The organism is Neorhizobium galegae (genome assembly GCF_017877135.1).
GTDB classification, from domain to species: domain Bacteria; phylum Pseudomonadota; class Alphaproteobacteria; order Rhizobiales; family Rhizobiaceae; genus Neorhizobium; species Neorhizobium galegae_A.
Genome location: NZ_JAGIPH010000002.1, coordinates 223,523 through 280,681, shown reverse-complemented (window position 1 = coordinate 280,681; position 57,159 = coordinate 223,523). Strand labels below are relative to the sequence as shown.

At 62.4% G+C, this 57,159-nt stretch carries 52 protein-coding genes (2 of these 52 only partly in view); 26 read left to right on the top strand and 26 right to left on the bottom strand.

Annotated features, from left to right (window positions below; all coding sequences use genetic code 11):
* The 3 genes in view from J2858_RS08860 to petA are tightly spaced (at most 26 nt apart) and all read right to left on the bottom strand, a layout consistent with a single transcriptional unit that may run on beyond the window.
* Positions 1-68: the 5' end (the start) of a cytochrome c1 gene (locus J2858_RS08860; protein ID WP_210104430.1), read on the bottom strand. It extends 793 nt beyond the left edge of the window; only the first 68 of its 861 coding nucleotides appear in the window; the start codon lies at positions 66-68; its stop codon lies beyond the left edge, outside the window.
* 26 nt (positions 69-94) lie between these two features.
* Positions 95-1,408: a cytochrome b gene (locus tag J2858_RS08855; protein WP_210104429.1), complete on the bottom strand. Its 1,314-nt coding sequence runs from the start codon at positions 1,406-1,408 to the stop codon at positions 95-97.
* Positions 1,409-1,419: 11 nt separating this feature from the next.
* On the bottom strand, positions 1,420-1,998 hold the full coding sequence (gene petA / locus J2858_RS08850) for a ubiquinol-cytochrome c reductase iron-sulfur subunit (protein WP_210104428.1): 579 nt from the start codon (positions 1,996-1,998) through the stop codon (positions 1,420-1,422).
* A 306-nt stretch (positions 1,999-2,304) separates the two neighbouring features.
* On the opposite strand from petA, the gene J2858_RS08845 reads away from it, so the two are divergent.
* Positions 2,305-3,273 carry an endonuclease/exonuclease/phosphatase family protein gene (locus J2858_RS08845; RefSeq protein ID WP_210104427.1) on the top strand — a complete coding sequence of 323 codons (969 nt, stop codon included), beginning with the start codon at positions 2,305-2,307 and terminating at the stop codon, positions 3,271-3,273.
* Positions 3,274-3,284: 11 nt separating this feature from the next.
* On the opposite strand, the gene J2858_RS08840 is transcribed toward J2858_RS08845, so the two are convergent.
* From J2858_RS08840 to J2858_RS08830, 3 genes are all read right to left on the bottom strand, one after another.
* Positions 3,285-5,147 carry an ABC transporter ATP-binding protein gene (locus tag J2858_RS08840; protein ID WP_210104426.1) on the bottom strand — a complete coding sequence of 621 codons (1,863 nt, stop codon included), beginning with the start codon at positions 5,145-5,147 and terminating at the stop codon, positions 3,285-3,287.
* 73 nt (positions 5,148-5,220) lie between these two features.
* A complete protein-coding gene (locus J2858_RS08835) occupies positions 5,221-6,417 on the bottom strand; it encodes a hypothetical protein (protein WP_210104425.1) in 1,197 nt (398 codons plus the stop codon).
* Positions 6,418-6,565: 148 nt separating this feature from the next.
* Positions 6,566-8,425: an ABC transporter ATP-binding protein gene (locus J2858_RS08830; RefSeq protein WP_210104424.1), complete on the bottom strand. Its 1,860-nt coding sequence runs from the start codon at positions 8,423-8,425 to the stop codon at positions 6,566-6,568.
* 380 nt (positions 8,426-8,805) lie between these two features.
* On the opposite strand from J2858_RS08830, the gene J2858_RS08825 reads away from it, so the two are divergent.
* On the top strand, positions 8,806-9,270 hold the full coding sequence (locus J2858_RS08825; protein WP_210104423.1) for a tRNA (cytidine(34)-2'-O)-methyltransferase: 465 nt from the start codon (positions 8,806-8,808) through the stop codon (positions 9,268-9,270).
* A gap of 109 nt (positions 9,271-9,379) precedes the next feature.
* Positions 9,380-10,933 carry a hypothetical protein gene (locus J2858_RS08820; protein ID WP_210104422.1) on the top strand — a complete coding sequence of 518 codons (1,554 nt, stop codon included), beginning with the start codon at positions 9,380-9,382 and terminating at the stop codon, positions 10,931-10,933.
* A 241-nt stretch (positions 10,934-11,174) separates the two neighbouring features.
* On the opposite strand, the gene J2858_RS08815 is transcribed toward J2858_RS08820, so the two are convergent.
* Together J2858_RS08815 and J2858_RS08810 are read right to left on the bottom strand one after the other, a co-directional pair.
* The gene (locus tag J2858_RS08815; RefSeq protein WP_210104421.1) at positions 11,175-12,128 is read right to left on the bottom strand and encodes a flagellin; all 954 of its coding nucleotides are present in this window, start codon (positions 12,126-12,128) and stop codon (positions 11,175-11,177) included.
* A 133-nt stretch (positions 12,129-12,261) separates the two neighbouring features.
* The gene (locus tag J2858_RS08810) at positions 12,262-12,516 is read right to left on the bottom strand and encodes a hypothetical protein (RefSeq protein WP_245365684.1); all 255 of its coding nucleotides are present in this window, start codon (positions 12,514-12,516) and stop codon (positions 12,262-12,264) included.
* 235 nt (positions 12,517-12,751) lie between these two features.
* On the opposite strand from J2858_RS08810, the gene hemF reads away from it, so the two are divergent.
* The 3 genes from hemF to J2858_RS08795 all read left to right on the top strand — a co-directional run bounded on the left by hemF (position 12,752) and on the right by J2858_RS08795 (position 14,447).
* Positions 12,752-13,666 carry an oxygen-dependent coproporphyrinogen oxidase gene (gene hemF / locus J2858_RS08805; RefSeq protein ID WP_210104420.1) on the top strand — a complete coding sequence of 305 codons (915 nt, stop codon included), beginning with the start codon at positions 12,752-12,754 and terminating at the stop codon, positions 13,664-13,666.
* A 164-nt stretch (positions 13,667-13,830) separates the two neighbouring features.
* The gene (locus J2858_RS08800; protein ID WP_210104419.1) at positions 13,831-14,097 is read left to right on the top strand and encodes a hypothetical protein; all 267 of its coding nucleotides are present in this window, start codon (positions 13,831-13,833) and stop codon (positions 14,095-14,097) included.
* Positions 14,098-14,237: 140 nt separating this feature from the next.
* Positions 14,238-14,447, top strand: coding sequence for a DUF1059 domain-containing protein (locus J2858_RS08795; protein WP_210104418.1), 210 nt, complete (start codon positions 14,238-14,240; stop codon positions 14,445-14,447).
* A 145-nt stretch (positions 14,448-14,592) separates the two neighbouring features.
* On the opposite strand, the gene J2858_RS08790 is transcribed toward J2858_RS08795, so the two are convergent.
* The 3 genes from J2858_RS08790 to J2858_RS08780 are packed head-to-tail and all read right to left on the bottom strand — an operon-like array spanning position 14,593 to position 17,176.
* Positions 14,593-15,885 carry a CCA tRNA nucleotidyltransferase gene (locus J2858_RS08790; RefSeq protein WP_210104417.1) on the bottom strand — a complete coding sequence of 431 codons (1,293 nt, stop codon included), beginning with the start codon at positions 15,883-15,885 and terminating at the stop codon, positions 14,593-14,595.
* Positions 15,882-16,535 (bottom strand): CoA pyrophosphatase, encoded by a 654-nt coding sequence (locus tag J2858_RS08785; RefSeq protein WP_432443326.1) that lies wholly within the window; start codon positions 16,533-16,535, stop codon positions 15,882-15,884. The genes J2858_RS08790 and J2858_RS08785 overlap by 4 nt, the downstream gene beginning before the upstream one ends.
* 5 nt (positions 16,536-16,540) lie before the next feature.
* Positions 16,541-17,176: a DUF1285 domain-containing protein gene (locus tag J2858_RS08780; RefSeq protein ID WP_210104416.1), complete on the bottom strand. Its 636-nt coding sequence runs from the start codon at positions 17,174-17,176 to the stop codon at positions 16,541-16,543.
* Between the two features lie 169 nt (positions 17,177-17,345).
* Here J2858_RS08780 and J2858_RS08775 point away from each other — a divergent pair, with 169 nt between their 5' ends.
* The 6 genes from J2858_RS08775 (at position 17,346) to J2858_RS08750 (ending at position 25,482) form a co-directional block, all read left to right on the top strand.
* On the top strand, positions 17,346-18,359 hold the full coding sequence (locus J2858_RS08775) for an AAA family ATPase (protein WP_210104415.1): 1,014 nt from the start codon (positions 17,346-17,348) through the stop codon (positions 18,357-18,359).
* Between the two features lie 62 nt (positions 18,360-18,421).
* Positions 18,422-19,336 (top strand): DUF58 domain-containing protein, encoded by a 915-nt coding sequence (locus J2858_RS08770; protein ID WP_210104414.1) that lies wholly within the window; start codon positions 18,422-18,424, stop codon positions 19,334-19,336.
* Positions 19,336-22,140, top strand: coding sequence for a DUF4159 domain-containing protein (locus tag J2858_RS08765; RefSeq protein ID WP_210104413.1), 2,805 nt, complete (start codon positions 19,336-19,338; stop codon positions 22,138-22,140). Before J2858_RS08770 ends, J2858_RS08765 begins: the two co-directional genes overlap by 1 nt.
* Before the next feature lie 12 nt (positions 22,141-22,152).
* The gene (locus J2858_RS08760; RefSeq protein WP_210104412.1) at positions 22,153-24,219 is read left to right on the top strand and encodes a hypothetical protein; all 2,067 of its coding nucleotides are present in this window, start codon (positions 22,153-22,155) and stop codon (positions 24,217-24,219) included.
* A 95-nt stretch (positions 24,220-24,314) separates the two neighbouring features.
* Positions 24,315-24,764, top strand: coding sequence for a GNAT family N-acetyltransferase (locus J2858_RS08755; protein ID WP_210104411.1), 450 nt, complete (start codon positions 24,315-24,317; stop codon positions 24,762-24,764).
* Entirely contained in the window at positions 24,751-25,482 is a 732-nt protein-coding gene (locus tag J2858_RS08750; protein WP_210104410.1) for a class I SAM-dependent methyltransferase, read from the top strand. Before J2858_RS08755 ends, J2858_RS08750 begins: the two co-directional genes overlap by 14 nt.
* A gap of 5 nt (positions 25,483-25,487) precedes the next feature.
* Here the strand turns inward: J2858_RS08750 and J2858_RS08745 are convergent, their stop codons facing one another.
* Positions 25,488-26,021, bottom strand: a complete 534-nt coding sequence (locus tag J2858_RS08745; RefSeq protein ID WP_210104409.1) for a GNAT family N-acetyltransferase — start codon at positions 26,019-26,021, stop codon at positions 25,488-25,490.
* A 281-nt stretch (positions 26,022-26,302) separates the two neighbouring features.
* On the opposite strand from J2858_RS08745, the gene J2858_RS08740 reads away from it, so the two are divergent.
* Positions 26,303-27,298, top strand: a complete 996-nt coding sequence (locus J2858_RS08740; protein WP_210104408.1) for a glutathione S-transferase family protein — start codon at positions 26,303-26,305, stop codon at positions 27,296-27,298.
* 23 nt (positions 27,299-27,321) lie between these two features.
* On the opposite strand, the gene J2858_RS08735 is transcribed toward J2858_RS08740, so the two are convergent.
* Positions 27,322-27,810: an NUDIX domain-containing protein gene (locus J2858_RS08735; RefSeq protein WP_210104407.1), complete on the bottom strand. Its 489-nt coding sequence runs from the start codon at positions 27,808-27,810 to the stop codon at positions 27,322-27,324.
* 59 nt (positions 27,811-27,869) lie between these two features.
* Between J2858_RS08735 and J2858_RS08730 the strand changes: the two genes are divergently transcribed.
* The 3 genes from J2858_RS08730 to J2858_RS08720 all read left to right on the top strand — a co-directional run bounded on the left by J2858_RS08730 (position 27,870) and on the right by J2858_RS08720 (position 30,239).
* Positions 27,870-28,823: a metallophosphoesterase family protein gene (locus J2858_RS08730; protein ID WP_210104708.1), complete on the top strand. Its 954-nt coding sequence runs from the start codon at positions 27,870-27,872 to the stop codon at positions 28,821-28,823.
* 84 nt (positions 28,824-28,907) lie between these two features.
* Positions 28,908-29,390: a sigma factor-like helix-turn-helix DNA-binding protein gene (locus tag J2858_RS08725; RefSeq protein ID WP_210104406.1), complete on the top strand. Its 483-nt coding sequence runs from the start codon at positions 28,908-28,910 to the stop codon at positions 29,388-29,390.
* Between the two features lie 3 nt (positions 29,391-29,393).
* On the top strand, positions 29,394-30,239 hold the full coding sequence (locus J2858_RS08720) for an anti-sigma factor family protein (protein WP_210104405.1): 846 nt from the start codon (positions 29,394-29,396) through the stop codon (positions 30,237-30,239).
* Between the two features lie 33 nt (positions 30,240-30,272).
* Here J2858_RS08720 and J2858_RS08715 read toward each other — a convergent pair whose 3' ends face one another.
* A complete protein-coding gene (locus J2858_RS08715) occupies positions 30,273-31,136 on the bottom strand; it encodes a DMT family transporter (RefSeq protein ID WP_210104404.1) in 864 nt (287 codons plus the stop codon).
* Positions 31,137-31,295: 159 nt separating this feature from the next.
* On the opposite strand from J2858_RS08715, the gene J2858_RS08710 reads away from it, so the two are divergent.
* Positions 31,296-32,696, top strand: a complete 1,401-nt coding sequence (locus J2858_RS08710) for a PLP-dependent aminotransferase family protein (RefSeq protein ID WP_245365682.1) — start codon at positions 31,296-31,298, stop codon at positions 32,694-32,696.
* Between the two features lie 91 nt (positions 32,697-32,787).
* Here J2858_RS08710 and leuA read toward each other — a convergent pair whose 3' ends face one another.
* From leuA to J2858_RS08690, 4 genes are all read right to left on the bottom strand, one after another.
* Positions 32,788-34,512 (bottom strand): 2-isopropylmalate synthase, encoded by a 1,725-nt coding sequence (leuA, locus tag J2858_RS08705; RefSeq protein ID WP_210104403.1) that lies wholly within the window; start codon positions 34,510-34,512, stop codon positions 32,788-32,790.
* Between the two features lie 325 nt (positions 34,513-34,837).
* Complete coding sequence (gene brnA / locus J2858_RS08700; RefSeq protein WP_210104402.1) at positions 34,838-35,077, bottom strand: type II toxin-antitoxin system BrnA family antitoxin; 240 nt, start codon at positions 35,075-35,077, stop codon at positions 34,838-34,840.
* A 79-nt stretch (positions 35,078-35,156) separates the two neighbouring features.
* Positions 35,157-35,327 carry a BrnT family toxin gene (locus J2858_RS24300; RefSeq protein ID WP_348635463.1) on the bottom strand — a complete coding sequence of 57 codons (171 nt, stop codon included), beginning with the start codon at positions 35,325-35,327 and terminating at the stop codon, positions 35,157-35,159.
* A gap of 39 nt (positions 35,328-35,366) precedes the next feature.
* A complete protein-coding gene (locus J2858_RS08690) occupies positions 35,367-36,545 on the bottom strand; it encodes a benzoate/H(+) symporter BenE family transporter (RefSeq protein WP_210104706.1) in 1,179 nt (392 codons plus the stop codon).
* Between the two features lie 309 nt (positions 36,546-36,854).
* Between J2858_RS08690 and J2858_RS08685 the strand changes: the two genes are divergently transcribed.
* The 3 genes from J2858_RS08685 (at position 36,855) to J2858_RS08675 (ending at position 40,655) form a co-directional block, all read left to right on the top strand.
* Positions 36,855-37,952 (top strand): carboxynorspermidine decarboxylase, encoded by a 1,098-nt coding sequence (locus tag J2858_RS08685; protein WP_210104401.1) that lies wholly within the window; start codon positions 36,855-36,857, stop codon positions 37,950-37,952.
* Positions 37,953-37,991: 39 nt separating this feature from the next.
* Positions 37,992-39,230 (top strand): saccharopine dehydrogenase family protein, encoded by a 1,239-nt coding sequence (locus J2858_RS08680; protein WP_210104400.1) that lies wholly within the window; start codon positions 37,992-37,994, stop codon positions 39,228-39,230.
* Between the two features lie 348 nt (positions 39,231-39,578).
* Entirely contained in the window at positions 39,579-40,655 is a 1,077-nt protein-coding gene (locus J2858_RS08675) for an SH3 domain-containing protein (RefSeq protein WP_210104399.1), read from the top strand.
* 355 nt (positions 40,656-41,010) lie between these two features.
* Here J2858_RS08675 and J2858_RS08670 read toward each other — a convergent pair whose 3' ends face one another.
* The 3 genes from J2858_RS08670 to J2858_RS08660 all read right to left on the bottom strand — a co-directional run bounded on the left by J2858_RS08670 (position 41,011) and on the right by J2858_RS08660 (position 43,465).
* Entirely contained in the window at positions 41,011-41,739 is a 729-nt protein-coding gene (locus J2858_RS08670; protein ID WP_210104398.1) for an esterase family protein, read from the bottom strand.
* Positions 41,736-42,701, bottom strand: coding sequence for an acetylxylan esterase (locus J2858_RS08665; RefSeq protein ID WP_210104397.1), 966 nt, complete (start codon positions 42,699-42,701; stop codon positions 41,736-41,738). Before J2858_RS08665 ends, J2858_RS08670 begins: the two co-directional genes overlap by 4 nt.
* Positions 42,702-42,877: 176 nt before the next feature.
* Positions 42,878-43,465, bottom strand: a complete 588-nt coding sequence (locus J2858_RS08660) for an ATP-dependent Clp protease proteolytic subunit (protein ID WP_210104396.1) — start codon at positions 43,463-43,465, stop codon at positions 42,878-42,880.
* Between the two features lie 226 nt (positions 43,466-43,691).
* Between J2858_RS08660 and J2858_RS08655 the strand changes: the two genes are divergently transcribed.
* Positions 43,692-44,279, top strand: a complete 588-nt coding sequence (locus tag J2858_RS08655; protein WP_210104395.1) for a HupE/UreJ family protein — start codon at positions 43,692-43,694, stop codon at positions 44,277-44,279.
* Between the two features lie 227 nt (positions 44,280-44,506).
* Complete coding sequence (locus tag J2858_RS08650) at positions 44,507-45,316, top strand: DUF2076 domain-containing protein (RefSeq protein ID WP_210104394.1); 810 nt, start codon at positions 44,507-44,509, stop codon at positions 45,314-45,316.
* 578 nt (positions 45,317-45,894) lie between these two features.
* Here the strand turns inward: J2858_RS08650 and queF are convergent.
* Together queF and J2858_RS08640 are read right to left on the bottom strand one after the other, a co-directional pair.
* Entirely contained in the window at positions 45,895-46,359 is a 465-nt protein-coding gene (gene queF / locus J2858_RS08645; RefSeq protein ID WP_210104393.1) for a preQ(1) synthase, read from the bottom strand.
* A complete protein-coding gene (locus J2858_RS08640; RefSeq protein WP_210104392.1) occupies positions 46,356-47,273 on the bottom strand; it encodes a cation diffusion facilitator family transporter in 918 nt (305 codons plus the stop codon). Before J2858_RS08640 ends, queF begins: the two co-directional genes overlap by 4 nt.
* Positions 47,274-47,628: 355 nt before the next feature.
* Between J2858_RS08640 and J2858_RS08635 the strand changes: the two genes are divergently transcribed.
* The gene (locus tag J2858_RS08635) at positions 47,629-48,195 is read left to right on the top strand and encodes a dual specificity protein phosphatase family protein (protein WP_348635462.1); all 567 of its coding nucleotides are present in this window, start codon (positions 47,629-47,631) and stop codon (positions 48,193-48,195) included.
* An 8-nt stretch (positions 48,196-48,203) separates the two neighbouring features.
* Positions 48,204-49,154, top strand: a complete 951-nt coding sequence (locus J2858_RS08630; RefSeq protein WP_210104391.1) for a zinc-dependent alcohol dehydrogenase family protein — start codon at positions 48,204-48,206, stop codon at positions 49,152-49,154.
* A 79-nt stretch (positions 49,155-49,233) separates the two neighbouring features.
* Here the strand turns inward: J2858_RS08630 and J2858_RS08625 are convergent, their stop codons facing one another.
* Complete coding sequence (locus J2858_RS08625) at positions 49,234-51,423, bottom strand: anthranilate synthase (protein ID WP_210104390.1); 2,190 nt, start codon at positions 51,421-51,423, stop codon at positions 49,234-49,236.
* A gap of 389 nt (positions 51,424-51,812) precedes the next feature.
* Between J2858_RS08625 and J2858_RS08620 the strand changes: the two genes are divergently transcribed.
* Positions 51,813-53,636 (top strand): methyl-accepting chemotaxis protein, encoded by a 1,824-nt coding sequence (locus tag J2858_RS08620; protein WP_210104389.1) that lies wholly within the window; start codon positions 51,813-51,815, stop codon positions 53,634-53,636.
* A 170-nt stretch (positions 53,637-53,806) separates the two neighbouring features.
* A complete protein-coding gene (locus J2858_RS08615; RefSeq protein WP_245365681.1) occupies positions 53,807-54,907 on the top strand; it encodes an extensin-like domain-containing protein in 1,101 nt (366 codons plus the stop codon).
* Between the two features lie 10 nt (positions 54,908-54,917).
* On the opposite strand, the gene J2858_RS08610 is transcribed toward J2858_RS08615, so the two are convergent.
* Both J2858_RS08610 and J2858_RS08605 read right to left on the bottom strand, forming a co-directional pair.
* On the bottom strand, positions 54,918-56,597 hold the full coding sequence (locus J2858_RS08610) for a formate--tetrahydrofolate ligase (RefSeq protein ID WP_210104388.1): 1,680 nt from the start codon (positions 56,595-56,597) through the stop codon (positions 54,918-54,920).
* 155 nt (positions 56,598-56,752) lie between these two features.
* Positions 56,753-57,159, bottom strand: partial view of a TonB-dependent hemoglobin/transferrin/lactoferrin family receptor gene (locus J2858_RS08605; protein ID WP_210104387.1) — the 3' end only. Its footprint extends 1,870 nt past the window's final position; only the last 407 of its 2,277 coding nucleotides appear in the window; the start codon falls outside the window, past its right edge; the stop codon is at positions 56,753-56,755.

The window sequence follows — 57,159 nt, the reverse complement described above, 5'->3', positions numbered from 1 at the left end:
GCTGCCGCCCCGGAGGCAAGACCGGCGACGAGAGCCAGGGACAGGAAGCCTTTGACAAGCATTTTCATCGTTTTCGTCCTCTCGGTCACAGGCGTCAGGCGCGCATGTCGGCGTTCACGGTGCCGTTCTTCTGAAGAACTGCCTCCGTAATCGAGTTGGGGATGCGCCGCGGCGTCTCGAAAAGCCCGAGAAGCGGCATGATGACGAGGAAGAAGCCGAAGTAGTAGGCGGTACCGAGCTGCGAGTAACCGACATAGTTGCCGACCAAATCGCCGTGGAACAGTAGGCCGAAGAGGCCGGTGCCTTCCGCCGGCATCGCACCCAGCCAGCCGAGCAGGATGGCGTTTACGACGAAGAGCCAGAAGAACAGCTTGTACCAGGGACGATAAACGGCCGAGCGAACCTTGGACGTATCGAGCCAGGGCAGGAAGAACAGCACGATGATGGCGCCGAACATGACGAGAACGCCACCCAGCTTGGAATCGATCGGGCCGACATTGAACGTGATGGCGCGCAGCATGGCGTAGAACGGCAGGTAATACCATTCCGGCACGATATGGGCGGGGGTCTTCAGGGCGTTCGCCATGATGTAGTTATCCGGGTGACCCAGATAGTTCGGCATGTAGAAGACGAACCAGGCATAGGCCATCAGGAAGATCGAGACGCCGAATGCATCCTTCAGCGTCGCATAGGGCGTGAAGGGCACCGTATCGGTCTTGGTCTTGATCTCGACGCCGGTCGGGTTGGTCTGGCCCGTCACATGCAGCGCCCAGATGTGCAGGATCACCACGCCGGCGATCATGAAGGGCAGGAGATAATGCAGCGAAAAGAAGCGGTTGAGCGTCGGCTGATCAACGGCAAAGCCGCCGAGCAGGAACTGCTGGATCCACTCTCCGACCAGCGGGAATGCCGAGAAGAAGCCGGTGATGACGGTCGCGCCCCAGAAGGACATCTGGCCCCAGGGCAGCACATAGCCCATGAAGCCGGTTGCCATCATCAGGAGGTAGATGACGACGCCGAGGATCCAGAGGATTTCGCGCGGCGCCTTGTAGGAGCCGTAATAGAGACCACGGGCGATATGCAGGTAAACGGCGATGAAGAAGAAGGAGGCGCCGTTGGCATGCATGTAGCGCAGGAGCCAACCATGGTTGACGTCGCGCATGATCTTTTCAACGGAGTTGAACGCGACCGTCGTTTCCGCCGCATAGTGCATCGCCAGCACGACGCCGGTCAGGATCTGCACGACCAGCATGACGGCGAGCATGGCGCCGAACGTGTAGGCGTAGTTGAGATTGCGCGGCACCGGAAAGGCGATGAAGCTGTCATACACCAAGCGCGGCAGGGGTAGCCGCGAATCGATCCACTTTTCGATGCCTGTGGAAGGCTGGTAACTGGAATGCCCACTCATGCTGTGTCCCCTCACCCGATCCGGATCACGGTATCGGTCGCAAATGTAAACGTCGGAATGGCCAGGTTCTGAGGCGCCGGGCCCTTTCGAATGCGGCCCGCCGTATCGTAGTGCGAGCCATGGCAGGGACAGAACCACCCGCCGAAATCCCCGGACTGGCCAAGCGGCACGCAGCCGAGATGGGTGCAGGAACCGATCATGACGATCCAGTTTTCCTTGCCGGCGCCCGCCGAGCGGTCGACATCGGTCGCCTGCGCGTCCGGGGCGATATTGGCGTTGCGGGCAACCGGATCCTTCAAGTCTCCGAGCGCCACAGCCTTGCCTTCGGCAATTTCCTGCTCCGTGCGGTTGCGGATGAAGACCGGCTTGCCGCGCCACTTGACGGTAAGCGACATGCCCGGTTCGACGCTCGATACGTCCACTTCGATGGAGGCCATGGCCAAGGTGGATGCGTCCGGGCGCATCTGGTCGATGAAAGGCCAGGCCACGGCCACGGCGCCCACGGCACCCGCCATGCCGGTCGTCAGATAAAGGAAATCACGGCGAGTGGGCTCGCCCACGCTGCCGCTATTCGTGTCGTGCTCGCTCACGGTCAAACCATCCTCTGCGCAGAAATGTCGTAAAATTGCATGGCCCCTCGCCCCGTCTCAATCCAATTCGGACACAATTGGACTCTATGCTCCCCAAGGGATTTCTATGCGTGATCGTAAGATAAGTCCAGTCTCGGCAACAGGATATGGGCACATTGTCGCGGGCCTGACATGCGACAAGAACGCCTGCGCCGCCAGCGTGCCACAGCTGTCCGTCGAGCGCCGGCCGCGCCACCCGGCAGGGGCCGTCTAAAAACCTGCGCCCTGGTGGTTCAGTGTTTGTTGCGGCGCACAAAGGCGCATGTTATGGCAGTTCACCCTGCCGCGACGCAATGGAACGCCATGCGCCATCACCTGTCCTTCAGTATTTCCTTGATCAGCGCGCTGGTTTTGCTGCTGATTTCCAGCCGATTCGTCGTCGATTTCTTTCTTGTTGCGATTTATCAAAACCTTCACTTGCATCTCGCCCTCATTGCAGTTTTTGCGGCGTCAGTTGCACTTGTCATCCGCTTCAACATTTTCGGTGTGATCGTCCTGGTGGCGGCAATCGGCCTGAGCATCCACGGCTACCTGCTGTCGCAGCGCTATGCGGTCGCCACGGTCGATACCCCCGGCCAGACGTTCCGGCTGATCTCCTTCAATGTGCTCGGCACCAATACGGAAAATGCGAACGCCATCGCCGACGAGATCCTCGGATCGCGGGCCGACGTCGTAAACATCATGGAAGCGCGCGGCGTGGTGCCCGCACTTCCCCGGCTGTTTGCCGCTTATCCCTACCGAATCGGATGCGGAGAGCAGACGAAAAGCTGCGACCTGATGATGCTGTCGCGTTATCCGCTGAAGAACGGTACGATCCAGAGCCTGAGCCAGTTTGCCTATCACCGCTTCATCACCGCCCGTGTCCAGCTGCCGGCGGGAGAGGTCAATGTGGCGGCGATCCACCTGACGAAACCCTATTTCGATGCCTATCACGATGAAGAATTGCAGGGTGCGGCGCGCATGCTTGGCCGCCTCAATGGCCCGCTCGTCCTGTCGGGCGATTTCAATGCCTCCAGCATTTCCCCCGACATGCTTGAATTCCTGCGCCAGACGGGGCTGAAGGCGGCCAAAAACCAGCCCGCCACCTGGCCGATCATGGCCGGCTCGCTCGGAGTGCCGATCGACCATATCTATATCCGTGAGCCGCTTGCCTTTCGCCATATCCAGCGCATTGCCGACAACCACGGCTCCAACCATTACGGGCTGGTGGCGGATCTGGGGCTGCCCCTGCCGTGACCCGTCAGGGTTCAGACGTCTGACCCGAGATCGAGAAAGCCGCCGGACTGGCGCGACCAGAGTTCGGCGTAAAGCCCGCCGGAAGCAACAAGCTTTGAATGCGTGCCCTCTTCCACGATGCGCCCCTTGTCCATGACGATCAGACGGTCCAGCGCTGCGATGGTGGAGAGGCGATGGGCAATGGCGAGCACCGTCTTTCCCTTCATCAGGGCGTCGAGATGCATCTGGATGGCCGCTTCCACCTCCGAATCGAGCGCCGATGTCGCTTCGTCCAGCACCAGGATCGGCGCATCCTTCAGCATGACGCGGGCAATGGCGATGCGCTGGCGCTGGCCGCCGGAGAGCTTGACGCCGCGCTCGCCGACATGGGCATCGAACCCCTTGCGGCCGCGCTGGTCCTCCAGCGCCAGGATGAAACTGTCGGCCTCCGCCTGACGGGCGGCGGCAAGCAGTTGCGCGTCGCTGGCATCGGGACGGCCAAACAGGATGTTGTCGCGGATCGAGCGATGCAGCAGCGATGTGTCCTGCGTCACCATGCCGATCTGCTGGCGCAGCGTCTCCTGGCGCACCCTGGCGATATCCTGCCCATCGATCAGGATGCGCCCGGACTCCACGTCGTAGAAGCGCAGGAGCAGGTTGACGAGCGTGGATTTGCCGGCCCCCGAACGCCCGACGATCCCGACCTTTTCACCGGCCCGGATGCTGAGGTTCAAACGATCGATCACGCCGGAGGCGCGGCCGTAGTGGAAGCTCACATCCTCGAAGCGGATGTTCGGCTGGCGCACGACAAGCGCCGGCGCATCCGGCACGTCGGTGAGCGACACCGGCTGCGAGATCAACTCGGCGGCATTCTGCACCGTGCCGAAATTGCGCATGATGCCGTTGAACTGCGTCATCAGGCGCCCGAGCAGGAAATTCAGCCTCAGCACCAGCGCCAGCGTGAAGGCGACCGCGCCCGAACTGATGCGCCCGTCGAGCCACAGATGGATGCACAGCGCCGCCATGCTGGTGATCATTACGCCCGATAGCAGCGCCATCGAGGCCCGCACGCCGGTGATGAAGCGGGTGAACATCATGGTCGAGGCCTGGAAAATATCGAAGCCCTCGCGCATGTAGCGGTCGTTCACCTCGTCGCGGCCGAACAGCCGTAGCGTCTGGATGTTGCTGTAGGCATCGACCATGCGCCCGGAGAGCATGGAACCGGCTTCCGCCGTCTCGCGCGAGTGAAAGCGGATGCGCGGCACGAAATACCGGGCAAGAAACGAGAAGATGCCGACCCAGACCAGCACGATGACGGCGAGCCGCCAGTCGAGCCCGCCGATCAGCGCCAGCATCGAGACCGCATATATGCCGACGAACCAGACGCTTTCCATGAGCGAGGTGACGAGGTCCCCCGTCGACTGCCCGCCGGACCAGACCTTCGTGACGATGCGCCCGGCAAAATCGTTCTGGAAGAAGGACAGCGACTGGCGCGCCACGTGCTGGTAGGACTGCCAGCGCACCATGTTGTAGAAGCCGGGTGTGATCACCTGCTGGTCCACCAGCGCCGTCAGCATCGTCACCAGGAAACGCACGGCGCCGATCAGCACCAGCATGCCGGCCAGTTCATAGCCATGGGACGCCAGAAGTCCCGGCCAGCCCGCCGCCCGGTCGACGCTTGCGAGAATATCGACAAGCCGGCCGACGAACCAGAACAGCGCCGCCTCGATGGCGGCCGTCAGCCCACCCAGCACCAGCATGATCAGGAACGGCGCCTTTGCCTGGCGCACGTAGAACCAGATGAAGGCGAAGGTCGCTCTGGGTGGCTGCAGATCGGGCCGCGGGGCAAACGGCCGGATACGGGTCTCGAAAAAGCGGAACAGGGCGTCAATCATACCCTTGGGTATAGGCGCTTTCGCGTCCGCAGCAAGACGCGCGGCGGCTTAAAGTTTGGCAATGTGGCGCCGGCTAATTCGTCCGGCGGCCGTAGAGCGCCTCATAATGCCGGTCTTTCGGCAGGCGGCCGGACACCGTCGTGGTCACCAATGTGTCGTCGCCGCGGAATTCCGCCCGCTGCAGCGCAAGGCGTGCGCTGTCGTAAAGCTGCGCCGGCGTGACCGCGCCGAACGCCGAGGCGGCACCCAGCCGGCACTGGACATTCGGCAGGTCGGGAACGCGCTTGCGGGCCAGACGCACCGTCGTTTCCAGAATGCGGCCGATCCGGCGCCCGAGATCCGTCAGCGACAGGTCGTCGGTGAAGCTCACCAGCATGCCCAGTTCGTCCATCTGCAGCCAGGACGCCATTTCCTCCTTGCTCATCAGCCGGCCGGCCTGCTGGCCGAGCGTATCGAGCAGAAAATCACGCGCACCGATCATGGCCGGGCGCTGATAGGCTTCAAGGCCCTTGAGGCGGCACAGCACCAGGCTCGACCCATCGAGTTGCTGGCCGTCGGTCGTCATCGCCTTCATCCGCCCCATCAGGGCGGCGCGACCGGCCAGCCCGTGGACCAGGGGTGCAGCAGCAACCGGACGGGCGGCATCGGGGAGGCCAGCGCCTGCGGCCACAAGCCCGACAACGGCGCCGGCTCCGGCGCTGGCATCGGGAAAATTCGCCTCAACGGCGGGGGATGGGCCAGAAGCAGCCAAGACCGATGTCGCCGGAGCCGGTCTTGCGACCGAAGGTCCGGCCCAATCGTCCAGCGCCTGCATGACCTGCCGGGTGGCCTCCAGTTCCGCCGCACAGGCATCGGTCACCGCCTTCAGCACATGAGCGATCTGCGCCGGCGACAGGGCGGGTGCGGACTGAAGCAATGTGGCCGCCTTTTCGATCTTCTGCAGGTTGCTGCTCACCGTCTCGTCGACGGCCGACAGGATGCCGCGCAATTCCGTGGCCGCATCCAGAAGCGACAGGGCGGCGGTCAGGCGCGGGCCGGTTTGAAAGTGCTGCGGAAGGATATCGCGGGCCATGGCGGCCCATTCCTGCGGATCGATGGGGCGGGGAAGCAGGGCGAAGCGACGCTTGATCTCCGGCCTCTCCCCTTCGATGAGCAGCGTCATCAGCTCGAAGTTGACAGGGCTGAGGTCCAAGCCGAGACGCAGGAGAAGAGCAACGGCCTGGCGGCCATTGGCGTTCGGATCAGGCTGCATGCTTGTGATGATAGACATCGCGCATTCTCCCAGATCAATAGGAGATCATCCTAAAATAAAAGCTAATCCAAGCCTTTAAGGGGAATGGTAAACGCATCGACAAAAGACAGGGGGGCATGCCGGGCCGCAATGCAGGCCCGGCATGGTGATCGCATGCGGCAAGCCGTTATTCCGCGGCCGCCTCCGTCTTGTCTTCGGCATCATCGCTCAGGAAGCCACCGGACTGGCGGTTCCACAGGTCGGCATAGATGCCGCCCTTTTCGACCAGTTCCTGATGCGTGCCCATTTCGACGATCCGGCCGGCATCGAGCACGATCAGCCGGTCCATCTGCGTCAATGTCGACAGGCGGTGGGCAATGGCGATCACCGTCTTGTCCTCGATCAGCTTGAACAGGCTTTCCTGGATCGCCGCCTCCACTTCCGAATCGAGCGCCGAAGTCGCCTCGTCCAGCACCAGGATCGGCGCATCCTTCAGGAAGACGCGGGCGATCGCGATGCGCTGGCGCTGGCCGCCGGACAATTTGACGCCGCGTTCGCCGACATGCGCATCGAGCCCCAGGCGCCCCTGCTGGTCGGCCAGGCCCTGGATGAAATCCCAGGCATTGGCGCGCTTGGCCGCCTCGATGATTTCGGCATCGGTGGCATCCGGGCGTCCATAGGCGATGTTGTCGCGGATCGAACGGTGCAGCAGCGAGGTGTCCTGCGTGACGACGCCGACCAGCGCACGCAGACTGTCCTGCGCCACATGCGAGATATCCTGCCCGTCGATCAGGATGCGGCCCTTCTCCACCTCGTAGAAGCGCAGGAGAAGGTTCATCAGCGTCGTCTTGCCGGCACCGGAGCGCCCGACGAGACCCACCTTCTCGCCCGCCTGGATAGAGAGCGAGAAATTGTCGATGACGCCCCTCTGCTTGCCATAGTGGAAGCGCACGCCGTCATAGACGATGGCGCCCTTCTGGGCCGAAAGCGGCTTTGCCGAAGGCCGGTCGATGATCTCGTGCGGCTTCGTCATCATCGACAGCCCGTCATAGACCGTGCCGATGTTTTCAAACAGCGCCGCCACTTCCCACATGATCCATTGCGACATGCCGTTGATGCGCATGGCAAGGCCGATGGCAACCGCAATTGCCCCGACGCTGACGCTGCCATCCAGCCAGAACCAGATGCCGAGAGATGCGACGAAGAACTGCACGACGGCATTGTTGATATCGACGCAGATGTTGAGAAGCGAAATCTGGCGCATCTGCTTGTGAACGGAGACGAGGAAGGCATCCATGCCCTGCTTGGCATAGATCTCTTCGCGGCCTGCATGCGAGAACAGCTTGACGGTGGCGATATTGGTATAGCTGTCAACGATACGACCGGTCATCATCGAGCGGGCATCGGCCTGCTCGCTCGACAGCGTGCGCAGCTTCGGGATGAAATTGCGCAGGATAAGGCCATAGACGATGATCCAAAGCACCAGCGGCACACCAAGACGCCAGTCGACCGAGGCGACCAGCGCCAGCATCGAGACGAAGAAGCTTGCCGCATAAACGAAGACGTCGATGATCTTGATCGCCGCGTCGCGCACGGCAAGCGAGGTCTGCATGACCTTGGTGGACACGCGGCCGGCGAACTCGTTGGCAAAGAAGGTCATCGAATGGCGCAGCAGGAAGCGGTGCATCTGCCAGCGCGCAATCATCGGAAAATTGCCCGCCAGAACCTGATGCATGGTGACGGTATGCATCATGCCGGCAAGCGGCAGGCCGACAAGCAGCAGCCCCGCCATGGCGGCCAGCCGTCCGCCCTCCTGCGCGAGGAAGGTGGTGCGATCCGCATTGCTCAGCCAGTCGACGATATTGCCGAGGAACTGGTAGAGCAGCACTTCCGCCACCGCAATCACCATCGAGCAGGTGCCAAGCAGCAGCAGCCAGGGCCAGACCGGCTTCGTATAATGCCAGCAGAAGGCCAGAAGGCCCTTCGGCGGCAGGGCCGGCTCACTGGCCGGATAGGGGTTTACGCGATTTTCAAACCAGGCAAACATCAATAGGCTCCGTCACTCGGACTGCCGCGGCGACTGCGCATGATCTGGGCGCAGGGGCACTCACCGGCACGCGGCGAAATTCAAATGGCAAGGCCTGGATCGGCCTCGAAAACGATCTTGGAGAGGTCAGGCTTTGCGGGAACCGCGAGAGCTTAGGCCAGCAGCAGAACAATCTGCGGTCGGAAGCGCAAAAACACGGTCATATCCATGAAGGCCTCCTTTGGCTGGCGTTGAAGACGAACTGCGTTTACCAGCAAAGGGAAAATTTGAAAAGCCGGAATCTGCACAGACAGGCGACAAGCCGGCAGCGTGACGGTTGCATGACGGGCCTGTGGATGAAATAGCCCTTGGCGTTCTAAATCTCCACCACAGGCTGCTCCATGACCGCGCTTCGCATTGCCCTCTACCAGCCCGACATTCCCGGCAATACCGGCACCATTCTTCGGCTTGCGGCCTGCCTGGGGCTTGGCGTCGATATCATCGAGCCGGCGGGCTTTGTGCTCACGGACAAGAACCTGCGCCGCGCCGGTATGGATTACCTCGCCAGCGTGACGATGACGCGCCATGTCAACTGGGCGGCCTTCAACGCCTGGCGGCTGTCGGAAAACCGGCGCCTGGTGCTTGCCTCGACCAAGGCCGCCACCCGCTACACCGATTTCCGCTTTGCCGGCAATGACGTGCTGCTGTTTGGCCGCGAAAGTGCCGGCGTGCCGGATGCCGTGCATGAGAGCTGCGATGCACGGCTGATCATTCCGATGATCGAAGGCCAGCGCTCGATCAATGTGGCGATCTCGGCTGCGATGATCACCGGCGAGGCAATGCGGCAAATTGACTGGCAGGGCTGATACAGCCCGAAGTGGTATTGGCGGATCACGGGAACTGTGCGAAGCTTATGCTTGAGAATGCATATTCAAGAACACTTGCCAGCCTCCTCCCAGCTTCGGAGAGACACCCATGTTCCCGACCGCATTCACCCATTCCATCACCCAGTTCGCCCGCACCCTCAGCCTTCCGGAACGCATCCAGCATTCGCCGCTGCGCAACCTGTCGCTGGAAAGCCTGCGCCGGCGCAACACGACGCTCGACTCGCTGTTTTACGACGTCAAATCGGTCACGGCGGAAGAAGCCTTCTATATCAGCAGTTGTCTTGCTGCCGAGGGCGCCATTCTGATCGTGCCGCCAACGGGCGCAGGATCGCTGAAACTCTGCGACACGATCGACGACTATCTGCTGGGAGGTGGCGAGACGATCGACACCCTGGCGGTTGCCGGGGTGGGCTCGTCTGCGCTCGGCTCTGCCGCCTTTGCCCGCAACATCGCCGATGCCATCGACAAGCCGGTGGCGGTGGTTGTTTCCGGCTACGGTCTTGCCGACGTGATGACCGAAGCGCTCGGCGGCTATTTCCTCTTCGGCTATCTCAATGGCTTTCGCCACCAGTTCGAGCGGCTGGACGACTTTTTCGGCAGGCCGCAATTCGGCGTGGCACCGAAACTCTCCATCGAAAAGCTGGCGGAAGCGAGCCTCGATACCCAGACGGTGGGTGCGCTGCTTGCCCATCCGCGCCTGTCCTTCAAGCTGATCCTTGGCCACTCCAAGGGCAATCTGGTCATCTCCGAAGCGCTGTACCGGCTGGCCCATGCGGATCTCGCGCTCGCCCAGGCGCTCGCCGCCCGCGCCCGCATCATCACGATCAGTGCCCGCATCGCAATGCCGCGCCCGTTCCGCGATGTCATCGACGTCATGGGCGAGTGGGACTGGTTCGGGGAAATCAATTCGCGCCACGCCATTCCGGTGGATGAACTGGTGCCGCAGGCCGGCCACCATACGAATACGGACCTGCCCAACCACGTGCCGGTCACCGAAACGCTGCGCAAGGTGCTGGCCGGCTCGGCAGCGCTGGCGCCGACGGACGAGACAAGCCCACGCCTGACGGACGCCACGATCCTGACGCTCCCCGTCATTGCCGAAGTGCCGCCCCCTGCCCCTGTTCCGGAAACGCTGCCGATCCCGGTGCCGGAACCGATTCCGGAAGCCTTGGCCGCGCCTCCGAGCGAGGTGGATGCAGCACCGGAAGCGGAGCCTTTGCCTGCAGCCCTCACCGATCTCCTGGACGCACCCGATCCTTCCGCCGCGGTGGAGACCACCGAGATTGAAACGGCCGAACCGGCAGACGACGCAGCGCCCCTGGAGGCCGTAGCCGCCATCGAGGAGATGGCGCCGGAGGTGGCGGACGTCGATCTGCCGGAGGCCCTTGAGGAACCGCAGGCGCCAAGCCAGCCCTCCCTTCAAGAGGCTGATGTCGCAGCGCTTGCTGCGGCAGCGGACGAGACGTCCGAAGCGCTTGTGGAACCGGATGTCGCGCCGGAGCCTCTTGCAGAGACTGTAGTCGAGGCCGAGGCCGCGCCAGTCGCTGCCGCCGAGCCTGCTCCACCTAAACCGGCAGCCCCCGCGCCGACGAAACCCAAAACCCCGAGTGCCGCCAGGGCAAAGCCGCGGCGCGGCCGATAGCGTCTTTGAAGGGAACGGCCGTTGAGGGCGGCAGGCTAAAAGGGGCGCACCGAGAGCGATGGTCCCTTCGTTCGTCCGGCGCCGTGGGGCATTGCCTTTGAAGAAACCAATTTCAAAATGAAAGTGCCGACGGCGGACCCCGTCGGCACTTTCATCCTGGCGCATCGCCTCGACAGACAAGGGAAGCAGTCGAGGGCAACGGCCTGAAGCTCTCCCGGGCGGCGCGGTGCCGCCGGCTCGATCAGGCAAACAGCATCATTGTCTTTGCCATCGTGGCATTGGTGATGTTGAGCCCGATGGTCTGCAACTGCTGCTGGACACCCTGCGAAGACAGTTTTACCGCCTCTTCCTCCATGTCCGCATCCACCATGCGGCCGATACCGATCTGGGTAATGTCCTGCAGGTTCTGCAGAAAATTCGTGTTGGAAGAGATGCGGCTGCTGGTTGCGCCGATGGCAGCACCGCCATCGATCATGCGCGCCATCATGCTGTTGACGGCAGACATCATGCCGTCGATCTCGTCATTGCTCGTGGCGTCTGATACGCCGATCTCACGGGCACCGGCGCCATTCGGCACGGTGGAACCGGCATCGAGCAGGTAGTAGGATGCGCCGGAAGCACTCGTGCCGGAATAGGCGCGGGTCAGCAGACCATCAGCCGCATCGCCCTTCGCTACAAGCGTCGAGCCGCCCCTGTCGAAATCAATGACGTTGACCGAGACATTGCCGTTGCCGTCGCTTGCGACCGAGCCGACCATGCTTTCCACTTTAGGGCGCTCGCCGGCTCCCGTCTTCAGCCAGTTCTGGCCGTTGAAGGAACTGCTGTCGATCACGGTCGTCAACTGCTGTTTCAACTGGCTGATTTCGGCATTGACCGCCTTCCGGTCGACGCCCGGACTTTTGGCAAGGATCAGCTTCGACTGGATATCGGACATGATGTCGGTTGCCGCGGTCATGCCAAGGGCTGCCGTATCGGCGATGGCTGCGGAAAAGGCCTGCGCATCCTCGGCACTCGACAAGGACAGACTGCTGGACTTCATCGTGGTCGCAATCGACCAGTAGGCGGCGTTGTCGGACGCCTTATTGACATCGCGGCCGGAGGCGACGCGGATGGTCGTGTCGTTCACCGCCCGGCTTGTGCCACCGAGAAGGGAAAGCGCTGATGCGGCTGTGGCATTGAGGGATGACGAATACATCGGTTCTCCGCTTGTGTCGGGCCAACCGCTTAACCGGTCTGGCTCAGGCATGGGAGACATGTAGCGGGCAAGGATTTGCGGTTAGGTTTAACCGGACGTTATAATTTTAGCGTTTGCGCGAATACCTGTCATCTCAGTCAGCCGTGGGCAGGCGGCGCATGGTAAATTCGATGCAATCGCCTTCCAGCTGCCGCCAGCTTTCGACTTCGGTCCAGTAGGCGGCCTTCGGGAAACTGTCGAACCATTCGCGGGCTTTGCGGCGGGCCTCCTCGCGCGACAGGCAGTAGGTCTGGCGCACGAAGTTGCCCTCGTGCTGTCGGCCGCTCACCTCCTGCCGATGGCGGTTGATCCTGCGCTTCAGTCCGTCAAGCGGCGGGGGTTTGGCCATGCGCTTCACCTCTTTGCTCCAGATCGATTTTTGACGATAACCCGGCAATGCAGGCATGGCGAGTCGATTATCGCCGCTTGCCCCTGCGTTACGCCTTGATGCCGGCGCAGTTCAGCGGTTGCCTGCGCACAGGGCGCCGGGTTATGTCCGGGCCCGATTGACGCTGCGGGCTCTAGGCCCGATTCGACGCGTCGGCGCCAGTCCACGTCGGCACGGCAAGAAGGGAAAGATCGCCATGGAAAGACCGCATATCCCGCTCGGCCTGCCGGACGATATCGAGGGCAAGAAGGCTGAAGCCCGCGCCTGGTTCGAAAGCCTGCGCGACACGATCTGTCGAAGCTTCGAGGCCCTCGAAGATGAGCTGTCAGGGCCCTTGAGCGACCGGGCGCCCGGCCGGTTCCGGCCGAAGGACTGGCTTCGCGAGGACGGCGAAGGCGGCGGCGGGCGCATGTCGATGATGGAAGGGCGGGTCTTCGAAAAGGTCGGCGTCCACACCTCCACCGTGCATGGCGAGTTTTCCGAGGAATTCCGCAAGCAGATGCCGGGGGCCGCCGATGACCCGCGCTTCTGGGCCTCGGGTATTTCTCTGATCGCCCATCCGGTCAACCCGAATGTACCGGCCGTACACATGAACACCCGCATGGTGGTGACGACCAGCCAGTGGTTCGGCGGCGGCGCGGACCTCACGCCGGTGCTCGACCGGCGCCGCACACAGGAAGACCCCGATACGGTGGCCTTTCACGCCGCCATGGAAGAGGCCTGCCGCGCGCATGACACTGTCGCCGATTATCCGCGCTACAAGGAATGGTGCGACGACTATTTCTATCTGAAGCACCGCAACGAGGCGCGCGGCATCGGCGGCATCTTCTTCGACTGGCTTTACCCTCAGCCGGACAAAGGCGGCTGGTCTGCGAATTTCGCCTTCGTGCAGGCGGTCGGCCGCGCCTTTGCCGGCATCTATCCAGACCTCGTGCGCGGCAATTTCAACCGCCCGTGGACCGATCAGGATCGCGAAGAGCAGCTCGTGCGCCGTGGCCGTTATGTGGAGTTCAACCTGCTCTATGACCGCGGCACCATCTTCGGATTGAAGACCGGCGGCAATGTCGAATCCATTCTCTCGTCGATGCCGCCGCTGGTGCGCTGGCCGTGATGGACAATGGCTCTACGCGGCGCGGGCGATTGCTCGCGGGTGCGGCAAATGCCTGATTCGCAGGGCTTTTGATGGTTAATTAAGGAATCGTGAATTGACAAATTTGCGATCCACTTCATGCTATGGATGCTAGCTTTTGCTGGACTGCATCGGAGGAGGATCGCATGCCTACATCGCACAGCGTCGCCGTACCGCGGGAAGCCGACCAGGCCCGTCCGCTCGATACCCCCGAAATGATCAATCGCATGGCTGCCGATCTGCGGGCCCGCAGCGATACGGACCTGCCGCTTTCGTTCTACGTGGCGCAGGTGCGCCGGCAACTGACCGGCCGCACGCCTGCCAACAGCCAGCCGGAGAGAGCGGTGCCCGAGACGACGCGGGCCGGAGAAGCCCATCCGTCGGTTTTCCATTCCTGGGCCTTTTCCGACTGATCAAGGCCACGGACCGTTTCGTGGCATCTGGGGCGCCTGTCCGCATACCCGCCTGATGGAACGCCTGCAGCTCTTTCCCGTTTGGTTCTGACGACGGCTGCCGCCTTGTGCGGCCGTCGTCGACACCAAAGGAGGAAGCCATGAGACTGTTTGAATGCGGCACGCTCGTGCCGGGTTGCGATTGGCATACCCGCGCCGATGAAGATGCCGAAATCGTGCGCCGGGCCGTCGATCATCTTCGCACCACCCATGGTGAAACGGTGATCCGTGAAACCATGATCGACAACATCAAGGCGCGTATCCAGAGTGAGCAAGCGACCGACGCTTCCGCTGTGGCTGCTGTTCGATAGACGGCCTTGTGTTGGAGGCGGATCTGCCCGCAAGCGGGCCTGACCGATCAATGCACATGCGTGTCAGGCGATGGTCGAGTGGCGGACGCAAGGAGCGCCCGCCAGAAATGGATCATAACAGTACCCAAGCGGCACGACCTGTTCGTCAGAGACCGGCGTCGATCGTCTCTTTGAGCCGGGCGGCAAGTGCTGCCCGGTCCATCGCAAAATTGCCGTCGACCCAGAGCGTTTCGAGTTCCTGAAGGAGTTTTCCGATGCGGGGGCCGGCCGGCACGCCAAGCGCCATGGCATCCGCCCCGTTCAGCGGGAACTTCGGCTTTGAGAATTTTTCCGCGCGCTTCAGAAGCGCAGACCAGCGGGCGGCCTTCACCATGTCGGCGTCATTGGACTGTGCGGCATGGCGGGCGCTGGCAAGTGCCAGTTTCAGCCGCATCAGAAGCCCGTCCTTGCCGTTGCGGTAGAGCAGCCGGTCGAGAGCCGTCTCGGCAAGCTCGACGGAAGGCACCGGCGACTGCCCCCAGTTCACCAGCCGCTGCGCCTCTGCGTTCGACAATCGCCAGCGCGCAGCCAGGGCCTTCAGCCGCACCGCATCGGGCGGAATGATAGCGGCAAGGCGAAGAAGCGCATCCGGTTCCCAGCCCAGCGACTGCTCGGCCGCCACCAGTCCGTGAATGGCATCAATGCCCCATTTCTCACTTTCCGGCAGGACGGCGCCCAGCACACCGGTGGTGCGCATCCACAAAAGCGCCCGCGACGGATCGGGAGCCGACAGAAGCTTTTTCATCTCCGCCCAAACCCGCTCCGCCGAAAGGCCGCCCAGTCTGTCCTTGGCCTTGGCGACGGCGCGCAATCCTTCCGCATCCGGCCGGCCCGAGCCGTAGATGGCAAAGAAGCGGAAGAAGCGCAGCACCCGCAGGTAATCCTCGGCAATGCGGGTCGCCGCATCGCCGATGAAGCGCAGCGTGCGACTGTCGATATCCGCCAGACCGTTGATCAGATCGATGACCTGGCCTTGCTGCGTTACGTAAAGGGCGTTGATGGTGAAATCGCGCCGCATCGCATCGGCCTGCCAGTCGGTGCCGAAGGCGACCTCGGCGTGGCGCCCATCGGTTGCGATGTCGCGGCGCAGCGTCGTCACCTCGAAGGGCTGGCCGTCGATGACGAGCGTGACCGTGCCATGGGCGATGCCGGTTGGCACCGCCTTGATGCCGGCCGCCTTCGCCCGCTCCATCACCACCTGCGGCAAAAGCGTCGTGGCGAAATCGAGATCGCTGATCGCCATGCCCATCAGCGCGTTGCGCACGGCGCCGCCCACCACGCGCCCCTCGCCGCCGTCGGCGTTCAGCAGGGAAAACACGCGCTGCACGGGGGCGGCAGAAAGCCAGCCGGCATCGGCAAGATGTGCGGCCTCGGGCCCACCTCCGGACGCGGTCGTCATGCGTATAACCTTTCATAGAGCGTGCGCAGAATACCGGCGGTAATCCCCCAGATATTCCACTCGCCATAGGGCATTTCATAAAAGTGACGAAGCGTGCCGTTCCATTCCCGGCTGCCGCGATTGTGGTTGGCCGGGTCCATCAGGAAGGCAAGCGGCACCTCGAACACGCGGTCCACTTCCGTCGGGTTTGGTGTCAGCTGGAAGCCGCGCTCCACCACCGACAGCACTGGCGTGATGCGAAAGCCGGTTGCGGCGAAATAATCCGGCAGGCGGCCGACGGGTTCGACGAAGGTACGGGACAGCCCGATCTCCTCTTCCGCCTCGCGAAGGGCTGCCGCCTCGACGCTTGCATCATCCGGATCGACGGCACCGCCGGGAAAGGCGATCTGGCCGGAATGCTTGCGCAGCGTTGCCGTGCGCTTCGTCAGGATCACGCGCGCGCCTTCGGGATCGTTGACGACAGGCACCAGCACGGCCGCATCCTTCAGCGTGATGCCTTCCAGATGCGTGATGATATCGGGGTTCAGCAGGTGGTCGCCATGCTCGCGCGCGGCCGTCTCGATCGGGCTGCCGCTCTGGCTTTGCGCACGCCGCCGAAATTCCGCGGCCGAATAGAAGGCCGGATTGGCGAGGGCCGGATGCATCGACAGGTTGCTCATTGCGACAGCTGGTCCAGTTCATCGGCGGGCATCACGGGAAAAATCGCGCCGCCGGACCGCAGGGCAAACATCGGCACGCCCTCCACATCGATCACCTCTCCGCGCTCGATGAGTTCGTACATGACCGCGCGGGACAAGAGTGCATCCAGCCGCCCGCGCACCAGAACATAGGGCTTCAGCTGGCGGTGTTCGCCTTCGATGAGGAAGCGCAAGCGATGCTCGCTGCCGACCTCCACCACATCGCCGACATTGGTGCGCAAGGTCAGCACCGGCCCGCCGTCGCGCTCGCCCGCCGTCATCTCGACGCCAAGGAAATGCGCATCCTCGACCTTGATCCTAACTTTTTCCACAGGCGTGACGAGATAGGTGTGCCCATCCTCATCCTTGCGCAGAACGGTGGAAAACAGCCGCACCAGCGCCGGGCGGCCGATCGGCGTTCCCATGTAGAACCAGCGGCCGTCGGCGCGGATTTCCATGTCGATATCGCCGCAAAAGGGTGGATTCCAGCGTTCGACGGGCGGCAGACCGCGTGCGCTGCCATCGCTGCGGCGTCCCGCCTCTTCGGCGGCACGCGCAATCAGGGCCGCCAGTCCGTCCGCATCCCTTGCGGTATGAATCGTCTCAGCTGCCATAATTTCAGTCATGGTTCCGGTTTATGGGTCGTGTCACGAGATAGTCATTCATAACGTTCTTGTCAGCCGCCGCCACGCGAATAAGTTGGAGTGAACGGACTGCTCGCTGAACAAGACGCGATTCGACCATGCCGGCAGGACGCCGGACCCGAGCCTGATGGAGACCGACATGGGCGTGATGACTTCCACCGATACTCCGCTCGATGAGAAGGCAATCGTCGCTGCCGCCGAACAGGCGCTTTCCGATATTGCCGCCGTGCGCACCGAAGTGTCGAAGGTGATCTTCGGCCAGGAACAGGTGGTGGAAAACACGCTTGTTGCCGTGCTGTCGGGCGGCCATGCGCTTCTCGTCGGCGTTCCGGGCCTTGCCAAGACCAAGCTCGTGACGACGCTCGGCACCGTGTTGGGGCTCGATGCCAACCGCATCCAGTTCACGCCGGACCTGATGCCGTCCGATATTCTCGGCACAGAAGTGATGGACCAGGACGAGAACGGCCGCCGCTCCTTCCGCTTCGTCAAGGGCCCGGTCTTTGCGCAATTGCTGATGGCCGACGAGATCAACCGCGCAAGCCCGCGCACGCAGTCGGCCCTTCTGCAGGCCATGCAGGAATATCACATCACGGTGGCCGGACAGCGCTACGACCTGCCGGCGCCCTTCCACGTGCTGGCGACCCAGAACCCGCTGGAGCAGGAAGGCACCTATCCGTTGCCGGAAGCCCAGCTCGACCGCTTTCTGCTGCAGGTGGACGTGCTCTATCCGGAGCTTGCCGCCGAGCGCCAGATCCTGCTCGACACGACCGGCACCTCGGAAGCAAAGGCCCGCGCCGTCATCGACGCTCAGCGCCTCAAGGACATCCAGTCGCTCATTCGTCAGATGCCGGTGAGCGACAAGGTCGTGGATGCCATCCTGTCGCTTGTGCGCTCGGCCCGTCCGGGCCAGGGCAACACGATGACCGACCGTCATGTCGCCTGGGGCCCAGGTCCCCGCGCCGGCCAGGCGCTGATGCTCTGCGCCCGCGCCCGTGCGCTTTACGAGGGGCGTCTTTCCCCCTCGCTCGACGATGTTCATGCGCTGGCCGAACCAGTGCTGCAGCACCGCATGGCGCTGACGTTTTCCGCGCGCGCCGAAGGCATGTCGGTGCGCGACGTGATCGACGGGCTTGTCAAGCAGGCGCGTGGCTGACCGGCCGCCGCAAGACATAAACGGAGCCACGTCAGTGGCCGCAAGCAAGGTAATCAGCAGGCGTGGCATCCATAGGCCAGATCGTTCCGCAGACCCCAGGCAATGACGTGCTTGCCCGCGCAAGACAACGCGCGGCCCTCGTTCCGGATTGCATGGTCGAAGCCCGCCGCATCGCCAACACGGTGATTGCCGGCTGGCACGGCCGGCGCAAGCGCGGCATCGGCGAAAATTTCTGGCAGTTCCGCCCCTATAGCGAAGGCGAGAGCCTGGCGCGGATCGACTGGCGCCGTTCTGCCCGCGACGACCATACCTATGTGCGCGATCTCGAATGGGAGGCTGCCCACACCGTCTGGCTCTGGGCCGACGTGTCGCCATCGATGATGTACAAGTCGACGCTCGGCACCGTCTCCAAGGAAAGCCGGGCGCTGGTGCTGATGCTGGCGCTGGCCGAAATCCTCGCCCGGTCCGGAGAGCGCATCGGCTGCCCGGGCGTGATGGAACCAATTTCGGCTCGCAACGCCGCCGAGCGGCTGGCAACCGCCATCATGCATGCACCGCTTGCCGAAGGACTGCCGGATACGGGCATGATCCGCGGCGCCAGCGACATCGTGCTGATCGGCGATTTTCTCGATGATGCCGACCGCATCATGGAGCGCATCACGCCTTTGTCGCGCCGCAACCTGCGCGGCCATGTGGTGGAAATCGCCGATCCGGCAGAAGAGACCTTTCCCTATAGCGGGCGCACCGAATTTACCGATCCGGAAACTGGCGAGAGGCTGGTGTCGGGCCGTGCCGAAATGCTGCGCGAGGATTACCAGCGGGCCTATCTGGCGCGGCGTGAATATCTTGGCCAGTCGCTGCGCCGGCTTGGCTGGAGTTTCGTCTTCCACCGCACCGATCACTTGGCATCGGAGGCACTGGCCGCGGTGCACGGCTATCTCTCCGGCAACCCGCCGCGCCTTGCAGGAGCGCGCTGATGGGGTCCTTTGCCTTTGCAACACCGGTCATCCTGTCTGCGCTCATCGTTCTGCCGGCCATCTGGTGGCTTCTGCGGCTGACGCCGCCGCGTCCGAAACAGGAAGTGTTTCCGCCGCTCGCCATCCTCGCCACGGTTCTCAAGCGCGAGGAAACGCCCTCGAAAAGCCCGTGGTGGCTGACGCTCCTGCGCATGCTGATGGCGGCCGCCATCATTTTCGCGATTGCCGATCCGGTGCTCAATCCGCGCAGTGGCACCCTGTCCAGCCAGGGGCCGCTCGTGCTCCTGATCGACAACAGCTGGTCGACGGCAGGCGACTGGCAAAGGCGGGTGGAAACCGCCGACATGCTGATCGGCGATGCCGAGCGGGCGGATCTGCCGGTCTCGCTCGTCCTGACCGCCGATCCCACCCATGATGCCGTGCCGGGAAGTGCCGCCGCTGCCCGCGAAAAGCTCGCCGCCGCCCAGCCCCGCCCGCAGGTTCCGTTGCGCGCAAGTGCTGCCGAAGCGGTGGTGGAGGCGCTGAACGGCACCCGTCCCGGCACCGTCGCATTCCTCGCCGATGGTGTTTCCACGCCCGAAGACGGCGACATGATGGCCGATATTTCAAGCCTGTCGCCCGCAGACGTCCGGCTGATCGAAGGCGATGGCGAGGGGGCCGTGGCACTGACCGATGTCAGCAACACCGCAAATGCCATGGCCGTTACCGCCGCCCGCCTGACCCGCGACGCACCGGCGCGCTATCGCATCAATGCGCTTGACCAGCAGGGCCGTTCGCTTGCCACGACCGACATCGACTTTGCGGCAGGGGCTGCCACCGCAAGTGCCGCCCTGCCTGCGCCCTTCGAGCTGCGCAACGACTTTGCCCGCATCACGATCGAAAACAAGGCGACGGCCGGCGCCACGCACCTTCTGGACGACGGCTTCAAACGCCGCCGCGTGGCGCTTTTGTCCGGCGACGGCGGCAATGACCTGCAGCCGCTGCTTCTGCCGCTCTACTATATCAGCCGCGCGCTGCAACCCTATGCCGATATCATCGAGCCGCGTGGCGCCGATCTGTCGGCGGCACTGCCGGAGATCCTGGCCGGCAACCCCTCTGCCATCATCATGGCCGATATCGGCCGCCTGCCGGCCGATACCTATGCGCCGCTGCAGCAGTGGATCGCCCGCGGCGGCCTGCTGATCCGCTTTGCCGGCCCCCGGCTTGCCGCAGCCCCCACCGACGACCCGCTGGTGCCGGTGATCCTGCGCCGCGGCGAACGGGCACTCGGTGGCGCCCTCTCCTGGGCAGAGCCGCAGCCGCTGGCGGATTTCCCGACCTTCGGCCCCTTTGCCGGCATGCCGCCCGCCGAAGATGTGCGGGTGAACCGCCAGGTTCTGGCCGAACCGACGCCGGATCTGGCCGAGCGTACCTGGGCAAGCCTTGCCGATGGCACGCCGCTGGTCACGACCCGCCAGGTGGAAGCCGGCCGCATCGTGCTCTTCCATGTGAGCGCCGAGGCGACCTGGTCCAACCTGCCGCTATCGGGCAATTTCGTCGAAATGCTGCGCCGTCTGGTGCAGACGGCCCGCGCTGGCGGGGCACAGGCCGCGACGAGCGGTAGCGAGGCCGGCGTCGCGCTTCCCCCTTACCGCCTGCTGACCGCCGCGGGCATTTTGACGGCCGAGACCGGCGCGGCAAAGCCGATCACCGTGGCTGCCGGGCAGATGCCGGTGGCAAGCCTTGACCATCCGCCCGGCCTCTACGGTTCGGAAGATGGTTTTACCGCCGTCAACCTGCTGCCGGCCGGCACACGGCTCGATCCGGTCTCGCTCTCTGCAGAAGGCCTGACGATCACCCGCGACAGCCTGATCGGCCGGGAAGCGGTATCGCTGCGCCCTGCCCTCTTCACGCTGGCCTTCCTGCTTCTCCTCATCGATGGCCTGATCGTGCTTGTCATCAACGGCGGATTTTCACGCCCTGCGAAAGCCGGACGCGGCATCACTGCTGCTCTGCTGCTCGCCCTCCTGCCGCTGGCCGGTCTTCCGACCGAAAGCCGGGCGCAGGACGCAAAGCCCGGCGATGCGCAGGCGCTGGAGCGGCTGGACACGACCCACCTTGCCTATGTGATCACCGGCGAAGCCGATGTCGATCGCATTTCCGAGCAGGGGCTCGAAGGGTTGAGCCAGTTCCTCACCTATCGCACGACGCTCGAGCCTGGCGATCCGGTCGGCCTCGACATCACGAAGGACGAGCTGTCCTTCTACCCGATCATCTACTGGCCGATCTCGGCGACCGCCCCGATGCCGACGGCGGCGGCGATTTCGCGCATCGACGCCTATATGCGCAATGGCGGCACGGTTCTGTTCGACACGCGCGATCAGTTCACCTCGCTGGAGGGTGGCACAAGTGCCAACGGACAGCGGCTGCAGGAAATCTTGGCCAATATCGACATTCCGCCGCTTGAGCCGACGCCGGAAAACCATGTGCTGACGCGCGCCTTCTATCTGCTGACGAATTTTCCCGGCCGCTATTCGGGAAGCCCGCTCTGGGTGGAAGCGCGTCAGGATGCGCGCAATTCCGGCAGCCAGATCTCGTCTTCCGGCGATGGTGTGACGCCGCTCCTGATCACCGGAAATGATTTTGCCGGCGCCTGGGCGATCGACGCCAATGGCGCACCGGTTCTGCCGACCGTGCCGCCGGACGACATGCAGCGCGAATATGCCTACCGCGCCGGCGTCAACATCATGATGTATATGCTGACCGGCAACTACAAGGCAGATCAGGTGCATGTGCCGGCACTCCTCGAACGGCTGGGCCAGTAGGAGGCGCTTTCCATGAATCTCGAATTTGCTCCCTTCCTGCCATCGCCGGCCCTTGCAGCACTCGCTGTGCTCGCCGCCCTCCTCGTGGCGATCTCGCTCTGGCGGGGACTGCGCGGATCGCTGCTGCGCGGCCTGGCCCTTGCGGCCCTCCTTCTTGCGCTCACTAACCCGACGCTGACGCAAGAAGACCGCCAGCCGCTTTCGACCGTCGTCCCCGTGCTGGTCGACCGGTCGCAGAGCCAGGATACGCCGCAGCGCCGGGCGCAAACCGATGCCTCCCTTGCCCAGTTGCGCGACCGCTTCTCGCGCTTCCCGCAGATCGAGACGCGCATCGTCGAGGTGAAGGATGACGAAACTTCCGACACGCCTTCGACGCGGCTCTTCACCGCCCTCTCCTCGGCCATTTCCGACGTGCCGCCGGCGCGCATCGGAGCAGCCGTATTCCTCACCGATGGCCAGATCCATGACCTGCCGGGGCCGAACGCCGATCTCGGCTTCAATGCCCCGATCCACGGCCTGATCACCGGCCGCGCCGATGAATTCGACCGGCGGGTGGAAGTGGTTCGTGCGCCGCGCTTCGGCATTGTCGGCGAAGAACAGGACATGACGCTGCGCGTCTTCGATGACGGGCGCACGCAAAGCGGGACCGCGCCGGTGACGGTGCGCATGAACGGCGAGGTCATCGCCACGCTTCAGGCCACCCCCGGCACGCCCATTCCCTTCCGCTTCACTGTGCCGCGCGGCGGCAACAATGTCATGGAGTTCTCCGTCGCCGAACTTCCCGGCGAAGTGACCACCGCCAACAATCGCGCCGTCCATGTGATCGACGGCATCCGCCAGAACCTGCGCGTGCTGCTGGTGTCCGGCGAGCCGCATGCCGGCGAACGGGCCTGGCGCAATCTCTTGAAATCCGACGCCTCGGTCGATCTCGTGCATTTCACCATTCTGCGTCCGCCGGAAAAGCAGGACGGCACGCCGATCAACGAGCTGTCGCTCATCGCCTTTCCGACGCGCGAGCTGTTCGTTGAAAAGATCAACGATTTTGACCTGATCATCTTCGACCGCTACCAGCACCGCAACGTGCTGCCGATCCTCTATTACGATTACATCGCGCAATATGTGGAAAAGGGCGGCGCATTGCTGATTGCCGCCGGCCCCGAACATGCCGGCCCCGATTCCATTGCCTCGACGCCGCTGTCCACGGTGCTGCCGGCAGCACCGACCGGTGAGGTCCATAGCGCCGCCTTTTTCCCGCGCCTCTCGGAGCTTGGCAAGAAACACCCTGTCACCCGCGGCCTTGATGGCGCAAGCGCCGAACCGCCGGCCTGGGGCCGCTGGTTCCGCACCATCGACGTGACGCAGCCGCAGGGCGAAACCGTGATGCAGGGCGATGGCAACCGACCGCTTCTCGTCCTCAACCGGCAGGGAGAAGGTCGCGTGGCCATGCTGCTCTCCGACCAGGGCTGGCTCTGGGCGCGCGGCTTCGAGGGTGGCGGCCCGCATGTGGCGCTCTACCGACGCATCGCCCACTGGCTGATGAAGGAACCGGAACTGGAGGAAGAGGCACTCACGGCACGCGCACTCGGGCGCACGCTGGAGGCAACCCGCCAGACCATCGGCGACGATCCGGGCCCCGCCACGATCAAATACCCGTCCGGCCGCACTGAAAGCGTGCCCTTTACCGCTGCCGGTCCCGGCCTTTACCGCATCGACAAGCGCATGGACGAAACGGGCCTTTTCGAGGTGAGCAACGGCACATTCTCGACGCTTGTGCATATCGGAACCGTCGATGCCCCGGAATTCAAGGCAATGATTTCCACCACTGCGACGCTTGCCCCCTATGCCCAGGCGACGCGCGGACTGGTGGCGCGCGTGGAGAACGGCTCGGGCGTCAGCCTTCCCGGCATCCTGCCGGTGCGCGGCACCGTGCGCATCAACGATCCGGACCGGATGGTGATCCGCCTCACCGATGAAACCGTGCTGCGCGGCATCGACACGACGCCGCTGTTTGCCGGATTTGCCGGTCTTGCCGCCCTGCTTCTGGCGGTATCTGCGCTCTGGTGGCGCGAGGGGCGATAGGGCTGGTCACCATAAGGGACAACCAGGCCGGGGTTTGATCGCCCTGGCGGCTATGGTAATTGCCAACCTCCCCATCCCGCAAGGCGAGGTTTCTCATGCCGCAGATGCTGACCGTAACCGACCGCCTGACGCCCGAAGACGAAAAGGCAGTGCGTGACCCGCTGGTTGCCTACAATCTTGCTCGTTTTGGCGAGAGCGACCGGCGCGATCTTGCCGTGATCCTGCGCAACGATGCGGGAGAGGCAGAGGGAGGGCTTACGGGTCATACCGGCCGCGGCTGGCTTTACGTGCAACTTCTGTTCATTCCCGAACACCGCCGCGGCGAAGGCCTTGCCGCGACACTGCTTTCACTTGCCGAAGATGAAGCCCGCGCGCGCGGCTGCGTCGGCGCCTATATCGACACGATGAACCCGGTTGCCCGCAGCGCCTATGTGAAGGCCGGTTACAGACCGCTGGGTGAACTGCAGTATCTGGAGGGCGGACATTCGATTACCTGGCTCTGCAAGCGTTTCGACTGCAAGGAGGAAAGCCATGAGCGTGGATGACAATGGCTGGTCCCAATCAGCCGCTGCCTGGACGACATCCCAGGGCAGTGACGGCGATTTCAACCGGCAATTCGTGCTTGATCCGGCCATCGATAGGTTGCTCGAAGGCCGCACCTTTTCCCGCGCGCTCGACGTCGGCTGCGGTGAGGGTCGCTTCTGCCGGCGCCTGAAGGCGCATCACGGTATTGCCGAGGTGATCGGCATCGATCCGACACTGCCGCTTCTTGAGACGGCGAGACTGCGCGACCCGGAAGGCGATTACCGTCAGGCCATGGCCGAGGCCCTGCCCTTCCCGGATGGCCGCTTTGATCTCGTCGTCAGCTATTTCACGCTGATCGACATCGCCGATATCGAGACGGCCATTGCGGAAATGGCGCGCGTGACGGCGGCGGGTGGTACGCTGCTGATTGCCAATCTCAACCCCTTCATCACCGCCTGCGGAGGGGCCGCCTGGGTGCGTGACGGCAAAGGCCACAAGCTCTATGTGAAGGTGGACCGCTATCTGGAAGACCATGCCGACTGGCAGGAATGGCGCGGCATCCGCATTCTCAACTACCACCGGCCGATGAGCCGCTACATGACGCTGCTGCTGCAGGCTGGACTGCAACTGGTATCGTTTGCCGAACCACCGGCGATCGGCGGGCCGACGGAGGCACGCGAGGCCTATAACCGCGTGCCCTATGCGCATCTGATTGAATGGACAAAGCCGGGGGCGTGAAACGCCTATTCGGCAGCGGCCGCAAGCGCCATCGGCTGCCAGTCCTGCCAAGCGATCACCCCCTTCAGGCGCGGATGCACGTCATCCGCCATCGGCACGACCAGCACACGGCCGGGATCGACGGGGCCGGGAAAGGTGAGCGCCCCATAGGAGACCTTTTCGAAGCCGAGCGGCATGTAATAGGGCGGATCCCCGACAAGAATCACCGCCTGCGATCCCTTGCGCCGTGCCGCTTCGATGGCAATGCGCACCAGTTCGCGCCCGATGCCGCGGTTCTTGTGCGAGGGCCGCACCGCAAGCGGCCCGAGCAGATGGGCATCGACATCACCGGCTTTCACCGCCGTCATCCGCACGGAGCCGATGGTTTCGCCATCGTCGGCGCAGATGAACGACAGCGACCGGTCATGCGGCCCCTGTTCGCGAATGCGCGCGGCCGCCTTGGTGAACCGGCCGGGGCCAAAGGCCTCGGCATTGATCAGGTCGATGATGGCATCGTGGGAGGCGTCTTCAGTGAGGTAGACGAGGTCATGCTTGTTCATGATCAGCTAAAACCGGATATCGGACAGGACAAGGGAAGAGCGGCAGCGCTCGCAAGCGCGGTGCAGGCTTTTCAGCGTCGTCGAAGTGTCCGGACCGTGATCATCAGATCGATTTTCCTCGTGGGTTGATCGCCATTACCAGCATTTTCCGGGGGCGTCCACGGAAAAGCTCACACGAGAACACAGTGTCACCCTGCAGGCCCTCGCATTTTCATGCACCGACTGCCAGAATGCAACAAAACCGTGTGGCGGACGGATTAACACATTGGAAGGAAACATCAATGGGCATGCTCGTGGACGGCGTCTGGCAGGACGTCTGGTATGATACCAAATCGACAGGCGGCAAATTCCAGCGCTCGCAATCGCAGTTTCGCAACTGGGTGACCGCCGATGGCAGCGCCGGCGAAACCGGCAAGGCCGGTTTCAAGGCAGAGGCCGGGCGCTACCACCTCTATGTCTCGCTTGCCTGTCCCTGGGCGCACCGCACGCTGATCTTTCGCCGGTTGAAAAAGCTGGAGGCGCTGATTTCCGTCTCCGTCGTCCACCCGCTGATGCTCTCGAAGGGTTGGGAATTCCGCCCGCAGGACGATGAGGCAGCAACCTCCGACCCCCTCTTCGGCTCGGATGCGCTCTTTGAGGTCTACCTGAAGGCCGACCCGCATTATTCCGGCCGCGTCACCGTCCCCGTCCTCTTCGACACGGTCGAACAGACCATCGTCTCCAACGAATCTGCCGACATCATCCGCATGATGAACAGCGCGTTCGACGGGCTGACCGGCTCGACGGATGATTTCTATCCGCAGCCGCTACGCGACGAGATCAACGCCTTGAACGCAAAAGTCTACGACACCGTCAACAATGGCGTCTACAAGGCCGGCTTCGCCACCTCGCAGGATGCTTATGAGAACGCGGTCAACGCCCTGTTTGCAATGCTGGACGAGCTGGAAAACCGGCTGTCGGGCCAACGCTATCTGGTCGGCAATCGGCTGACAGAGGCCGATATCCGGCTGTTCACCACGCTCGTGCGCTTTGATGCGGTCTATGTCGGCCACTTCAAGTGCAATCTGTCCCGTATCGCCGATTACCCGAACCTGTCGGCCTATCTGCGCGACCTCTATCAGCATGACGGCGTGCGCGAGACGGTGAATTTCTCCCATATCAAGAGGCACTATTACGGCAGCCACGCGACGATCAACCCGACCGGGATCGTGCCGCTCGGTCCGGTGCTGGATCTTGATCGTCCGCATGGGCGAGAAGCGCTGGGTCCTGCAGCCTGATTGCAAAACGCGAAGGCGGACCTCTACCAGATGTCCGCCTTCTGCACCTCGCCGCTCAGTTCGCGAAGCCGTGCAAGCGTGGCCGTCGTCACCTTGTCGGGCAGCGCATCGAGCGCGAAGAAACCGCATTCGACGATTTCCCGGTCGGGAGGACGCGGCGCCGTCTGGCGCACCTTGACCCGGTAGAACACCACATGGTCGCGCGCGCTTGCGCCCTGGTTCTGGTAGACGTGGAAAAGCTCTGGCTCTGCGAGAATGACCAGATTGCCCTCCTCGCGCAATTCCTTGGCAAGCGCTGCCGGCACGGTTTCGCCGCGCTCGACGCCGCCGCCCGGCATGTACCAACCGGGCACATAGGAGTGACGGACGAGAAAAATCCGCCCCTCTTCGTCAAAGCAGGCCGCGCGCACGCCCAGTGTCATACTGCGCGTCACGGCAAAGACCTTGTGCATCAGAAAGACCATGACCCGTGTTGTAAGCCCTGAAATTTCCGGAATGCCCTTACCGTTCATTGCAACCTTCCTGCCGCCATGCCTTGCCCGAAGGGGTGCTTGGCTCTATGTCTCGACCCATGTTCAAGTTTGCGCATATCTCCGACATTCATCTGGGACCGCTTCCGCGCCTGACCCTGCGTGAACTAGCATCGAAACGCATCACCGGCTTTGTGAACTGGCATCGCAACCGCCGCAAGCATCTTCTGGTCAACACACTGGATCTGCTGCTGTCCGATATGCGGCTGAAACAGCCCGACCACCTGATGATCACCGGCGATCTGGTCAATCTTGCGACGTCGATCGAAATCCGGCTTGCAGGCGAGTGGCTGCGCAGCATCGGCGAGCCGCTGGAGACGACGGTGGTGCCCGGCAATCACGATGCCTATGTGCCCGGCGCCCATGATCGATCCGTCCGGGAATGGTATCCCTTCATCTCCGGCGATGGCGCGCCGGAAGACTGGCCGGACGAGGAGCATGTGTTTCCGACCTACCGTCGGCGCGGGCCGCTCGCCATCATCGGCTGCTCCACTTCCAATGCAACACTGCCGTTTTCCGCCGGCGGCTTCTTCAGCGCCCGCCAGGCGCGCGAAACGGCAAACCTGCTGAACCGGGCAAAGGACGAAGGCCTGTTTCGCGTCGTGATGATCCATCATCCGCCGATCCGCGGGGCTGCCCCCTCCCACAAGCGCATGATCGGCATTCGTCGCTTTGCCGCCGCGCTGTCGGTCGGCGGAGCCGAGCTCGTGCTACATGGCCACACCCATCTCAACACCGTCTATCAGCTGAAAACCCATCACGGCCAGGTGCCGGTGGTGGGCATCGCGTCCGCCTCGCAGGGACCCGGCGGGCACAAGCCGCCGGCCGCCTACAATCTCTTCTCGCTGTCGGGCGAACCGGGTGCCTGGAATCTCTCCTGCGATCGCTACGGGCTGACCGCGGCCGCCGATGCAATTGCGCTCGAAAAACGCCATGTTTTCTACGGAAATCCACCGGATCTTGCCGAACCTCCCGTAATTGAGGCACAATTCTGAGACAGCCTGGGGAAAGCCAGATCTGGTTTCTTCCCGTTACCGAATGAAAGACCATTCCATCCAGCAGTCAGGCCAGCGGTTTTCATGAGCGATAAAACCCGACAGACGGATATCAGGCGCGACCTCGTGGGCTTTCTCCCGCAGATCCGCCGCTTTGCCATGGCGCTCACCAGACACCCGGCCGGCATCGACCAGCTGGTGGTGCGCGCCTGCGAGGAGGCGGTGGACAAGTCGCACCTGCGGCGCGAAGACCAGCGGCTGGACCATTGGGTCTTCATGCTAATGCGCACGCTGTGGGCTGCCGGCGCGCTTGCCAAGGATTTTGGCGATACCGACACCTTGCCCCAGAGCACACGTGTTGGCGCTGGTTCTTCCGGTCATGCGGCCCTCGACGGCCTGCCCTTCACTAGTGCACCGGTGTTCCTGCTCTGCGCGGTAGAGGGCTTGAGCTATGCCGAGGCTGCCACGGTCATGGGGATCACGCCGGACGCCGTTGCCGTGCGCATGCTGCTTGCCCGCCGCGAGCTTTCCGCCCAGAAAACCCATGCCAGCGAACGCAGGGCCTGATTGATGGAAAATCTTCGACATGCGCCGCTCGACATGCGCATCAGCGCGCTTCTCGACAACGAATTGAGCGAGCCGGAGCGGCTTGAACTGGAAGCGCTGCTGGGCACCGATCCGCAGGCGCGGGCGTTGTTCGATACGCTGCGCGCGGCCGATGACGAGGCGTGCCTTGCCTTCAAGGCCATGCTGAAGGAGCCGGTATCGCTGGACCTCGTGCGCTCCATCAAGACCGCCACGCCGCCGCGACGCGCCGTGCGCCTGCCCGAGGAGCAGCGGCCGCGCTGGACGCTGCGCCCCTCGTTCAGTCTTGTCTGCGCCGCATCCTTCCTGATGTTCGGGCTTGGCACCGCGGCCGGATATCTGGTGGCCGGGCGCCCGCAGATGGTGACCTATGCGGAACTCGCCGGAGACCCAGTGCGTGCCTGGCTGGACGACGTTGCCTCCTATTACCGGCTCTATTCCCGCCAGACCCGCCATCTGGTGGAAGTACCTGCCACCGAATCAGCCCATATCGTTGACTGGCTGATGGCAACGACCGGCGTCTCCTTCCGCATTCCAAACCTTGCGGCTGAGAAGCTCGATTTCGTCGGCGCCCGCCTGTTTTCCGCCGGTGGACGACCGGTCGGCCAGCTCGTCTACCGCAACAGCGATGGAGAGGTGATTGCCATCTCCTTCACCAAGCTGATCACGCCGAACGAGCCGCAAACCGACGCACCTCCGCTGCGCCAGACGATCCGCGACGACATTGGCCTCGTTACCTGGCAGGGCCTGCAGGCAAGCTATGTGCTGACCGGCCCCTCCTCCGATGCCGACCTCGATACGCTGGCCGCCAGGATCGCGGGCATCATCTGATCCGGCGCGTCCGGCCGCGCCTGCCTTGCGATCCTACCTCGCAAAGCGCCTTGCGCCCGCCACGCACAGCACGACGCCGAGTGTCACGACCAGCATCAGCGGGCTTACCGGCTCATGCAGCAGAAGGCCGGCGAGAAGCAGGCCGAAAAACGGCTGCAGAAGCTGCAACTGGCCAACGGCCGCGATACCGCCGAGCGCCAGTCCCCGGTACCAGAAGATAAAGCCGATCAGCATGCTGAACACCGAGACATAGGCAAGGCCTGCCCAGGCAGCGGCACCGACCGCCGACCAGTCGGCCGGAAGGCTTGCGAGGGAAATGACCAGCATCGGCGGCAGCGCCAAGACGAGCGCCCAGGAAATGACCTGCCAGCCGCCGAGACGGCGAGACAGGCGCGCCCCTTCCGCATAGCCGAGCCCGCAGACAAGGATGGCGGCAAGCATCAGCAGATCGCCGGAGACAGTGCCCGCACCACCGGTTGTGAGGGCAAAGCCTGCAACGGCAGCGCTGCCCAGCCCGGAAAACAGCCAGAACAGCGGCTTTGGCCGTTCGCCCCCGCGCAGCACGCCAAAGAGCGCAGTGGCCAGCGGCAGGAGACCTATGAAGACGATCGAATGGGCCGAGGTGATGGTTTTGAGCGCAAGCGCCGTCAACAGGGGAAAGCCGACCACGACGCCAGCGGCGATCACGGCAAGCGACAGGAGATCGGCACGCGCCGGGCGCGCTTCGCGCAGGCCCTTGAGCAGAATAGCGCCAAGCACGGCGGCAATCACAGCACGGGCCGATGTGAGAAACAGCGGCGAAAGATCCGCCACGGCCACACGCGTCGCCGGAAGCGATCCGCTAAAAATCACCACGCCGGCCAGGCCGCACATCCATCCATCCACTGACGCTTTCATTGTCCCTCGCTTGTCTGCTCTTGCGGGCACGATGGTGCGGCTCGACCGTCGACACCTGCCCCGGCCACTTTACGCCGGGCTGCTTGCCAGAGACAGCAACAGAGGAATACAATTCGATCAAACTGTACTGGCAACAAAAGCAATACAGATGAGCGATCCATGATCCGCAATGCCGCCGGCACACGCACAGGCGACGTGATGAGTTCCATCCGTACGCGGATCGACAGCCGCGCGCTCGTGGCGGGTGATCGCCTGCCTTCGGTGCGGGCGCTGGCCGAGACGATGAAGGTATCGGCCACCACCGTGGTGGAGGCCTATGACCGGCTGGTGGCTGAAGGGCTGATCCGGGCGCGGCGGGGCGCGGGGTTTTTCGTGGCGGAAAACACCACGCCACCGCTCTCCCTTGCCCGGGCGGACACGCCGCAGGCCCGCGCGGTCGATCCGTTCTGGGTGTCGCGCCAGTCGCTCGATGCAGCAGAGGGCGTGCTGAAACCCGGCTGCGGCTGGCTTCCCGCCGACTGGATGCCGCAGGAGGCCATTTCGCGCGCCATGCGCCATCTTGCCCGAACCGATCCTGCCGTTCTTGTCGATTACGCAGAGACGCGCGGCTCACCAAGCCTGCGCCGCCTGCTTCTGGCGCGGCTTGCCGATCAGGGAATTGCCGCGGGCCCGGACCAGGTGTTGCTCACGGCAACGGGCACGCAGGCGCTGGATCTGGTCTGCCGCTTCCTCCTGCGCCCCGGCGATACGGTGCTGATCGACGATCCCTGCTATTTCAACTTCCGGGCCCTTCTGCAGGCGCATCAACTGCGCATCGTCGGCGTGTCGATGACCGACGGCGGACCGGATCTCGCCGCCTTCGAGGCGGTACTGTCTGCGGAAAAGCCGCGCCTCTACATCACCAATTCCGGACTGCACAACCCGACCGGCGCGACCCTATCCCCGCAAACGGCCCATCGCGTGCTGAACATGGCCGGCCAGCACAATGTCACGATCATCGAAGACGATATCTTCGGCGATTTCCAGCCGGAGGCCGGCGCCACGCTTGCCGCACTCGACGGCTTGAAACAGGTGATCCGCATCGGCAGTTTTTCAAAGACGCTCTCGGCGTCCATCCGCTGCGGCTATGTCTTTGCCCGCCCCGACTGGATCGAGGGACTGGCAGACCTGCAGGTCGCGACCAATTTCGGTGGCCCGAGCCCCGTCTCGGCAGACATCATCGCCCATGTCCTGTCCGGCGGCAGCTACCGCAAACACATGGAAGACCTGCGCCGCAAACTTTCCCATGCCCGCCGCGATGTGACGACCCGCCTCGCCCGCCTCGGCATCGAACCGGTCCTTGTCCCGCGCGGCGGCTTTTACCTCTGGTGTCGCCTGCCGGATGGCGCGGGGTCCGCAAGCCTTGCGCAAAAGGCACTGGCATCCGGCGTGGTTCTGGCGCCGGGCAATGTGTTCAGCCTCGGCCAGACGGCGGACAACAGAATGCGCTTCAATGTGGCGCAGATGCACGACCCGCGCATCGATGAGGTGCTGGCAGAGGCGTTGCAGCAGAATTGCTGAAGGCCTCTTTCAATGAGGCGGGTATCTCGGCAACGCAAAACGCCCGGGCTTGCGCATCGGACGTTCTGTAGACGTGAAAAGCCGGGACCGGTCAGCGGCTTGCGATCACCCGGTTTGCCGCAGAGACGATGGCTTCCAGCGAGGCTGCCACGATGTTCGTATTGATGCCGACGCCGAACAGCTTGCCGCCGGGATGCTCCACCTCGACATAGGCAATGGCAGACGCGTTCGATCCATGCTGCAGCGAATGCTCGGAGTAATCGGCAACCGACAGGTCAATGCCGAGATAGGCCGACAGGGCATTGATGAAACCATCGATCGGGCCGGTTCCCTTGCCCTCGATACGCTTGACCTCGCCATTGTCGGTGATCTCGGCGGAAACGACCCGCACGCCCTTGTGCTCCATGCCGGCCGGATAGGTCTGGTGATCGACGAACTTGATGCGGCCTTCCGGCTGCTCGACATAATGCTTGAGGAAGTGCTCGTGGATACGCTTGGACGGCAGCTCCACACCCTCTTCGTCGGTGATGCGCTGGATCTCCTCGCGGAATTCCACCTGCAGGTTACGCGGCAGGTTGATGCCGTAGTCCTGAGAGAGGATATAGGCGATGCCGCCCTTGCCGGACTGCGAGTTGATGCGGATGATCGCCTCATAGGTGCGGCCGACATCCTGCGGATCGATCGGCAGATAGGGCACTTCCCAAACCGGAGAATTGGCCGTCTTGATCGCCTTCATGCCCTTATTGATGGCATCCTGGTGCGAGCCGGAAAAGGCCGTGTAGACCAGTTCGCCGACATACGGATGGCGCTCGGGGATGACCATCTCGTTGGAATATTCATAGACGGCCTTGATGCGCTCGATGTCCGTGCAGTCCAGCTCGGGATCGACACCTTGCGTGAACATGTTGAGCGCCAGCGTCACGACATCGACATTGCCGGTGCGCTCGCCATTGCCGAACAGCGTGCCTTCGACGCGGTCTGCGCCTGCCATCAGGCCGAGTTCGGTTGCGGCAATGCCGGTGCCGCGGTCATTGTGCGGATGCAGCGAAATGATGACGTTCTCGCGGTTGTCGATGTTGCGGCACATCCATTCGATCTGGTCGGCATAGATGTTCGGGGTTGCCATTTCCACGGTGGACGGCAGGTTGAGGATCAGCTTGTTGTCGGCCGTCGGCTTCACTTCGGCAATCACCGCATTGCAGATCTCCAGCGCCACCTCGAGTTCCGTGCCGGTAAAGCTTTCCGGCGAATATTCGAAGCGATAGCCGCCACCAGCCTTCTGAGACATGTCCATGATCATCTTGGCCGCATCGACGGCAATCTGCTTGATGCCCGGCACATCCTTGGCAAACACCACGCGGCGCTGCAGTTCTGACGTGGAATTGTAGAAGTGGATGATCGGCTTGTGCGCGCCTTCGAGCGATTCAAAAGTGCGAGTGATCAGCTCGGGACGGCACTGCACCAGCACCTGCAGGGAAACATCCTCCGGCACGCCCCCCTCCTCCACGCACCAGCGGGCAAAATCGAAATCGGTCTGCGAGGCAGACGGGAAACCGATCTCGATTTCCTTGAAGCCCATGTCAAGCAACAGCTTGAACATGCGCGCCTTGCGGTCATGGCCCATCGGGTTGACCAGCGACTGGTTGCCGTCGCGCAGATCGACCGAGCACCAGATCGGCGCCTTGTCGATGACCTTCGAGGGCCAGGTGCGATCGGGGATCTGGATCTGCGGATAGGCGCGGTATTTGCGCGATGCGTCGGGCATGCCCTTGATGCCGGAAGCGGTCACGGCGGTAGTGGAATTCTTGGCGTCCATGGTTCTTCTCCTTCGCGTCCAGCGTCGGCGCTTGTGGCCCAAGGCTGTTACAGCGCCGTGACGGTGGATCAAGGCCTCCTCAGAGGCTTTTGGTCTCAAATCGGGGATTTTCTGCGAGGAGCTTTCTGCCGACGGGCGCTTACGGCCGCCGGGCGCTCCTCAACGGACCCGGCAACCGCGGATAAGGCCGAGGAGAAGAAGCGAGTTTAGGGCGAACGACGACGCACGGTCAGCCATGCGGCCCGCAGCGTATGAAGCAGAAATGGTTTCGCCCGAAATCTTCATGAGCCGAGAGATAACGCGAGAGAGAATGCAGCGCAAGGGGTTATTGGGGCCAGGGCGCGCCTTTCAGCTTCTCGCCGATCCATACAGCGACAAGAGCTTCACGCGTCACACCCAGTCGAGTGGCTTCAGCGTCTAACTGCCGCAATTGCAATGCTGACAGACGCAAGCTGGTCTCGATCTGCTCATTGGGACGCCAAGCATTCTCCCAATCGAGATACTCCGAGACATCCTCTCCGTCATCGAACTTCTTATCGAATTCGGCTGCGGTTATAGTCTTCATAGCGTTCTTTCTCCATGGCTCGTGCCCGCCTGACGGAAATCAAACGGACCGTTTCATCGCGCAGCACGTAGACGGCAAGTCATAATCGCCCATGCATTTCGGCGATTAAAGCATATCGCGGCTCGTTGACATGCCTTGCCTTGATAACAAGCCTGAGTTTGTCCTTCCAGAGAGCCTGCGCATCGACGAAATCGACACCATGCTTGTCCTTGTTGCTCTTGCTTTTGGCCGGGTCAAACTCAAAGTCCATGAGCTAAAATAACACTAGCGCCGCCGGATTTCCAGCACCTCAGCCCTTCGTCGCCACCCGCTTCAGCCCCAGCATGACCGCCCCGGCAATCAGTCCCCAGAAGGCACCGGAGACGCCGGCAAACGCAAGGCCGGATGCTGTGACAAGGAAGGTGATGGCGGAAGCTTCGCGGGTTTCGGCATCGCGAAAGGCCGCCTGCGCCGAATTGGAAAAGGCGCCGATGAGCGCAAGGCCCGCCACCGCCTGCAACAGGATCGGCGGCGACAGCGCGACGAAGGCGATGATGGCAGAGGCCAGAAGCCCAAGCAAAATATAGCCGATCCCGCCGATCAGCGCCGACCAGTAGCGGCGCTTTGGATCGGCATGCGATTCTTCGCCCGCGCACATGGCGGCCGTGATTGCCGCAAGGTTGACCGGCACCGCCCCGAACAGGGCTGCGACCGCGGAAAAAAGGCCGGTGGACACGAACAGATGGCTCGGCGCCGGCTCATAGCCATTGACCTTCAGGATGGCGATGCCCGGAATGTTCTGCGAGGCCATGGTGACGATGAACAGCGGCACGGCAACCGAGATGAAGGCGTGCAGGCCAAAGACCGGGGGCACGACGATGAGGTCCGGGTGAATGGCACCGCCCAGCCGCGCAAACACATCCGGCGGCAGATCGACCCCAAAGACGAGAACGGCGACGAAGGCGAGAAGGGCCGCCGGCACCGCCCAGAGGCGCTTCCAGATGACGACGATCATCCAGGTCGCGACGATAGGCAGGCCAAGGACGGGGTTGAACGCAATCGCCTTCACCGGCGCGAGGCAGAGATTGACCAGAATGCCGGCGAGCATGGCATTGGCAAGCGGCGCCGGAATCATCCGCACCGCCTTGCCGAGCGGCGAAAACAGTCCGGCCAGCACGATGAGGCCGGCCGCCATGACAAAGGCCCCGACCGCCGCCGGAAAGCCGCCCTCGATGACGCCGATGCTGGTGAGAAGTGCAGCGCCGGGCGTCGACCAGGCAATGCTGATCGGCATGCGCTTCCAGATCGGCAGGATGATGCCGAGCACACCCATCAGCAGCGACAGCGCCAGAAGCGCCGAAGCCACCTCTTCCGGCCGCGCCCCCATGGCCGTGAGCCCCTGCATGATGACGGCAAAGGAACTGACAAAGCCGACAAAGGCCACGAGCAGACCCATGATGAAGGCCTGGATGGAAAAATCTTTCAGCATGCTGGAAACCCGGATAGCGGCGGCAAGAACCTGTCTGCAGAACCAGAACCGTGCCGGCTTGGCAAGCCGAAAGGCAGCCGCGACCGGCCTGTCGGGCTTTAAATCAGGCGCCATGCCCCTTTCGGCGCGCAAGCCTGCGCCATCTTTGGCGCCACCTCACATGGATGCGGACCGTTGCGCCATGCGCTTTTCCGCATTTTTCCGGAAAAACGTCAAATTGTGGCAGAGATTTCCCCTTGGCGCTTGCCTATGACAACGCTTTTCCCTACCTCGCGGGCCTTGGTTTTTATGCAGCGTGAGGAACAGCCCGTGATCCAGACGCCCTATTATCTGATCGACAAGTCGAAACTTCTGCGCAACATGGAGAAGATCGCGACCCTGCGCGAACTTTCCGGCGCAAAGGCGCTGTTGGCATTGAAGTGCTTTGCCGCCTGGGGCGTATTCGATTTCATGCGCGACTACATGGACGGCACCACGTCCTCATCGCTCAACGAAGTGCGCCTCGGCCACGAGCGTTTCGGCAAGGAGACGCATGCCTATTCCGTCGCCTATGCCGATTACGAGATCGACGAGGTGATTTCGTATGCCGACAAGATCATCTTCAACTCTGTCGGCCAGCTGACCCGCTATGCCGACAAGGCCTCCGGCATCACGCGCGGCCTGCGGCTCAATCCCGGCGTCTCGTCCTCCTCGTTTGATCTTGCCGATCCGGCCCGCCCCTTCTCGCGGCTTGGCGAATGGGATGTGAAGACGGTCGAACCGGTGATGGATCTCGTCTCCGGCTTCATGATCCACAACAATTGCGAAAACGGCGATTTCGATCTGTTTGACCGGATGCTGGGTGAGATCGAGACAAAATTCGCCCCGCTTCTGAGGAAGGCCGAATGGGTAAGCCTTGGCGGCGGCATTCATTTCACCGGGGAGGAATATCCGCTCGAAAAATTTGCCGAACGGCTGAAGCGCTTTTCGGGCGAATATGGCGTACAGGTCTATCTGGAGCCGGGCGAGGCCTCGATCACGAAGTCCACGACGCTCGAAGTGTCCGTCCTCGACACGCTCTATAACGGCAAGAAACTGGCCATCGTCGATTCATCCGTCGAGGCCCATATGCTCGACCTCCTCATCTACCGCGAGAGCGCCAAGATGAGCCCGAACGAGGGCCCGCACCGCATCATGATCTGCGGCAAGTCCTGCCTTGCCGGCGATATCTTTGGGGAATTCAATTTCGACCATGACCTTCAGGTCGGCGACCGGATCTCGATCCAGGACGCGGCCGGTTATACCATGGTCAAGAAGAACTGGTTTAACGGCGTGCAAATGCCGTCAATCGCCATCCGCGAGCTGGATGGCAGCATCAGGACGGTCCGTGAGTTTGACTACACGGACTACGAACACAGCCTTTCCTAAGGCTTCTGACGATTGGACACGAAGGAGTTAGTCCTCATCATGAAAAAGAACGTTCTCATCATCGGCGCCGGTGGCGTCGCCCAGGTGGTTGCTCACAAATGTGCGCAGAACAACGACGTGCTGGGCGATATCCATATCGCCTCGCGCACCAAGGCGAAGTGCGACGCGATCATCGCCTCGGTTCACGAGAAGAAGGCGATGAAGCAGGCAGGCGTTCTTGAAGCCCATGCGCTCGATGCGCTGGACATTGAAGCCACCAAGGCGCTGATCAAGAAGCTGGGCACCGAGATCGTCATCAATGTCGGCACCGCCTTTTTGAACATGTCGGTGCTGCGCGCCTGCATGGACACCGGTGTGGCCTATATCGACACCGCGATCCACGAAGAGCCGAACAAGATCTGCGAAACCCCGCCGTGGTATGGCAACTACGAATGGAAGCGTGCGGAAGAATGCGCTGAAAAAGGCATCACCGCCATTCTCGGCGCCGGCTTCGATCCGGGCGTGGTCAACGCCTATGCCAAGCTCGCCAAGGACGAATATCTCGACAAGGTGACGGACGTCGACATCGTCGACATCAATGCCGGCAGCCACGGCAAATACTTCGCCACGAACTTCGACCCGGAAATCAATTTCCGCGAGTTCACCGGCGTCGTCTATTCCTGGCAGGGCGGCGAATGGAAGGTCAACAAGATGTTCGAGATCGGCAAGGACTATGACCTGCCGGTCGTCGGCACCCGCCGCGCCTATCTCTGCGGCCATGACGAGGTGCATTCGCTGGCGAAAAACATGGACGGCGCCGACGTGCGCTTCTGGATGGGCTTTGGCGATCACTACATCAACGTCTTCACCGTGCTGAAGTCGATCGGCCTTCTCTCCGAACAGCCGGTGAAGCTTGCTGACGGTTCCGAAGTGGTCCCGCTGAAGGTGGTCAAAGCCTGCCTGCCCGACCCGGCATCGCTTGCCCCCAACTACGAAGGCAAGACCTGCATCGGCGACTACGTGAAGGGTTTCAAGGACGGCAAGGAAAAAACCGTCTTCCTCTACAACGTCGCCGACCACAAGGAAGCTTACAACGAAGTGGGAAGCCAGGGCATCTCCTACACAGCGGGTGTCCCGCCGGTTGCTGCGGCCATGCTGGTCGCCACGGGCGAATGGGACGTGAAGAAGATGGCCAACGTCGAAGAACTGCCGCCGAAGCCCTTCATCAACCTCCTGAACAAGATCGGCCTGCCGACCCGCATTCAGGACGAGAACGGCGATCGGGCTGTGGAGTTCTGAGAGCGCGAAGAAGCGCTTGGGGATTTGAGGGAATGTGGGACCCCGCCGGAGAGATTCGGCGGGGTTTTTCATGTAATTGAAGTTGATAATTCTCCCGCACAATCTTCATTTAAATGAACCTCAATGGCCACCGATGCATTTACGAAGACTCTAAGCAACATGATTTCGTTTCAACCAACAAATGAACAATACAAATATCAATAAATAAAACAGGCAAAAAATTTAGAAATCAATTTGGAATTCATATCCTAGATAAGCTTACTTTGGAAAGGAAATTAAAAATTCAACTTATCGTTGCCTTGGCGACAATTTTATGGATTAATATCAATCGTTCCCAAGAAACGAACTATGCCGATGAAAACACTAAGCATAGAACTAACACTTATAATCAGCATAATGGCCAGCGGCATTGTGCCTCTATTTCCGCTGCTCAATAGAAAAGACATAACATTTTCCAGGCGCTTAATTTATATAATTCTATCGATTCCAATTGTGATTTTTACTGTATACACACTGGTAAAAACAATAAGACTCGAGATTTTCGGTCAAGATATGCCGAAATTTTGCGAATTTGTAAGTCTACCTACTTGTGGTGACGCAACAGGGGGCGACTCGAAGGCTTTATCGTCTCAGTATTTGCCGTCGATAGGATTAACGTCAGTCGAGATATGTGGGAGGGCACTCGCCGCTGACAGGCGGTCATGGAGCAATGACACGAGCCAGTTGACTTTCGTGAATAAATCCAAGGAGACCGGTGAAACAATCGACACCTGCCGCTTAAAGCTGGGAATGAAGTCAGTTTCTGAAGCAGATAAGGAGCAAGAATTAAGCGTGCTACGCGCCCTCTCCAATGCGCAGTTGTGCAGGTACGCGTACGACAATTCTTCGATGAAATTCACGGAAGCTGATAATTATAAAAAATATTCGTTGGAAACACTAAGTAGAGGCTTGTCGATTGAGGACTGCAAAAGAATTCTTGGCGTTTATCAACCGATTCAGAACACCGGATCGGAAAGAGAAGCTGAAAACAATCTCGGCGACGGGTCAGGCGTTCCCAAAGCAGAAAGTCACCAGCTGGATAGTCGATCAGGACTTCCGATCTCCTACGTTTTGAATAAGTCTGGAAACTCTTCCAATCTTCGCAGCGGGCCGGGAAAGACATTCCCGGCAATAATGCGTCTTCCAAACAACATCGAGGTTGTAATTCTAGGAAGCTCAACGTCGGCAACCGGATACGTCTGGTGCGAAGTATCCCTCAGCAGCGGAAAACGAGGGTTCCTATCATCCGACTTGGTAGCACACTCTTGTGAATTGAGTCCGACGCAGATCCAGAATGCGATCCGCACACAAGAAGCGCAGCGGGAGCAAACCCAACAGCTTGCCAATGGGCTGCTGGGAATCATCGGTTCAATTGTAAAGAAATGAGGCGGCATTGATGATCCGGCCCGGAGCCCCATCGTCCTCTGCAGCGGCGACAAACAGGGCATCAGACAACGCTGCCTTACAAGGCCCGAACCGGCAAAGCCGATGTCCATTTCTCGCCATAGCTGAAGGATCGGAAGGCATTGGCCGAGGTCCGCAAGGTGATACAGGTGCCCAGCAAGATATCCCTGCAGCGCTGTCTCGAAGATCGAGTATGCGGAGGATGTGCCGCTTTTCGCGATCGTCGCTTTACATGTGACCGGCTGACAATAGCCTCAAATTCTTCCTGAAGATCGCAGATGGCAGAGCAAGGCACGGCGAGCGTACGCCCAATTCTCGGCGCGGGAGCCTCCACCCCTCAAATATAAAGCGGTGCCATCCTCCGCCACGCACTCCCGCGGTGGGCGCGGCCGGTCCAGAGGTGGAGGCGGTGGTCGATGCCTTTTTCGGCCAGCAGGCGGCTCAAGTGAAAATTGTTGTCGAGGAAGGGGTCGGCCTCGCCGATGGTGAGCACGATCTCCATCTGGCGCAGACGCTCCAGGCGCCAGTCGCTCTCAAGGCCCGGCAGAAAATGCGTGGGCGTGCGGAAATAGACCTCGTCGTCGTAATAGCCATCCATGAGGTCACCGAAGCTGTCCACCTTCAGCGTCAGGTCATAACGGCCGGAAAAGGCCACAAGCTTGCGGAAGAGATGCGGGTGGCGAAGCGCAAGGCTCATCGCCTGATAGGCGCCGAGGCTGCAGCCCTGCACAATCGTGCAGTCATGCGGGTTTTTCGCCGCCATCAGCGGCAGAACCTCGTTCAGCACATAGTCTTCAAAGGCGGCATGGCGGCGGATGCGTTCGGCGGGCGGGCGGTTGCCATCGTAGAAACTTTCGCTCGCCAGCCCCTCGATGCAGAAAAGCTGAAGCTGCCCTGCCCTCACCTTGTCGCCGAGGCTCTCAACCACGCCCAGTTGTTCATATTCGAAAAACCGGCCCTCGCGGGTCGGGAACATCAGAACTTTTGCGCCGGCATGGCCGAAAACGAGAAGCTCCATGTCTCTGTGGAGCCGTTGACTGTACCAGCGCAGATATTCCCTGTTCATGGCACCCCGAAAAACCGCCGGATCTTCTGCGATAATTGCGCATGTTGCGCTGCAGAACCAGGATAATCGAAATGCCCGGCATCGAGAATGAAAGTTTCATTAAACTTTGATGGCGGCAGCGCGTTGGCGATGGTGAACTGACAGGGCGGAGCGACGGACGGATCAAAGCGCGCCGCGGCCACCAGCATGGGGGCCTCGATGCGGGTGGCGGCGGTTGCTGCATCGAAGAACCGCAGCACCTCATCCACCTGCGGATGCCGCTTGCGGTAAATCTGCACGGCAGCGCCGCTGCCGTTTGTCGGCAGGGTCAGCCAGAGCGGCCGGTTGCCAAAGGTCGGCACTTCCAGAAAACCACGATCGATGCGCGGATCGAAGGGCATGGCGAGCGCGCCGATGCCGCCGCCAAAGCTGATGCCGCTATAGCCGATGCGGCCGGCCACTTCCGGGTGAAGGGAGGCAAGCGTAGAGACCGCAATCCACAGATCCTCGACGCAGCCGCCGATGACGTATTTGTCCGGATCGTCGATATTGTGCAGCACGTGCCAGTGCGATTGCGGCGAAATCGGCGGATGCGGGCTTTTCGACAGGCCGCGAAAGCAGGGAAACAGAAGCACCGCATCACGCACCGGAAAATCGAAATCCGGCGCCTCGCGCCCGCCATAGCCATGGCCGACGACGATGCCGCGGCGGGGCTTTTCATGCGCCGGCGTCAACAGCCAGCCGCCGATCAGCACGCCGTCCGTCGAGGTGTAGGAAAGCTCTTCGACGCGAAAATCGGGATGCGACAGCGGGCTTGGCCGCAGCTGCGGTTCAGGCGCAAGGGCAAGCGCGCGCTTGTAGCGCCGGCTCCAGAAGGCGTCGAAACCCTTCGGCGCCTCCGGCGCGCGAAGCGCAAGCAGCGCCTCCAGCGACAGGCCATAGGTGGGATCGAAGGCGAAGGGGTGTTTTGTCGGAATGCTCATGGAAGCGGTTGTTTCGAAAAAGGGCAGCACAGACAAGGCAAAAGCGAAGAGCACTCGTCAAAGGCCGCCGAAATTTTCCGTCCCGGGCGGTTTGCCCTTCAGGTCCCGGACATGAAAAACCCGCCGGCTTGATACCGACGGGCCCAATTCTACGGCAAACAGGGTTTGCGAAAGGCTCAGCCGATTTCCGACTGGCTTTCGACGATCTTCGAGACCAGACCGTAGCCAACGGCATCTTCGGCCGATAGCCAGTAGTCGCGGTCGATGTCCTTGGCGATCTTGTCTTCGCTCTGGCCGGTGGCCTTGGCAAAAATCTTGATCAGGCGCTGGTTCATCTTGATGATTTCGCGGGCCTGGATCTCGATATCGGAGGCCATGCCGCGGGTGCCGCCGGACGGTTGGTGCAGGAGGAAGCGCGTGTTGGGCAGGCAGATGCGGCGTTCCTTCGGAACCGAGACGTAGATCAGCGCGCCGGCGGAGGCGACCCAGCCGGTGCCGATGATCCATACCTTCGGCTTGATGAACTTGATCATGTCATGGATGGAATCGCCCGATTCCACGTGGCCGCCCGGCGAGTTCACGTAGATGCGGATGTCGTCATCGCTGGCGGCTGCCAGCGCCACAAGCTGCGTGCAGACTTTTTGCGCCAGTTCCTGGGTAATGCCGCCATAGATGAAGATCGAACGCGACTTGAAAAGGTTCGCCTCCGTTTCCTTGCCGAGCGCCAATTCCTTCGTCTTGTCGTCGTCGTTCTCATCAAGCATCGAGCAGTCTCCAGTGTGGATTTCCTAACCCCGGACATAATGCGTTCGCCGCCACAAAACAATGCGCCATTCGCGAGGAAGCGCGCCGTAACGTGCCGTAAGGTGAATACCGTCTTCGTCATTTTGCGGATGGACAGATTTTTAGGCACTGCCTAATCTTGTCGCGATTGCGTTGCGGCGGGCTCCCACCGTCGGCGCCGCCAAATCCATTCAAGGGGAACTTGTCATGTTGAAACGTCTCACGCTGACCGCCGCCGCTTTTGCGGCAGCCGCCGCACCTGCCTTTGCCCATCTCGATCCGCTGGCGCATGGATCCTTTGCCGCCGGCCTGTCGCATCCGCTGTTTGGGGCAGACCATGTGCTGGCCATGGTGGCGGTTGGCCTGTGGGCGGCGCAGATCGCTTCCGTGCCGGGGCGCCGGGCAGCGCTTGTCATCGTACCTGCCACCTTCGTCGCCACCATGGCGCTCGGCTTTGCCCTTGCTCTCGTCGGTGTTCAGCTTCCCTTCGTCGAGCCCGGCATTCTGGCCTCGGTCATCGGGCTTGGCCTGCTCGTGGCCATGGCCGTGCGTCTTCCGGTCGCCATCTCGGCTGCCATCGTCGCCGTCTTTGCGCTGTTCCATGGCCATGCGCATGGGGCGGAACTGGGCGCGGCAGGCGCCTGGAAATTCGGCGTCGGCTTCGTCATCGCCACCGCCTTCCTGCACGCGGCCGGCATTGTTGTCGGCCTTGCGGCCGGACGTGCCGCACCGGTGCTGACGCGCATTGCCGGCGGTCTCACCGCCCTTGCCGGCCTGTCGCTGGCATTCGGCTGAAAAGCCCCACGCGGCAGGGGCTTCGGGGGCGCTCGACGCTCCCGAAGCTTACGGCGATTTAACAATCGCCGCTGATGAAAAAGCCCGAATCCGGCCCCATTTTCTCCTCATGGGCAGGGCTTGCCCGCGAAGGCATCGGCAGGCACGATGCTTGTCGAAAACAACGCAACCACCGGCGCCGCCGCTGCCGCATCGAGATGCCGGGCGCGCCTGTCGAGGAGATGACCATGTCACCGGAAGAACGCCAACTGCTGAGCGCCTTGTTCGACCGTATCCGCACGGCCAGCAGCACGCCGCGCGATCCCGAAGCCGAGCGCCTGATTGCCGATGCGATGCGCCTGACGCCGTCGGCGCCCTATTACCTGGCGCAGGCCGTCATCGTGCAGGAAAAGGGGTTGGAAGCGGCATCCGCCCGTATCAACGAGCTTGAGGCGCGCATTCGGGAGCTTGAAGCGGCAGCAGTGCAGGAACAGCCCCAGGCCCGCGGCGGCTTTCTGGATTCGATCTTCGGCTCCGGGCGCACCCCGGCACCAAGCGCCCGACCAGCGCAAGCCCCCGTGCAATCACAAGCTCCGGCTGCCGGCCCCTGGGGCAGCCCGCAATCGGCAGGCTATGGACAACAGCAGGCTCCGATAGCGCCGCAGGGCTATGCACAGCAACCGGCCTACCCGCCTCAGCCGTCCGGTCCCTGGTCTGCAGCGCGCGGCCCGTCCATGGGCGGCGGCGGCTTCCTCACCGGCGCACTCGGAACGGCGGCAGGCGTTGCTGGCGGCATGCTGCTTGCCAATTCGCTGAGTGGCATTTTCAGCAACCACATGTCGGGCCTAGGCCTCGGCAATCCGGCCGCCGAAGGGTTTGGCGGCGGGCCGATCGAGGAAACGGTGATCAACAATTATTATGGCGATGCGCCGAACGAGACGATCGATGCCAGCGACGTGCCGGACACGTCAGCCGACGACGACATCCAGCAGGCCGACGCCAGCTGGGGCGGTGATGACAGCGATTTCGACAACAGCGACGACAGCGATTTTGCGTAACTGCTCAAATCGCTCCGCTGGAGCGATTTGCCGGCTTGCTGACAAACCTTCTTGACCTCAAGATTGGAGTGACGGGCGGCTGCAAGGGCCCTTCGCCCCGTCTTGACGGGGAGAAGGTCGCGGCAGCGGGATAAGGGGCTAATTCGCTGCCTAATCAAAAGTTTAAAGCCCCTCACCCCAGCCCTCTCCCCGCACGCGGGGCGAGGGGGCAAAGACGTCGTCAATGCCGATCCCGGCGATGTCATTGACTTTGTCAGCAGTCTGTCAAATCGCTCCACTGGAGCGATTTGCCGGCTTTGCCGTCGCAGCTGGCTATGCCCCGGCCCTTCGCTTTGGCTCAGGGCGTTCGCTGCTCAAATCGCTCCACTGGAGCGATTTGCCAGCTACGCCGTCGCAGCTGGCTTTCGCCCCGGCCCTTCGCTTTGGCTCAGGGCGTTCGCTGCTCAAATCGCTCCACTGGAGCGATTTGCCAGCTACGCCGTCGCAGCTGGCTTTCGCCCCGGCCCTTCGCTTTGGCTCAGGGCGTTCGCTGCTCAAATCGCTCCACTGGAGCGATTTGCCGGCTACGCCGTCGCAGCTCACCCACGGCCGCGGTAGGTGGGGACGCCTTGGTCGGGGAGCCAGACACCCTTCGGAAGCTCGCCGGTCTGCCAGAACACATCGATCGGGATGCCGCCGCGCGGATACCAGTAAGCGCCGATGCGCAGCCATTTCGGATCGAGAAGCTCCACGATGCGCCGGGCGATATAGACCGAGCAATCCTCGTGAAAGGCACCATGGTTGCGGAAAGACTGCAGGAACAGTTTTAGCGATTTCGATTCGACCAGAAAGCCGTTCGGGATGTAGTCGATCACGATATGCGCAAAGTCCGGCTGGCCGGTCATCGGGCAGAGCGAGGTGAATTCCGGCGCGGTGAAGCGCACGACATAATCGGTGCCGGCATTGCTGTTGGGCACTTTTTCCAGAACGGCCTGTTCCGGACTTTGCGGGGCATCCACCTTCTGGCCGAGCTGCGACAGCCCGCTGACATCCGTCATGCTCATTGTTCGTGACCTTCTACCTGAACCTTCATACCATGTGCCCGCTCGCCTTCGGGCTCCACGTGAATGGCGAGAGAGGCGCCGGGAATAGCCTCTTTGATCGCATCTTCCAAGCGGTCGCAGATGGCATGCGCCGCAATGACTGTCATCGAAGCCGGCACCACCAGATGGAAATCGATGAAGGCGACGGCGCCGGCCCGGCGGGTGCGCAGATCATGCACGTCAAGCACGCCGGCCGAATGGGCCGTAATCGCTGCCTTGATCGCCGCTTCCTCTTCCGGCTCGACCGCCCGGTCCATCAGCCCGCCCACCGAATGGGAAATGACCTTGCCACCCTGATAGAGAATGTTGATGCCGACAATGATGGCGAGTAGCGGATCGAGGATGGCGTAACCCGTTATGATGGCCAGCACCAGGCCGATCAGCACGCCGACGGAGGTGACGACATCCGACATGATGTGGTGGCCATCCGCCTTTAGCGCCGGCGAGCGATGGCTGGTGCCGATGCGGATGAGAAGCGTTGCCCAGGCCGCGTTGATGACGCCGGCGAGTGCATTGATGGCAAGGCCGAGCACGGGCGCATCCGGCAGGCGCGGCTCCATAAGTCCGCCCCAGGCTTCCTTGACGATCAGAAGCGCGGCGACGACGATCAGCACGCCCTCGATGACCGCCGAAATATATTCTGCCTTGTGGTGGCCGAACTGGTGGTCGTCATCGGCCGGACGCTGCGCATAGCGGATGACGAAATAGGCGATGAAGGCTGCCGTCACATTGACCGAGCTTTCCAGCCCGTCCGACAGAAGCGCCACCGACCCGGTCACCCACCAAGCCAGCATCTTCAGGCCCATGACGCCGATGGCGAGCGGGATACCCCACAGCGCCAGGCGCTGAACCAGTGCGTTTTTCGTGTCGGTCATCGTCTTTCCATGCGTCTGCGAATGAGTTGCAAGTGCCCTGAAACGGCGAAACCGCCGGAGCGCACTGTAGCGCCCGGCGGTTTCGATTTCGTGGCGTCTATGACGAAGATTGCACGAAATGTCAAAGGACGTTTTTCATGCATTTGTCGTTGAACGCTGTTAGAGAATTCCGGGGAAAACAGCGCGACCCGAATTTCCCGGTCTATTCGCTTTACGCAGTCCGAGCCAGAACCGCTCACGCACTTTTGGTTTCGACAGGCTCCCGGGCGCGGCGGCAAGCCTTAAATTTGCCATTGCGGCGGCATTCTGCTTTTTTCAAATCTGGGCACGACGGGCGCCCGTTCGAGGGCATTTCATGAGCATGAAACGGATATTGACGCGGTCGGGGCTTGCCCTGCTCGGGCTTGGCTCAGCGCTCTTCGGTTACCTTGCCGTCCTGCAATGGACCGGCAATTTCCACGAGGTCCTGCCGGGACGCTACTATCGCTCGGCGCAGCTTTCGCCAGACATGCTCGCCGCCGAGATTGACCGATATCATATCAAGACCATCATCAACCTGCGCGGCGCAAAGCCCGGCGCCCGCTGGTATGAGGATGAACTGGCCGTGGCCAGGGCTCACGGTGCGACCCATGTCGATTTTGCGATGTCGGCCAACAAGCGGCTGACGCGCGAAGAGAGCTATGCCCTGGTGGCCGTGCTGCGGCAGGCGCAAGGCCCCCTCCTCGTTCACTGCAAGAGCGGCGCCGACCGCACCGGCCTTGCCTCCGTAATGTATCTGCAGCAGGTGGCCGGCGTCGATGAAGAGACGGCCGAATGGCAGCTGACGCCACTCTACGGCCACGTGAACATTCCCTTCACCGGCGTTTACGCCATGGACGACACTTGGGAAGCGTTCGAAAAGCTGATCGGGCTGCCGAGTTGACGGAGTGTGTGCCGCAGTCCCTTTCGCTCTGGTATCGTCAGTTTGGCGCGCCGGATGCCGTGCTATCTCTGGAAGAGCGCAGCCTTGCGGAGCGCAATCCCGGGCACATCCGCGTGCGCATGTCCGCCGCGCCCATCAACCCGTCCGACCTGATCCCGATAACCGGCGCTTATCGCCATCGCGTCCAGCCGCCGATGATTGCGGGATATGAAGGGGTCGGCACCGTGGTGGAGGCGCCGCCGCATGGACCTTACAAGGTCGGACAGCGTGTCCTGCCCTTGCGCGGCGCCGGCACCTGGCAAAGCCATGTGGACTGCGATCCGGCCTTTGCCGTTCCGGTCCCTGAAGACATCGACGATGACCTTGCCTTGCGCGCCTATATCAACCCGCTTGCCGCCTTCCTGATGCTGCGCCGCTTCAGACCTGCCGGCCGCACCGTGCTGCTGACCGCGGCCAGTTCGACCTGCGCCGGGCTGCTTACGCAATGGTGCCTTGCTGCCGGAGCCCGGTCCGTCATCGGCATCCATCGGTCTCCGCATCCGCTCAAGGCTCTGCAGGCATCCGGCATGACCCTCGTTCAGGCAGACGACCGCGAGACCATCACAGCCTTTGCAAAAACCAGCGATCTCGTCTTCGATGCCGTCGGAGGAGGTCTTGCCACACGGATCCTAGCAAGCCTGCGCCCGGACGCGACAGTCGTCTCCTACGGCCTGCTCTCGGGGGAACTACCGGTATTTGCCAGCGGCGGGCCCATGCCGCAGCGCTTCCATATTCGCGATCACCTTGCCGGTGTCACGCCAGGGCTCTGGCAGGACTGGTTTGCCGCGATCTGGCCCTTGCTGCGCGCGGCGCACCTTCCGCCGGTCGCGCGGTTTCCTGTCGCGGACTGGCGGCAAGCGCTTGCGAATTTCTATACGCCGGGGCGCCGGTCAAAGCCCGTCCTGGTGTTCGACCCCTGATCTGACGCCGCAACGGTTGCGATGCCATGGCATCAGACTGCGGCGGAAGCGCCTGTTGCGCGCCCGCCGCCTCGCCTTTTCAGGCCGCCTTTTCCTTCAAGCGCTTGGCAAGCTTTTCCACCACGTTCTCGATCATCCGCATGCCGGCATCGCCGCCGAGCGTCATGATGGATTCCGGGTGGAACTGCACGGCCGCCACGGGCTCGCGAGCATGTTCTATGCCCATGATCGTGCCATCCTCGCTTTCGGCGGTGATGATGAAATCCTGCGGCAGCGTTTTCGGGTCGGCAAAGATCGAGTGATAGCGGCCGACCGTGACTTCGCGGCCAAGGCCTTCAAACACCGTGCCCGCTTCCAGCACGCGAATACGCGACGGCTTTCCGTGCATCGGCACGGCAAGCTGGCGCAGTTCGCCACCATAGGCTTCGGCCAGCGCCTGCAGGCCGAGGCATACGCCGAAGATCGGCAGGTTTTTCGCCCGCGCGGCCTTGATGGTGGCCTTGCAGTCAAAATCCTTCGGGCTTCCCGGTCCGGGCGACAGAACCACCAGATCCGGATTGACGCGATCGTAGATTTCCGCCGGCACCGGCGAGCGCACGGTCGACACCTCCGCCCCCGTCTGGCGGAAATAGTTGGCAAGTGTGTGGACAAAGCTGTCCTCGTGATCGACCAGCAGGATTTTCACCCCCTGTCCGACCTTCTGGACATCACGCCCGACCTTGGCCGTATTGCCGGCACGGGCGTCGCGGATGGCGGAAATCATGGCGGATGCCTTCAGTTCGGTTTCGGCCTCTTCTTCCTGCGGGTCGCTGTCGTTCAGAAGCGTTGCGCCCGCGCGCACCTCGGCAATGCCGTCCTTGATGCGGATGGTGCGCAGCGTGAGCCCCGTGTTCATGTTGCCATCGAAACCCACCATGCCGATCGCCCCGCCATACCAGGCGCGCGGGCTCTTTTCGTGTTTCTCGATGAAGCGCATGGCCCAGAGTTTTGGCGCGCCGGTCACCGTCACGGCCCAGGCATGGCTGAGGAAACCGTCAAACGCATCCATGTCGGGGCGAAGACGGCCCTCGATATGGTCCACCGTATGGATGAGGCGCGAATACATCTCGATCTGGCGCCGGCCGATGACCTTGACCGAGCCCGGTTCGCACACGCGGCTCTTGTCGTTGCGATCGACGTCCGAGCACATGGTAAGCTCGCTCTCGTCCTTCTTGGAATTCAAGAGCTTCAGGATCTGCTCCGAGTCGGAGATGGCATCCTCGCCGCGCCGGATGGTGCCGGAAATCGGGCAGGTCTCGATGCGCCGGCCAGACACGCGCACGAACATTTCCGGCGAGGCGCCGACCAGATATTCCTGATGGCCGAGATTGATGAAGAAGGAATAGGGCGACGGATTGATCGCCTTCAGGCGGTTGGAAATCTGCGAGGGTTTGGAATCGCAGCGTTCCATGAACTTCTGGCCGGGAACGACCTCGAACAGATCACCGCGGCGAAAGCTTTCCTTGGCCTTCACCACCAGTTCGGCATATTCGCCCGGCCGGTGATCGCCCTTCGGCGGAATTTTATCGGTGGTGCGGAAGTGATCGGGTGTGATCTCCTGATCCTTGCCGAGGGTCGTCACGTCGCCCCGCGAAAAATCATAGCGGTCGATCCAGGCCTTGGCGGCATGATGGTCCACGACCAGGATCTCGTCGGGCAGGAACAGCACCATGTCGCGCTGGTCGTCCGGCCGGTGCAGCGTGAGGTCGATTGCGTCGAACTGGAAGGCAAGATCGTAGCCGAAGGCGCCGAACAGGCCAATGGCGGAATCCGCATCCGAATAGAAGAGATCGACGACAGCCCGCAGGACCGTAAACACCGTCGGCATTTTCGAGCGCTCTTCCTCGGTAAAGGCGCGCGTCGGTGTGTTGACGGTCAGATCCAGCCGGCGCGCACTGCGCTCACCCAGCGTCAGTTCGCTTTCGGTCGCCAAACGATCGGCAATGAAATCGAGTAGGACTTCGCCGCGTCCGTTATAGGCCTCGATCCAGACCTTGCGGCCGAACGAGGAGAGGCCGAGCGGCGGATCGACAATCGCCGTATCCCAGCGCGTATAGCGACCCGGATATTCGTAATTAGAGGAAAACACCGCGCCGCGGCGCTCGTCGAGCTTGTCCACATAGCTGGAAATGGCGTCCGCATAGGGCGCCGGCCGGCGCTTGCGGCTCACCGTGATGCCACCGCGGGTCTCGTAGACCTCAGAGCCATCGTCTTCGATAATCGTTACCATGCAGCTGCTCTCCATTATCCTTTGATCCGGACCTGGAAGGCGCTCTTAAGACAAAAAAGCCGCCTCGAGGTTCGGGCGGCTTTGTCTTGTCTTAGAACATGACTGGTCAAGGCCGCGTTTCAGCGAGCCCACCACCAGATAGCCATGATCATCGACGTTTTCATGGCAATGGTGATACCGCGTGACGACGGTTCCCGCAAGCCCCCTGTTTGGCGACACGAGTGGGCCGACAGACCATGGGGGAAAGCGCTCTCCAGCTGCCGTGCAGCAGCGATCAAGGCCAAAACATCAGTTAGTCCTTAAATAATAAATCTATGTTTTAGTTACCGCAGGACTAATGGCCGCGCCATACCGCAGCGGCACCTCTGACACAGTATCGGGGCCTGGGCATGAAAATAACAATCTCTCGGTTTCTTGCGCTGTTCGGCGTTACGCTTCTTGCAAGCGTCGGACTTGCCGTCGGGACATTGCTTTACTCCTTGCAGCAACTGAAAATCGACGGGCCGCAATATGGCTTGATAGTTGACGCCAAGGATCTGGTGGCCGACATCCTGCCGCCGCCGATGTTTCTGGTGGAGGCCTATCTGACGGCAATCGAGACGGCCCGGCACCCGGAAGAGACGCTCGCCAATATCGCCATGCTGGAAAAACTGCGCCAGGACAGCGAGACACGGCTGGCTTTCTGGGCGAGGAAAGACCTGCCGCCCGAGATTCGCGCCCAGATCGACACCAAGCTTAAGCCGGCGACAGAAGCCTTCTGGGATATGCTGTTCAAGCGGATCGTGCCGCAATTCAAGCTTGCCATGACGGACGGACGAGACACCAACATGGCGCCGCTGCGTCGGCTGTTTCTGGAGCAGCGCGCCGCCGTCGTGACGCTGGTCGGCCTGTCGGACACCTATATGGCGCGCGTGGAAGCACAGGCGAAACAGCAGGACGTCACGTTCCGTCTTCTGGCCTATGGCGCGTGCGTGTTTGCGGCAGCATCGCTGATCGCCGGCCTCGTCCTGTTCCGTCGCCTCGCGGTCAACCCGATGCGCGACATGGGCCGCTTCATGACCAATCTTGCCGGCGGCGATTACCAGACGGCCGTTCCGCATCTTGGCCGTCAAGACGAGGTGGGCGAAATGGCCAAGGCCGTAGGCCATTTCAAGACAGCAGCGCTCGACAAGCTGGCGCTGGAGCAGGAAGCGGTTCGCCATGCCGACCAGGCCGCCGGCGAACGCAATCGCCAGCTTGCCGCCGAACAGGAACGGGCTGCCACGCTGAAGACGGTGATCGACGATCTCGGCGCGGGGCTCGACCGGCTGTCGAAGTTCAACATCCACGAGACGCTCGACGAGCCTTTCCATGCAGAGTTCGAGGTGCTGCGCGAAAACTTCAACCGCTCGCTTGCGGTCTTCCAGGACACCATGAAGCAGGTTCTGGGCAAGGCCGACGAAATCCGTGCCAATTCCGAAAGCCTTGACGGCTCTGCCGACAATCTGGCGCGACGCACCGAACAGCAGGCGGCAGCGCTGGAGGAAACCGCCGCAGCACTTGACCAGATCACCTCGAAGGTTGCGTCCTCCAGCAGCCTGACCCGCCACACCAAGATCAAGAGCAACCATGCCCGCAGCAATGTCGAGCGCTCCTCGTCTATCGTGCGCGAAGCCATCACCGCCATGAGCCGCATCGAGGATGCCTCGAACCAGATTGCCTCGATCACCGGCGTCATCGACGAAATCGCCTTCCAGACCAACCTGCTGGCGCTGAATGCCGGCGTGGAGGCCGCACGCGCCGGCGAGGCCGGAAAGGGCTTTGCCGTGGTGGCGCAGGAGGTGCGGGCCCTTGCCCAGCGCTCCGCCAGCGCCGCGCAGGAGATCAACACGCTCATCGGCCGGTCCGCCATGGCCGTGGCCGGCGGCGTCGACCTCGTCAGCCGCACCGGCGAGGCCTTGACCGAGATCGAAAGCGATATTGAAGCCATTGCCGCCGACATCGACACCATTGCGCTTGGCGCCGGCGAACAGGCCGACGTGCTGCAGGCCATCAACACCTCTGTCAACCAGATGGACCAGATCACCCAGAAGAACGCCGCCATGGTGGAGGAAATGAATGCCGCCACCCATTCGCTCACCGAGGAAGTGGGCGAGATGGTGAGCCTCGTCGGCCAGTTCATCCGCGACCACAGGCGGGCGGGTTCGACGGGAGCCCATGTCCGCGCCGCCTGAACGAAGGCCAGGCTGAGGAAGGATGTGCGGGCGAAAGGTCGATGGCCCCGCATCGGCTGGTCCTGAGACTGCCCATCATCCCTCGTCGCCCGACGCCTCGTTGGCGGGCGATGAGACCAAATCCCCGCTCGTGCGTTGTGCCTGCCGCAACGGACAAGAGGAGCGGGATCATGGGTCGCAGAACGGCGGGCACGAACACCACGGGCAGGACATCGCTTTTTCTGGCAGCGGCAAGCCTGCTGCTGATGGGCATGAGCCTGCCGGAAGACGGCCCGCGTCCACCGCAAAAGCCGCAAGTCCCCGATGAGGCGGTGACGGCAGTCCCGGACCCGGCCGGAACCGCCGCCCCGCCGGCAACCGGTGCGGCCGCCGCCGAGGCAGCACAGGACGCCGCGACGACGAAAGCCGGCACTCCGGAAAAGAACGTCGCAATTCCGGGCATTCCCGTACCGACCGAAAAACCTGACGATGCCGGCTTGGCACGTAAATCCGGCGAAGGCGGTGAGAGGAGCCCCGATGGCGCCAGCACCTCCGAGCCCGGGAAAGCTGCCCCGACCGGCACCGCCCCATCGAACGGCAAGGCGGCTGCCGCGGAGGACAAGCCGGACGGGGGACAGCAGCCGGACACCAAGAGCGACCCGGCAAAGGACAAGGACGCGACCGAGCCCGCCAAGGACGCATCCCCTGCCCCGCCGCCGATCGTCAAGGAAGATCCGGAGGCGTTGCAAGCCTGCCTCAGCGAACTCACCTCCCTTGGCGCCGAGTTCAAAACCCTGCCGGAGGTGAAGGATGACGAGAACGGATGCGGCATCGAAAAGCCGATCGCGCTTTCACAGGTTCTGCCGGGCATTCCGCTTGCCGACCAGTCCCCGATGCGCTGCGAGGCGGCCTTGTCCTTGGCACGCTGGATGAAGGGCACCGTAGAGCCGAGCCTAAAACTTGCCCTGCCGGAGCGGCGCATCATCGGCATCGACAATGCATCGAGCTATGCCTGCCGGCTGCGCAACCATGCCGAAACCGGGAAAATCTCCGAGCATGCCCGCGGCAATGCCATCGACATCGGCGGCTTCAAGCTGGACAATGGCGACACCATCGCAATGACGCCGAAGGAAGAGGACTCAACCCTCACCGGCGCCTTCCAGCGCACGGCCACGGCCGGCGCCTGCCTCTATTTCACCACCGTACTTTCCCCCGGCAGCGACGCCACCCACCAGGACCACCTGCATCTCGACGTGCTGGAGCGCAAGGGCGGTTATCGGTACTGCCGGTAACGCGGAGGCCTCAGAACAGCCCCTCGATATACCCCGCATCGTTCAGCGCAATCCGTTCGGCAGACGGTGAGCGCGGAAGGCCCGGCATGGTGCGGATTTCGCCGGTGATGGCCACCACGAAACCGGCGCCGGCCGAAAGGCGCACTTCACGCACCGGTACCACATGGCCGCTCGGTGCACCGAGCAGGTCCGGTGTGGTGGAGAAGGAATATTGCGTCTTGGCAATGCAGACCGGCAGGTGGCCGTAGCCTTCCTCTTCGAAACGGCGCAGCTGTTCGCGCACGGCAGGATCCGCGGTCACGTCTCCGGCCCGATAGATTTCCCGCGCCACCGTCTCGATCTTCTCCATCAGCGGCAGGTGATCGGGGTAAAGCGGCTTGAAATCGGCCGTGCCTCCATCGGCAATCTCGGCCACGCGGCGGGCGAGATCCTCGATGCCGGCCGATCCTTCGGCCCAGTGACGGCAGAGGATGGCTTCCACGCCCAGTTCGGCCGCGTAGGCCTTCACCGCCTCGACCTCTTGCGGCGTGTCGGAGGAGAAATGGTTGATGGCAACCACGACAGGCACGCCGAACTTCTGAAGATTTTCGATATGGCGGCCAAGGTTGACGCAGCCGCGCTTCAGCGCCTCGACATTTTCAGCGCCAAGATCCGCCTTTGCCACGCCGCCGTTCATTTTCAGGGCGCGAACGGTTGCAACGATGACGGCAGCCGCCGGGGAAAGCCCTGCCTTGCGGCACTTGATGTCGAAGAACTTTTCAGCGCCGAGATCGGCACCGAAGCCGGCTTCCGTCACGACGTAATCGGCAAGTTTCAGCGCCGTCTGCGTCGCCACCACGGAATTGCAGCCATGGGCAATATTGGCAAACGGACCGCCATGGACGAAGGCCGGGTTGTTTTCGAGCGTCTGCACGAGGTTCGGCTGCATGGCATCCTTGAGGAGGACGGCCATGGCGCCATCGGCCTTCAGGTCGCGGGCAAAGACCGGAGTGCGGTCGCGGCGATAGCCGACGATGATGGCCCCGAGCCGCTGTTCCAGATCCTGCAGGTCCGTCGACAGGCAGAGGATCGCCATGATTTCGGACGCAACCGTGATGTCGAAGCCGCTTTCGCGCGGAAATCCGTTGGAGACGCCGCCGAGCGGGCCGACAATCTGGCGCAGCGCCCGGTCGTTCATGTCCATCACCCGCTTCCAGGTGATGCGGCGCAGATCGAGATCCAGCGCATTGCCCCAGTAGATATGGTTGTCCAGCATGGCGGCGAGCAGATTGTGCGCCGAGGTAATGGCATGGAAATCGCCGGTGAAATGGAGATTGATGTCCTCCATCGGCACGACCTGCGCATATCCGCCGCCGGCCGCCCCGCCCTTCACGCCGAAACAGGGGCCGAGCGAAGGTTCGCGCACGCAGATGATGGCGCGCTTGCCGATGCGGTTCAGACCATCGCCGAGCCCGACAGTGGTCGTCGTCTTGCCTTCGCCGGCCGGCGTCGGGTTGATGGCGGTCACCAGGATCAGCTTGCCATCCGGTCTGCCAGCCTGCGCGGCAATGAAGCGTGCGGAAAGCTTTGCCTTGTCATGGCCGTAGGGAACAAGATCCTCTGCTGGAATGCCAAGCGCTTCCCCGATCTGAAAGATCGGCTTCTTGACGGCGGCACGGGCAATCTCGATGTCGGACGGCACGGTTCCCATTCATTCCCTCGCTCTGGCATGCTGCGTGATGACGCCCTCATTAGCGCATCGGGATGCCGTCTGGAATGGCCGGCGCCATCGGATCGACGATGACGAACAGAAAAGGCGGCGCAACAACCATTGCGCCGCCTCACCTGACACACGGTGACTGGAGGTCAGAAACGCTGTGTCAGCGAAATCTTGAAGCTGCGACCAGGCTCCGAATAGAAGGCATTGTTGGTGGCGCCGCTCGTCGCGCGGATGGTGGTGTAGTCATAATAGGTCCGGTCGAAGAGGTTATAGACACCGGCATTAATGCGTAGGCCCTTCACCTGCTCGGGCTCCCACCAGGCCGTCAGATCGACGAGGCCATAGCCTGCAGCACGCGAATAGGTGGTCTGGTCGACCTTGCCATTGTCATGCGAACCGGCAACTCCCGTCACGTCGACGCCGACGCCCCAGATTTCGGTGTCATAGCCGAGGCTTGCCACCACCTTCATCGGAGCGACGGAGGCGAGGTTCTTGGAGGTGTCGAGGTTCTTGCCGGTCGAGGCCGCAAGGCCGCCGCCGATGCGGAACCCGT

Bases quoted from the DNA above. Each gene is read 5' to 3' on its own strand.
- J2858_RS08855 (WP_210104429.1), bottom strand. From the start codon at position 1,408: ATGAGTGGGCATTCCAGTTACCAGCCTTCCACAGGCATCGAAAAGTGG.
- J2858_RS08845 (WP_210104427.1), top strand. From the start codon at position 2,305: ATGGCAGTTCACCCTGCCGCGACGCAATGGAACGCCATGCGCCATCAC.
- J2858_RS08840 (WP_210104426.1), bottom strand. From the start codon at position 5,147: ATGATTGACGCCCTGTTCCGCTTTTTCGAGACCCGTATCCGGCCGTTT.
- J2858_RS08835 (WP_210104425.1), bottom strand. From the start codon at position 6,417: ATGTCTATCATCACAAGCATGCAGCCTGATCCGAACGCCAATGGCCGC.
- J2858_RS08830 (WP_210104424.1), bottom strand. From the start codon at position 8,425: ATGTTTGCCTGGTTTGAAAATCGCGTAAACCCCTATCCGGCCAGTGAG.
- J2858_RS08825 (WP_210104423.1), top strand. From the start codon at position 8,806: ATGACCGCGCTTCGCATTGCCCTCTACCAGCCCGACATTCCCGGCAAT.
- J2858_RS08820 (WP_210104422.1), top strand. From the start codon at position 9,380: ATGTTCCCGACCGCATTCACCCATTCCATCACCCAGTTCGCCCGCACC.
- J2858_RS08815 (WP_210104421.1), bottom strand. From the start codon at position 12,128: ATGTATTCGTCATCCCTCAATGCCACAGCCGCATCAGCGCTTTCCCTT.
- J2858_RS08810 (WP_245365684.1), bottom strand. From the start codon at position 12,516: ATGGCCAAACCCCCGCCGCTTGACGGACTGAAGCGCAGGATCAACCGC.
- hemF (WP_210104420.1), top strand. From the start codon at position 12,752: ATGGAAAGACCGCATATCCCGCTCGGCCTGCCGGACGATATCGAGGGC.
- J2858_RS08800 (WP_210104419.1), top strand. From the start codon at position 13,831: ATGCCTACATCGCACAGCGTCGCCGTACCGCGGGAAGCCGACCAGGCC.
- J2858_RS08795 (WP_210104418.1), top strand. From the start codon at position 14,238: ATGAGACTGTTTGAATGCGGCACGCTCGTGCCGGGTTGCGATTGGCAT.
- J2858_RS08790 (WP_210104417.1), bottom strand. From the start codon at position 15,885: ATGACGACCGCGTCCGGAGGTGGGCCCGAGGCCGCACATCTTGCCGAT.
- J2858_RS08780 (WP_210104416.1), bottom strand. From the start codon at position 17,176: ATGGCAGCTGAGACGATTCATACCGCAAGGGATGCGGACGGACTGGCG.
- J2858_RS08775 (WP_210104415.1), top strand. From the start codon at position 17,346: ATGGGCGTGATGACTTCCACCGATACTCCGCTCGATGAGAAGGCAATC.
- J2858_RS08765 (WP_210104413.1), top strand. From the start codon at position 19,336: ATGGGGTCCTTTGCCTTTGCAACACCGGTCATCCTGTCTGCGCTCATC.
- J2858_RS08760 (WP_210104412.1), top strand. From the start codon at position 22,153: ATGAATCTCGAATTTGCTCCCTTCCTGCCATCGCCGGCCCTTGCAGCA.
- J2858_RS08755 (WP_210104411.1), top strand. From the start codon at position 24,315: ATGCCGCAGATGCTGACCGTAACCGACCGCCTGACGCCCGAAGACGAA.
- J2858_RS08750 (WP_210104410.1), top strand. From the start codon at position 24,751: ATGAGCGTGGATGACAATGGCTGGTCCCAATCAGCCGCTGCCTGGACG.
- J2858_RS08745 (WP_210104409.1), bottom strand. From the start codon at position 26,021: ATGAACAAGCATGACCTCGTCTACCTCACTGAAGACGCCTCCCACGAT.
- J2858_RS08740 (WP_210104408.1), top strand. From the start codon at position 26,303: ATGGGCATGCTCGTGGACGGCGTCTGGCAGGACGTCTGGTATGATACC.
- J2858_RS08735 (WP_210104407.1), bottom strand. From the start codon at position 27,810: ATGAACGGTAAGGGCATTCCGGAAATTTCAGGGCTTACAACACGGGTC.
- J2858_RS08730 (WP_210104708.1), top strand. From the start codon at position 27,870: ATGTTCAAGTTTGCGCATATCTCCGACATTCATCTGGGACCGCTTCCG.
- J2858_RS08725 (WP_210104406.1), top strand. From the start codon at position 28,908: ATGAGCGATAAAACCCGACAGACGGATATCAGGCGCGACCTCGTGGGC.
- J2858_RS08720 (WP_210104405.1), top strand. From the start codon at position 29,394: ATGGAAAATCTTCGACATGCGCCGCTCGACATGCGCATCAGCGCGCTT.
- J2858_RS08715 (WP_210104404.1), bottom strand. From the start codon at position 31,136: ATGAAAGCGTCAGTGGATGGATGGATGTGCGGCCTGGCCGGCGTGGTG.
- J2858_RS08710 (WP_245365682.1), top strand. From the start codon at position 31,296: ATGATCCGCAATGCCGCCGGCACACGCACAGGCGACGTGATGAGTTCC.
- leuA (WP_210104403.1), bottom strand. From the start codon at position 34,512: ATGGACGCCAAGAATTCCACTACCGCCGTGACCGCTTCCGGCATCAAG.
- brnA (WP_210104402.1), bottom strand. From the start codon at position 35,077: ATGAAGACTATAACCGCAGCCGAATTCGATAAGAAGTTCGATGACGGA.
- J2858_RS24300 (WP_348635463.1), bottom strand. From the start codon at position 35,327: ATGGACTTTGAGTTTGACCCGGCCAAAAGCAAGAGCAACAAGGACAAG.
- J2858_RS08690 (WP_210104706.1), bottom strand. From the start codon at position 36,545: ATGCTGAAAGATTTTTCCATCCAGGCCTTCATCATGGGTCTGCTCGTG.
- J2858_RS08680 (WP_210104400.1), top strand. From the start codon at position 37,992: ATGAAAAAGAACGTTCTCATCATCGGCGCCGGTGGCGTCGCCCAGGTG.
- J2858_RS08675 (WP_210104399.1), top strand. From the start codon at position 39,579: ATGCCGATGAAAACACTAAGCATAGAACTAACACTTATAATCAGCATA.
- J2858_RS08670 (WP_210104398.1), bottom strand. From the start codon at position 41,739: ATGAACAGGGAATATCTGCGCTGGTACAGTCAACGGCTCCACAGAGAC.
- J2858_RS08665 (WP_210104397.1), bottom strand. From the start codon at position 42,701: ATGAGCATTCCGACAAAACACCCCTTCGCCTTCGATCCCACCTATGGC.
- J2858_RS08660 (WP_210104396.1), bottom strand. From the start codon at position 43,465: ATGCTTGATGAGAACGACGACGACAAGACGAAGGAATTGGCGCTCGGC.
- J2858_RS08655 (WP_210104395.1), top strand. From the start codon at position 43,692: ATGTTGAAACGTCTCACGCTGACCGCCGCCGCTTTTGCGGCAGCCGCC.
- J2858_RS08650 (WP_210104394.1), top strand. From the start codon at position 44,507: ATGTCACCGGAAGAACGCCAACTGCTGAGCGCCTTGTTCGACCGTATC.
- queF (WP_210104393.1), bottom strand. From the start codon at position 46,359: ATGAGCATGACGGATGTCAGCGGGCTGTCGCAGCTCGGCCAGAAGGTG.
- J2858_RS08640 (WP_210104392.1), bottom strand. From the start codon at position 47,273: ATGACCGACACGAAAAACGCACTGGTTCAGCGCCTGGCGCTGTGGGGT.
- J2858_RS08635 (WP_348635462.1), top strand. From the start codon at position 47,629: ATGAGCATGAAACGGATATTGACGCGGTCGGGGCTTGCCCTGCTCGGG.
- J2858_RS08625 (WP_210104390.1), bottom strand. From the start codon at position 51,423: ATGGTAACGATTATCGAAGACGATGGCTCTGAGGTCTACGAGACCCGC.
- J2858_RS08620 (WP_210104389.1), top strand. From the start codon at position 51,813: ATGAAAATAACAATCTCTCGGTTTCTTGCGCTGTTCGGCGTTACGCTT.
- J2858_RS08615 (WP_245365681.1), top strand. From the start codon at position 53,807: ATGGGTCGCAGAACGGCGGGCACGAACACCACGGGCAGGACATCGCTT.
- J2858_RS08610 (WP_210104388.1), bottom strand. From the start codon at position 56,597: ATGGGAACCGTGCCGTCCGACATCGAGATTGCCCGTGCCGCCGTCAAG.